Source organism: Pseudarthrobacter enclensis, from assembly GCF_030811655.1.
In the GTDB taxonomy this organism is placed as follows: domain Bacteria; phylum Actinomycetota; class Actinomycetes; order Actinomycetales; family Micrococcaceae; genus Arthrobacter; species Arthrobacter enclensis_A.
In genome coordinates this window covers 1-57671 of record NZ_JAUSRE010000021.1, presented here as the reverse complement: position 1 = coordinate 57671, position 57671 = coordinate 1, and the positions used below count along the sequence as shown (strand labels likewise).

The 57671-nt window shown below is 62.9% G+C and carries 50 protein-coding genes (1 of these 50 running past the window's edge); 28 read left to right on the top strand and 22 right to left on the bottom strand.

The window, feature by feature from the left end; all coding sequences use genetic code 11:
- From J2X98_RS17675 to J2X98_RS17625, 11 genes are all read right to left on the bottom strand, one after another.
- Positions 1-1643: the 5' portion of a hypothetical protein gene (locus J2X98_RS17675; RefSeq protein ID WP_307310808.1), read on the bottom strand. The gene continues 388 nt to the left of window position 1, outside the view; 1643 of the gene's 2031 nt are visible here — the first part of the coding sequence; its start codon is at positions 1641-1643; its stop codon lies beyond the left edge, outside the window.
- Between the two features lie 15 nt (positions 1644-1658).
- A complete protein-coding gene (locus tag J2X98_RS17670; RefSeq protein WP_307310804.1) occupies positions 1659-2273 on the bottom strand; it encodes a hypothetical protein in 615 nt (204 codons plus the stop codon).
- 5 nt (positions 2274-2278) lie between these two features.
- Positions 2279-3283, bottom strand: a complete 1005-nt coding sequence (locus J2X98_RS17665) for a hypothetical protein (RefSeq protein ID WP_307310801.1) — start codon at positions 3281-3283, stop codon at positions 2279-2281.
- Positions 3284-3613: 330 nt separating this feature from the next.
- The gene (locus tag J2X98_RS17660; RefSeq protein WP_307310799.1) at positions 3614-4039 is read right to left on the bottom strand and encodes a DUF4913 domain-containing protein; all 426 of its coding nucleotides are present in this window, start codon (positions 4037-4039) and stop codon (positions 3614-3616) included.
- Positions 4032-5801, bottom strand: a complete 1770-nt coding sequence (locus J2X98_RS17655; RefSeq protein WP_307310796.1) for a type IV secretory system conjugative DNA transfer family protein — start codon at positions 5799-5801, stop codon at positions 4032-4034. Before J2X98_RS17655 ends, J2X98_RS17660 begins: the two co-directional genes overlap by 8 nt.
- The gene (locus J2X98_RS17650) at positions 5801-7420 is read right to left on the bottom strand and encodes an ATP/GTP-binding protein (RefSeq protein ID WP_307310793.1); all 1620 of its coding nucleotides are present in this window, start codon (positions 7418-7420) and stop codon (positions 5801-5803) included. The genes J2X98_RS17655 and J2X98_RS17650 overlap by 1 nt, the downstream gene beginning before the upstream one ends.
- Entirely contained in the window at positions 7420-8931 is a 1512-nt protein-coding gene (locus J2X98_RS17645; RefSeq protein ID WP_307310885.1) for an SCO6880 family protein, read from the bottom strand. Before J2X98_RS17645 ends, J2X98_RS17650 begins: the two co-directional genes overlap by 1 nt.
- A 1-nt stretch (position 8932) precedes the next feature.
- The gene (locus tag J2X98_RS17640) at positions 8933-10255 is read right to left on the bottom strand and encodes a hypothetical protein (protein WP_373460923.1); all 1323 of its coding nucleotides are present in this window, start codon (positions 10253-10255) and stop codon (positions 8933-8935) included.
- Positions 10255-10980, bottom strand: a complete 726-nt coding sequence (locus tag J2X98_RS17635; protein WP_307310790.1) for a hypothetical protein — start codon at positions 10978-10980, stop codon at positions 10255-10257. The genes J2X98_RS17640 and J2X98_RS17635 overlap by 1 nt, the downstream gene beginning before the upstream one ends.
- Positions 10981-10992: 12 nt before the next feature.
- Complete coding sequence (locus J2X98_RS17630) at positions 10993-11280, bottom strand: hypothetical protein (protein ID WP_307310786.1); 288 nt, start codon at positions 11278-11280, stop codon at positions 10993-10995.
- Positions 11281-11293: 13 nt separating this feature from the next.
- On the bottom strand, positions 11294-11887 hold the full coding sequence (locus tag J2X98_RS17625; RefSeq protein WP_307310783.1) for a DUF6668 family protein: 594 nt from the start codon (positions 11885-11887) through the stop codon (positions 11294-11296).
- Between the two features lie 167 nt (positions 11888-12054).
- On the opposite strand from J2X98_RS17625, the gene J2X98_RS17620 reads away from it, so the two are divergent.
- The 13 genes from J2X98_RS17620 (at position 12055) to drmC (ending at position 33869) form a co-directional block, all read left to right on the top strand.
- On the top strand, positions 12055-12327 hold the full coding sequence (locus J2X98_RS17620; protein ID WP_011689726.1) for a helix-turn-helix domain-containing protein: 273 nt from the start codon (positions 12055-12057) through the stop codon (positions 12325-12327).
- A 36-nt stretch (positions 12328-12363) separates the two neighbouring features.
- A complete protein-coding gene (locus tag J2X98_RS17615; protein WP_307310781.1) occupies positions 12364-13446 on the top strand; it encodes a CHAP domain-containing protein in 1083 nt (360 codons plus the stop codon).
- Positions 13443-13958, top strand: a complete 516-nt coding sequence (locus tag J2X98_RS17610; RefSeq protein ID WP_307310778.1) for a hypothetical protein — start codon at positions 13443-13445, stop codon at positions 13956-13958. The genes J2X98_RS17615 and J2X98_RS17610 overlap by 4 nt, the downstream gene beginning before the upstream one ends.
- 6 nt (positions 13959-13964) lie before the next feature.
- Positions 13965-15425 carry a MinD/ParA family ATP-binding protein gene (locus tag J2X98_RS17605; protein ID WP_307310774.1) on the top strand — a complete coding sequence of 487 codons (1461 nt, stop codon included), beginning with the start codon at positions 13965-13967 and terminating at the stop codon, positions 15423-15425.
- A 68-nt stretch (positions 15426-15493) separates the two neighbouring features.
- Complete coding sequence (locus J2X98_RS17600) at positions 15494-15724, top strand: hypothetical protein (protein WP_155854532.1); 231 nt, start codon at positions 15494-15496, stop codon at positions 15722-15724.
- 141 nt (positions 15725-15865) lie between these two features.
- On the top strand, positions 15866-17710 hold the full coding sequence (locus J2X98_RS17595) for a hypothetical protein (protein WP_307310770.1): 1845 nt from the start codon (positions 15866-15868) through the stop codon (positions 17708-17710).
- Positions 17711-18520: 810 nt separating this feature from the next.
- Positions 18521-19291, top strand: a complete 771-nt coding sequence (locus tag J2X98_RS17590; RefSeq protein ID WP_307310768.1) for a ParA family protein — start codon at positions 18521-18523, stop codon at positions 19289-19291.
- On the top strand, positions 19291-19614 hold the full coding sequence (locus J2X98_RS17585; protein ID WP_307310766.1) for a hypothetical protein: 324 nt from the start codon (positions 19291-19293) through the stop codon (positions 19612-19614). Before J2X98_RS17590 ends, J2X98_RS17585 begins: the two co-directional genes overlap by 1 nt.
- A gap of 511 nt (positions 19615-20125) precedes the next feature.
- Positions 20126-23272, top strand: coding sequence for a DISARM system SNF2-like helicase DrmD (gene drmD / locus J2X98_RS17580; RefSeq protein WP_307310765.1), 3147 nt, complete (start codon positions 20126-20128; stop codon positions 23270-23272).
- On the top strand, positions 23272-27378 hold the full coding sequence (locus J2X98_RS17575; protein WP_307310763.1) for an Eco57I restriction-modification methylase domain-containing protein: 4107 nt from the start codon (positions 23272-23274) through the stop codon (positions 27376-27378). The genes drmD and J2X98_RS17575 overlap by 1 nt, the downstream gene beginning before the upstream one ends.
- Positions 27375-31091: a DISARM system helicase DrmA gene (gene drmA, locus J2X98_RS17570; protein WP_307310758.1), complete on the top strand. Its 3717-nt coding sequence runs from the start codon at positions 27375-27377 to the stop codon at positions 31089-31091. Before J2X98_RS17575 ends, drmA begins: the two co-directional genes overlap by 4 nt.
- The gene (drmB, locus tag J2X98_RS17565) at positions 31091-33169 is read left to right on the top strand and encodes a DUF1998 domain-containing protein (RefSeq protein WP_307310755.1); all 2079 of its coding nucleotides are present in this window, start codon (positions 31091-31093) and stop codon (positions 33167-33169) included. The genes drmA and drmB overlap by 1 nt, the downstream gene beginning before the upstream one ends.
- The gene (gene drmC / locus J2X98_RS17560; RefSeq protein WP_307310753.1) at positions 33159-33869 is read left to right on the top strand and encodes a DISARM system phospholipase D-like protein DrmC; all 711 of its coding nucleotides are present in this window, start codon (positions 33159-33161) and stop codon (positions 33867-33869) included. Before drmB ends, drmC begins: the two co-directional genes overlap by 11 nt.
- A 33-nt stretch (positions 33870-33902) precedes the next feature.
- On the opposite strand, the gene J2X98_RS17555 is transcribed toward drmC, so the two are convergent.
- The 3 genes from J2X98_RS17555 to J2X98_RS17545 all read right to left on the bottom strand — a co-directional run bounded on the left by J2X98_RS17555 (position 33903) and on the right by J2X98_RS17545 (position 35298).
- Positions 33903-34217: a hypothetical protein gene (locus J2X98_RS17555; protein WP_373460920.1), complete on the bottom strand. Its 315-nt coding sequence runs from the start codon at positions 34215-34217 to the stop codon at positions 33903-33905.
- Complete coding sequence (locus J2X98_RS17550) at positions 34198-34530, bottom strand: hypothetical protein (protein ID WP_307310751.1); 333 nt, start codon at positions 34528-34530, stop codon at positions 34198-34200. The genes J2X98_RS17555 and J2X98_RS17550 overlap by 20 nt, the downstream gene beginning before the upstream one ends.
- A 462-nt stretch (positions 34531-34992) precedes the next feature.
- Positions 34993-35298 carry a hypothetical protein gene (locus J2X98_RS17545; RefSeq protein ID WP_307310749.1) on the bottom strand — a complete coding sequence of 102 codons (306 nt, stop codon included), beginning with the start codon at positions 35296-35298 and terminating at the stop codon, positions 34993-34995.
- A gap of 553 nt (positions 35299-35851) precedes the next feature.
- Here J2X98_RS17545 and J2X98_RS17540 point away from each other — a divergent pair.
- The 6 genes from J2X98_RS17540 (at position 35852) to J2X98_RS17515 (ending at position 40899) form a co-directional block, all read left to right on the top strand.
- Positions 35852-36283, top strand: a complete 432-nt coding sequence (locus J2X98_RS17540; protein ID WP_307310746.1) for a hypothetical protein — start codon at positions 35852-35854, stop codon at positions 36281-36283.
- 74 nt (positions 36284-36357) lie between these two features.
- Entirely contained in the window at positions 36358-36708 is a 351-nt protein-coding gene (locus J2X98_RS17535) for a hypothetical protein (RefSeq protein WP_307310744.1), read from the top strand.
- A 606-nt stretch (positions 36709-37314) separates the two neighbouring features.
- Positions 37315-38328: a DUF4192 domain-containing protein gene (locus J2X98_RS17530; protein ID WP_307310741.1), complete on the top strand. Its 1014-nt coding sequence runs from the start codon at positions 37315-37317 to the stop codon at positions 38326-38328.
- A gap of 199 nt (positions 38329-38527) precedes the next feature.
- Entirely contained in the window at positions 38528-38680 is a 153-nt protein-coding gene (locus tag J2X98_RS17525; protein ID WP_307310738.1) for a hypothetical protein, read from the top strand.
- A 529-nt stretch (positions 38681-39209) separates the two neighbouring features.
- Positions 39210-40412: an IS110 family transposase gene (locus tag J2X98_RS17520; protein ID WP_170838002.1), complete on the top strand. Its 1203-nt coding sequence runs from the start codon at positions 39210-39212 to the stop codon at positions 40410-40412.
- 169 nt (positions 40413-40581) lie between these two features.
- A complete protein-coding gene (locus J2X98_RS17515) occupies positions 40582-40899 on the top strand; it encodes a helix-turn-helix transcriptional regulator (RefSeq protein ID WP_019481132.1) in 318 nt (105 codons plus the stop codon).
- On the opposite strand, the gene J2X98_RS17510 is transcribed toward J2X98_RS17515, so the two are convergent.
- On the bottom strand, positions 40896-41198 hold the full coding sequence (locus J2X98_RS17510) for a P-II family nitrogen regulator (protein WP_019481131.1): 303 nt from the start codon (positions 41196-41198) through the stop codon (positions 40896-40898). The two genes, J2X98_RS17515 and J2X98_RS17510, sit on opposite strands and share 4 nt — an antisense overlap.
- 4 nt (positions 41199-41202) lie before the next feature.
- Positions 41203-42147 carry a sodium-dependent bicarbonate transport family permease gene (locus J2X98_RS17505; protein WP_019481130.1) on the bottom strand — a complete coding sequence of 315 codons (945 nt, stop codon included), beginning with the start codon at positions 42145-42147 and terminating at the stop codon, positions 41203-41205.
- A 259-nt stretch (positions 42148-42406) separates the two neighbouring features.
- Here J2X98_RS17505 and J2X98_RS17500 point away from each other — a divergent pair, with 259 nt between their 5' ends.
- The 3 genes from J2X98_RS17500 to J2X98_RS17490 all read left to right on the top strand — a co-directional run bounded on the left by J2X98_RS17500 (position 42407) and on the right by J2X98_RS17490 (position 46596).
- Positions 42407-43282, top strand: coding sequence for a DUF6671 family protein (locus J2X98_RS17500; protein WP_307310729.1), 876 nt, complete (start codon positions 42407-42409; stop codon positions 43280-43282).
- A 443-nt stretch (positions 43283-43725) separates the two neighbouring features.
- Complete coding sequence (dprA, locus tag J2X98_RS17495; RefSeq protein WP_307310727.1) at positions 43726-44634, top strand: DNA-processing protein DprA; 909 nt, start codon at positions 43726-43728, stop codon at positions 44632-44634.
- A gap of 606 nt (positions 44635-45240) precedes the next feature.
- Complete coding sequence (locus J2X98_RS17490) at positions 45241-46596, top strand: ParB/RepB/Spo0J family partition protein (RefSeq protein WP_307310724.1); 1356 nt, start codon at positions 45241-45243, stop codon at positions 46594-46596.
- A gap of 457 nt (positions 46597-47053) precedes the next feature.
- On the opposite strand, the gene J2X98_RS17485 is transcribed toward J2X98_RS17490, so the two are convergent.
- Positions 47054-48577, bottom strand: a complete 1524-nt coding sequence (locus J2X98_RS17485; protein ID WP_236803007.1) for a SulP family inorganic anion transporter — start codon at positions 48575-48577, stop codon at positions 47054-47056.
- A gap of 178 nt (positions 48578-48755) precedes the next feature.
- On the opposite strand from J2X98_RS17485, the gene J2X98_RS17480 reads away from it, so the two are divergent.
- A complete protein-coding gene (locus J2X98_RS17480) occupies positions 48756-49124 on the top strand; it encodes a helix-turn-helix domain-containing protein (RefSeq protein ID WP_236803006.1) in 369 nt (122 codons plus the stop codon).
- 31 nt (positions 49125-49155) lie between these two features.
- On the opposite strand, the gene J2X98_RS17475 is transcribed toward J2X98_RS17480, so the two are convergent.
- The 3 genes from J2X98_RS17475 to J2X98_RS17465 form a co-directional block, all read right to left on the bottom strand.
- Positions 49156-49968: an IS3 family transposase gene (locus J2X98_RS17475; RefSeq protein WP_307310719.1), complete on the bottom strand. Its 813-nt coding sequence runs from the start codon at positions 49966-49968 to the stop codon at positions 49156-49158.
- 38 nt (positions 49969-50006) lie between these two features.
- Positions 50007-50495: a helix-turn-helix domain-containing protein gene (locus J2X98_RS22335; protein WP_444964473.1), complete on the bottom strand. Its 489-nt coding sequence runs from the start codon at positions 50493-50495 to the stop codon at positions 50007-50009.
- 145 nt (positions 50496-50640) lie between these two features.
- Entirely contained in the window at positions 50641-50949 is a 309-nt protein-coding gene (locus tag J2X98_RS17465) for a hypothetical protein (RefSeq protein WP_307310713.1), read from the bottom strand.
- A 694-nt stretch (positions 50950-51643) separates the two neighbouring features.
- Here J2X98_RS17465 and mobC point away from each other — a divergent pair.
- The 5 genes from mobC to J2X98_RS17440 all read left to right on the top strand — a co-directional run bounded on the left by mobC (position 51644) and on the right by J2X98_RS17440 (position 56101).
- A complete protein-coding gene (gene mobC / locus J2X98_RS17460; RefSeq protein WP_307310710.1) occupies positions 51644-52036 on the top strand; it encodes a plasmid mobilization relaxosome protein MobC in 393 nt (130 codons plus the stop codon).
- Entirely contained in the window at positions 52036-53595 is a 1560-nt protein-coding gene (locus J2X98_RS17455; protein ID WP_307310708.1) for a relaxase/mobilization nuclease domain-containing protein, read from the top strand. The genes mobC and J2X98_RS17455 overlap by 1 nt, the downstream gene beginning before the upstream one ends.
- A gap of 18 nt (positions 53596-53613) precedes the next feature.
- The gene (locus J2X98_RS17450) at positions 53614-54555 is read left to right on the top strand and encodes a hypothetical protein (protein WP_307310706.1); all 942 of its coding nucleotides are present in this window, start codon (positions 53614-53616) and stop codon (positions 54553-54555) included.
- A 93-nt stretch (positions 54556-54648) separates the two neighbouring features.
- On the top strand, positions 54649-54897 hold the full coding sequence (locus J2X98_RS17445; RefSeq protein ID WP_028268248.1) for a helix-turn-helix domain-containing protein: 249 nt from the start codon (positions 54649-54651) through the stop codon (positions 54895-54897).
- Positions 54898-55504: 607 nt separating this feature from the next.
- Positions 55505-56101 carry a DNA-binding protein gene (locus J2X98_RS17440; RefSeq protein WP_307310703.1) on the top strand — a complete coding sequence of 199 codons (597 nt, stop codon included), beginning with the start codon at positions 55505-55507 and terminating at the stop codon, positions 56099-56101.
- A gap of 93 nt (positions 56102-56194) precedes the next feature.
- Here J2X98_RS17440 and J2X98_RS17435 read toward each other — a convergent pair whose 3' ends face one another.
- Positions 56195-57004: a hypothetical protein gene (locus J2X98_RS17435; RefSeq protein WP_307310701.1), complete on the bottom strand. Its 810-nt coding sequence runs from the start codon at positions 57002-57004 to the stop codon at positions 56195-56197.
- Positions 57001-57381, bottom strand: coding sequence for a hypothetical protein (locus J2X98_RS17430; RefSeq protein ID WP_012311538.1), 381 nt, complete (start codon positions 57379-57381; stop codon positions 57001-57003). The genes J2X98_RS17435 and J2X98_RS17430 overlap by 4 nt, the downstream gene beginning before the upstream one ends.
- Positions 57382-57671 lie beyond the last annotated feature (290 nt).

The following is a 57671-nucleotide window of genomic DNA, read 5'->3' as shown; positions in this document are numbered from 1 at the left end:
GAACCGACCTTGTCGTAGCGGCGTCCGCGGACAAACGGCACGAGGTATCTATCGACATGAACGAGGCTGACTTTCGGATAACCGAAGTCTTCAAGGATCTTGAACAGTCGTTCACTGATGGTGGAAAGGGTCGCATCACGAGGTGTGACATTCTGCAGGTATCGCGCTTTGCGCGCTCTCGCTTCCTTAAGGGCACCAGATGCCTTGAGGAGTTCCACTTCTTTTTGCTGCAGCTGCAGCAGCATCTGCCGTGCTCGGAGCAACGTCTTTAGCTCAACGTGCGTGTCGCCGAGTGATTGCTGGATTTCGTCGCGTTGCGTCAAGAAGGGCGAGATAATATCGCCGGAGACACGGTCGAGCGCTGATTGTGCCTCTCTTACCGCTGCGTTGGCGTTGTCCAGATCCCTCCGAAGTTTGTCGCCTTCTGCACGCACTTCCTGGGTGAATGCGAGGAGCTGGTTCAGGCGGCGCACGAGACTACGTCGTTCAGTGCTGAGGTCGGGAACGCTCTGGCCGTCGGTGATATCTGTGGTCAAGTGGGAGTGGCACAGTGAGCACTCACTCCCAACGACCTCGGGCTGTGATTGGAGCTTGCTTTGGCATGCCGGGCATGTCACCACGGTTAGCGAGTCAAAGAGGTTCACCGATTCAGCGACGAGATCGAGTCGACGAATTTCATCGGCGTACTGAGCTCGCAGGGGTTCAAGCCGTCGTGCAAGGGTGTCCCGGTCACGCAGCTCGGTCTGGATGCGCTGTGCCTGCTTCTCGCTCTCGGCGTAGTTCGCCCGTAGCTCGGCGGTGAAGTCACCGCGGGCGGAAATGTTGTCGTCGATAACCCGCTTTTGTGCGTTGAGCTCGGCCATCCGGATTCTAAGCTGGTCCGACTCGGAGTCAATGTCCTTGATGCTTGTGAACCCGGCATCTGACATGAACGTCCGAAGTGTCTGGACAGCTCGCGCGAGCTCCCGTTCCTCCGCGCCGAGTTCCTCCACCGCGCGGGAAAGGGTCGACTGCTCGGTGTCCGATACGCCGAATAGGATATTCACGACTTGGTTGAGCTTGATCGAACGAGGCGGTTGTCTTTCGTACGCGAGGTCGCCGTTGTCAAGCCTCCGGTTAGTGAGAAACCAAAGCGGCTGCAGGTCTCTGAAGCTCAATGCGTTGGTTTTCGAGTCTGCCTGAGTCGGCGACTGGTCCAGGCGGAGTCCACTGAGGCCACACAGTTGCAAGAGGTAGTGGGATAGAGACTCTGCGTCGGAGGGTTCGGATGTGAAGGATCGGACTGGGGTGCCAGACATAGTGTCGAGGTCACCGGTGTAGAGGTAGGCGCTCGTTGTCTTCGTGCCAAGCGCTCTCTCAACGACGTACTGGGCGGAGTCAGTGTCCGGTCCGACGACGTCGATGGCGAGCTGAGCGGATCTTACATTCGCTATCACCTCATCATGTTCGGGGTGCTCTTTTGCGCCAAGGCACCAGTCGATGAACTCAAGCACGGTGGTCTTACCAGTGCTGATCTCGCCGGCGATAATCGACAGCGGGCGGACCAACTCCTGGTCATGGGGGTCTGTGAAATCGACGCGGTACGAGTGCTTTGGACCGACCAAGCGGAGGGCACGTATGTTGAATGCGGGGAGATTCGTCATGGGCGTCGTCGTTTCCTAGAAGAGCATGTCGCGCGGTGGGAGCCCGGAGGCTTCAGACTCGAACTCGTCCATTGTCGGACTGTCGAAGAGGTCAAAGAGGACTGGGTCTACCCGAAGCCATGTTTCGAGGCGCTCCCGCATTTTCGGTGAAGACAGCTTCATCACAATAGGAGTAACCGTCGCAACACTGAGCCGGTATGCGTCCGCGTATACGGAGTAGAGACTGTCCGCTGCTTGCTGTCCCGATTCGGTGACGGTGAAGACTCTCTGCCCCTCGTGTACGGTGAGTTGCACAAGTCCGAAAGCGACTAGTTGGGCGATGTCCGAAGTCACCCGTTCGCGCCGGGAAACGAAGCGCTGGCTCGGTGAGGCGTAGGTGATGGAGTGGCGACCAAATCCTTGCAGCCGTAGCTGATTAGAAGCAGGAGAATCTTCGTCCACCACGAGGAACGGGTTTGCCGATAGGAACTCAATCACCGAAAGCCGCTCGAGATCCAACTTGCTTCCCTGGGCCTTTGCGCCCACCAGCACAAGCATAATCTGGGCCATCCGAAAGGCGGGTATGGTCTCCGCGCGCAGTGTCGATGCTGCGTTATCGTCGGGGGCAGCCTGGGCGCTCACGTTCCTCATCCCCCTTATCCTTCGCCGTTGTTTGGGTCGGAAGTTCTGTTCGACGTAGCTGCACGGTGGTTTTTGGCGATGTCACGCCAGTCCCGAACCCATCCTGCGCGGCCGTTGTCTACGGCTTGATGAAGAAGGCCAACACCATGAAGGACGTGTGCCCGGAGGCTGGCGGCCTCTTGAGCATGGCTAGTCTCGATCCTCTCCAATACCTCGCTATACAGTTGTGGTAAGCGCCGGTCCGTCGAAATCTGACATGCCGTGTTGAAGGCTGTCGACCAGGTCGATGAAACCCGCACACGCCACGTCGAGAGCGCCGAGATTTCTGGCTGAATGCCCTTGTCGGTGATCTCGCGCTCCAAGATCTCGGCGTTGAAGAACGCCTCTCGGGCAGCGAAGGTTTCGGGTAATCCGGCTTCGTCCATCTGCAGCACGAAGAGAGCGCCGTCGTATTTGCTGTCATCGGCAAGTTCCTCCAGTCCCCGGGGCTCTTCGAGGTCAGGACGTGCCTGCGGCAGCGTAAATATGGGTGAGAAGTAGAGGTTCCGAACACCCGCGGCGGCCGGTGCCTGAAGTCGGCGTCGCAGCCGCCCAGCGGTCTGCAGGCTCACTGTGAGGTCGTGGGCCTTGGACGTTCGCTTTTTCCACCCTTCCCACCAGGTAAGCATCGGACCATCCAGTTCGCAGGGGACGCAGAGCGTCCAGGACGCGATCTTGTAGCCGTTCTCCTGGGCAGCCTTGCGGGCCGCATTGTACGAGTCTCGGACATCACCCTGCTGCGTCTTACCGAATCCGTGGATGAAATACTTTGACTGCCAGATATGGACTTCACCGTCTTGCCCGAGGTCGCCGACGTAGGCGTCAATACCCCAGTCGCCCGGGTTCGCTTGAACCTCCTGGACATCGGGATGAACGATCCCAACAATATCCGCCACAAGTCGTTCGAACGCATCTCGGGCACCTGCGGGGCCGCCGAACCGCGTTTCAAGGAACCTGAAATCGACGTCGCCGGAACCCACAACAGCAATCTGATCTAACAACCGGCCCCCAAATCCCTCAATAGCATCAGCATATCTACAACGCATGAGGCGACATATTCCGCGGTGTCGTCTGAACCCACCCCTGCATCGGACTGAATTTACAGACCAAGGCGCGTCGCCGTGATGCGCTGCAATACGTGACGGGTTCGCCTCTGCCCACAGCCGGGGACAATCCTGATGGGTTATCCACCGCTACCGCTGTTGAGGGAGCTTTCCCGATGGCTCCCGGTTCCAGCCGTGGATAACCCGGATTGACCCCAACTATGGACAGCCCGCGTGGTCGCCTTGGGCGTTGCTAATAGCATCCGGTCAGAACAGCCCGGCGGGCGGTTCCTCGCAGGGTAAGGGGGCGAGTTTGGAGCGGTGGCCGTCGTCTGGGGTGCAGCCTTTGAACGGCCCGTCGGTTGAGAGCAGGACTGACATGTGGTGGTCTGCGTGGTCGCGCCACCAAACGCTCATTCCAGTGGTGCCGTCCAGGCGAAGGAATTCCCAGGCGCGCCAGAGCGCTTCGAGGCGGCTGATCGCTTCGGCGTGTTTCCACCATTGCGGGCACCAGGTTACGCCGCCTTGGACGTTGATTTGCCGGCGGTAGCTGGTGGCTAGCTTGCCGCTGACGAATTCGGCGACGTTGGGGTAGAACAGCTCAGGGGCGTCCGAGTCCTCCTCGTCGGCCGGCTCGGTGGGGAGTGCGGTGACCTCGAGCTCATCGTCCCACTCCCCCAGGCCTTCACTCATTGGAGGCACCCGCGGCGATCCAACGGTTCCCGGCCGCTGCCGCCGGCTTGCTTGCGGGATCGTGTGCGGCGATGGAGGCCCGTACCGCATCCGCCTGCGAACCGCTCATCCAAGGCACAGTTTCGAGCAGCGCCGCAGGGGCGCCTGAGGCGAACATGATGGCTCGGCCGCGAGGAAACGCTGCCAGGTCGGAGACGTCCAGGGTGCGTTCTTTGCGGTCGTCGTCGTGGCTGTAGGAGGTGCCTTGTTTGGATCGGCTTCTGGTCATGTTGGAGTACCGGTACTCCCCCACCAGCTGGGCGAGCTCGTTCAGGAACTCGGCTTCGGCAACACCTCCGCCGTAGACCTTGATGTTGGAGGCGGACCAGAGTTTGCGCATCCCGTCGCGGCCCCACACTTCGACGCCTTGGGACCAGGACTGGAGGATGGTCATCAGGACGATGCCGCGGGAGCCGTAGTGGCTGTAGAGGTTCGGCAGTTCGCGCCAGCGGCAGACGTTGGCTGCTTCGTCCAGAACACCGACCATGGGTGTGGCCAGCCGGCCTCCGGGCGAGTGGACGGCGAGTTCTTCGGCGGCTTCGACCGTGGCCACGGTCAGGGCGGTGACCAAGGGGCCCGCGGTTCCTTTGCCTTCCTTGGACAGGCTGTACAGCGTCCCCTTGGACCGGATAAATTCCGCGGGGTCGAACTGTGGCCGCTGGTCCTTGTCGCCTTGGGGTGTTACCCAGCGCGCGACTCGGCGGTTGGTGAGGCAGGAGGCCATCTGCAGTGCCGTGCCGTACACGCCGCCGCGCTGTTTCTCGGGGGCGTTGATGACGCCGCCGACGGCGTTCGCGGTCTGGGTGAAGCCGTGCGCCTTGAGGATGTCCACTGCTTCATCCTCAGCGGGACGGGTCAGCCAGGTGTGGACCTGTGTGATCGGGCGGCCGTCGAGGGCCGCGGCGAGCAGGAGCCCGGCGAGGAGATCCTGGCCGGCTGGGTCGAAGTAGGCGTCCGTTTTGGCGTCCGGGCCGCGGGAGCCGGCCGCGAAGTGATCTGCCAGGCGTGCCGCTTTCACCTCGTCCGTGACGTAGGACAGGGGGTTCCACCACCAGGAGGGTTCCTCGAGGGCGACGGACTGCGGGTCGAAGACCCAGACCGGGCCCTCGGCGGCGCGGACGTCGCGCGTTCCATCAACGATGTCCCGCTTGTTTGAGGTCACCAGCGCCGCTCCCGGGGCGGCCAGGATCGCAGGGATCGCCCGTGACGTGGTCTTGCCCGTCCTGGGTCCCCAGATGTCGATGTGCATGTCTTCCCAGGACCCGTAGACCATCTGCCCGCCCAGAACCGTCTTGCCTACCGGGACACCCGGTGAGCCCTTAACTCCGAGACGTTCGGCCGTGGCAGTGGCCCCGCGCAGGCTCAGAGCGCGCAGGTCCCGCTCTTTGGCCATGTGCGGGGCAGCGGCGTCCACCCGGGAACGCTTGGACCGTTTCCGCAGCACCGCACGGACCACCAGAACGGCCACGACGACGATGAGGACGCCGAAGCTGACCAGTACCCAGGTGGCGGCCGCCGGCCACGTGACCTTGTGCGAGAGCAGGCCGAAGACCAGTTCAAACGGGTTCACTGGCAGCTGCTGGCCATCCTTGGACAGGAGCGACCCGAGGTGAACGGCACCGGCCACTGAGCCGACACCGAGCACCACGACGGTGATGAAGACCCAGAGCAGGATGGTTTCGCCATCCATCGCCGAACGCTTGCCGCTGCTTGGCGCACCCATCAGTTGTCCCCTTCGCCGTTCCGGCTGATCGTCCAGCGCTTGTTTGTATCGTGGAGCGATTTTTCGACGCTGGTTAGCTTCAAGGCGACGGGGATTCCGGGGCGGCCGCCGACTTTGAAGAGGAATTTGCCCAGGCCCGGGCGGACCCGTTTGCGGGATCCGCCGACGTCGGTCCATGACCCCGGGTCAGCCCAGGAGATGAGGCGGGCTTGTTCGGCCCGGGAGAGGGTGACGGCTTTGTTGAGTTTTTCCATTTCGGCTCCGGGGAGCGCGCCGCAGACGACCATGCCGGAGCGTTCGACGAATCCGCGGGCTTTCATCCGTTCGGATTCGGTGGGCAGGGCTTCGAGGTCGCTCATGGTGTGCGTGATCATTGCCTGCCCGACGCCTTCGGTACGGTTGAGCCGGGTGAGTGAGTCGACCCGGTCGACCATGCCCTCGCCGGAGCGCAGGGCCCGCCAGAGTTCGTCCATGACGACGAAGTAGTTGCGGCGCGGCTCCAGGCCGGCGTCGGCCAGGGTGTGGGCGACCTGGACGGTGGCGAACCCTGTTGACCAGCAGGCCAGCAGGCAGGCCGCTTGGATGTCTCGCTGGGTGTCGGAGATTCCTGAGAGGTCGAAGACCACGGGTTTGGTCAGGTCCATCGGCTGGTCGGTGGGTTTGGAGAACATGTCGGAGAATCGGCCCGAGCCGTCGAGGGAGTACAGCGACTGGCGCAGCTGGTCTGTCGCGTCGAGGTAGCGGCTCATGTCGCCACGGTCCAGGGCGATCGCGCGCAGCTCGTCGGGGGCGTCTTTGATGACCTCGATCAGGTCCCCGATGAGGGGCACGCGGTCCAGGCGTTCGTCCAGGATGTGCAGGGCCCGGTCGATCAGGGATTCCTCGTGGGCGCTGGGCTTGGCGTTGCGCACGATGGTGATCAGCGCGGTGATCATGTTCAGGCGCCGGTTGTGCGAGTCGGCCATCAGCTGTTCGGCCAGCTTCTCCGCCTTCGCCGCTGCAGCGAGCAGCTGCGCGGCCGCGGCCTGGTCGCCCTCTGGATCGTTCAGGGTCCGGTTCGCCTTGGCCCGGTGCTCCTCGGCCGAGGCGAGCAGCCTGACGGCGGCTCCCGTGGCTTCACCGGGGTCCAGGACGTTCAAGTGGCCGCGGCCAGGGCCCAGGCTGATGACCTGCCCGCCGAGGGCTTCGATCAGGTCAACGTAGTCCGGTTTCAGGTCACCGAGGATCAACGGGTTGATGCTCCGGCCTGCCAGTCCCAGGACGATGTGCCGAACAAGGGTGGACTTGCCATAGTGCGGCAGGCCGAGGACGAACATGGAGGGGTTGTTGATCATGCCGTGCATGAACCAGCTGATGGGATCGGCCCCGAAGGGCGCTCCGGTGTCGGTGTGAACGCCGATCGGCACTCCCAGGATCGGGGTGCCGGACCCGCCCACGAATGGCCAGAGACCGCAGACCTGGACGGAGGTGCCGCGCCATTCGTCGGCGGCGGTGACGTAGACGGCTTCGCCCTGTCCGCGGCCGCGCCAGCCCCGCAGGCCCGGGCGGCGGGCGACCGCGGGGGCGAGCTTCGTCGTTGGGGCCGGTGTGCGCTGGTGCTTGGTCTTGCTGCCGAACATCACATGGCCTCGCGGATCTCTTCGGGAACCTTCAAGTGCTTGGGCAGGACCAGCCCCAGTGGCAGAGACGCGGCAAAGGCAGAATCCTGTGAGCCGTACGCGCGCCGCAACAGCAGACGTGCCGATGGGCCGAGGTTGCCCTCCACCACGGCGACGGCGTCCTCAAGGTCACGGGCGGACAGCACCGTGGCCGTGACCACCATGCCGAAGTTGACCAGCCCGGCCCCCTTGGCTTCCTCCGCTGCGGTGGCCTGCGCAGCGCGCGCATCGACCAGAGCGCGTGCAGTGGGCCGGTTGGTCGAGGAGGCCCGGGTCAATGCGCTGGTCTGGTCGGACTCGACGATGGCGGCCGCGCGGCCGGCTTCGATCGGCCGGTACAGCAGGGTGACGCGCTTGCGGGCGATCTCCCCGTGCGGCGCGACCAGGCGGGCCAGTGCTGATGCCAGGATGTGTCCGCGGGGTGCGCCCGTCATTGTCCAGGACACAGAGTGGCCGGAATCGTGGCGGTAGCCGTCCCAGTTGGCTTGGTGGGCGGACGGTCCGACATCGCCCCAGTCCAGGTCAACGGGTGTGCCCTGGTAGTGGGCTTCGTCGATGAGCCGGGCCGCTGCCGGGTCGTAAGCGACCCGAACAACCTCACACAGTTCCTGGGCGTTCAACGGCGCGCATGCACCCGCGCCGGTGGATTCCAGACGCTCGGTCAGGCTGGGAAGCCGTGAGGCGAGATCCCTTGCGATCTCGTCGGCGGTGCGTCGTTTGCCGCCGGCCCGGGCAGCGGCGCTGAACGTCAGCGCGACCCAGGCGCGGATCGTGGCCGATCCCTGCGGGTAGGTGTTCAAGGCCTCGCGGAGCATGGCCTTGGCAATGTCAGGGGCGTTGTCATGGATGTTCGATTCAACTTCCCTGCGCAGCCGTGCCCCGGAATCGGGTGCGGTTTCGACCGTGACGGATGCAGCCACGACGGCAGGTTCATTCGACAACGAGGCCAGCCAGCCGCCCCAGTTAGCCACCCAGGCATCAATCTGCTCGGGATCGACCAGGGACGCCCCGTCGGGCTGGGTGCCGAAGACAACGGTGTAGTGGGCGGTGGCGGGAAGGTGGATCAGTGCGAAGGGGCGTCCGTAGGAGTCGGTGAACTCGTGAAGCTTGGAACCGGCGGAGATCCCAGGCAGCTGGAACTCGCCCCAAGGCGTCAGCCCCAGCGGGCCGGAGCGGTAGATATTGGCGCGTCTGCGCCGCGCGGAGCGGAACGCCAGCCGGGCGAAGACCCGCTCCCCTACGGACTTGTTGTGCTTGTCGGTCACCGAGACGACGGCCAGCGCCACCCCAAGGATGAACAGGGCAATGAGCCCGGCGAACCAGCCGCCGACGAAGAGACAGATCACTGTGATGATGAGGCCGACAAACAAGCCGGCTGTTGCCAGCCCACCAAGGGTGCCGATGCCCGCTTTGCGGGGACGTCGCCAGTTGCCGTAGGTCGGTTCCCTGTATGTGTTCTCGATCGCTGCCATTTCAGGCACCCCCCGTGGATTCTTCGCTCATGTCTTTGATGGCCCCGGAAGCGGCCCGGCCTGCTTCGACGCCTTTCTGTGCTGCCAGTACGGCGACACCGCCTGCACCTGTGGCCGCAGCTGCACCGCTGGCGGCTGCTCCGCTGGCCGCAGCCCCACTGCCGGCACTGGAGGATGCTGCCGGGCCAGTTCCTGGTTGCGCACCCGTGGCTCCCGAACCCCGGGTGCCGTTCGTTCCTGCTGTGCCGGACGTTCCTGCCGTTCCTTGGCTGCCAGTGCCCGAGGGGCCCTGCGATCCAGGGCTTTGGTTCGAGGTGCTGCTGGTTGTCGTCGAGCTGGTGGATGATCCGCCGCCGCGTCCGGCGCTGCCCATGCTGATTGCGCCGGAAGCCAGTGCGCCGACCGTCCCTGCTGCCAGAGCGCCACCGCCGCCAGCGACAGCACCAACCATTGGGGTGACGAACCGCATGAGGGCTGGCATGGCGAACAAGGCAATGATCATCAGGGCCAGTCCGGTGACCGTTGCCAGGAGCGCGGAGCCGAAGTCCTTGCCGTCACCAACGTTTCCGAAGATCTTGCTGCCGCTGAGTTGGAAGGCCGTCGCGTAGATAATGGCGGCCGCGGGCTTGTAGAGAATGAAAGCGATCAGCCAAGCTGTGCACTTCTGGAACCAACCCTTGCCGGCCTCGGTGTTACTGAAAGCTGCAGCCGTAGGGAAGATCCCGGTCAGGATGACGAGCAGGCCACCGCGGATGATCATGAGCACGATCTGCATTACGGAGGCCAGAATCGCGATGAGCCCCAGGAGAATGATCATGATCGAGCCGATCGGGCTGGTGGCCGAAAGCGCCAACAGGGCCGTGATGTTCTCGTTGAACGAGGTCCCGTTCGTGGAATTAGTGATGATCCAGGCTGAAAACTGATCCGCCGCGACCGTCAGCAGTCCTACTGCCGCCACACCGGCGCCGGAGACGACGATTAGGGTCGCCAGCGAACGCACCAGATCCCGCAAGGGTGCACCCCTGCGCTCAATCGTCATCTTGGCTGCACCTACGAGGACAGACATCACAGCCAGGGAAGCGGTCCAGAAGTAGAGACTGTTCTGCAGGAACAACACCGGGTCACTCGCCGTGGACCCTCCCGGGGCCGCGGTCAGAGCGGGAGTTCCTACGTTCAACCAAAAAGTCCCGAGAGTTTGTACCGTTTGTCCAACGGCATCGGCAATGGCTTTCGCCATGTTCTTGACGGCATCATTAGCGACATCCTCTAAGGCCGCACCTGCATGGCAGCCAATGCTGAAGGCCTCCCATCCTTCGCAGGCCATCAGACACCAGACCAGGGAATGTACCCGGACAAGTCGCTTATCTGTCCCCCGCCCGTGCTGCCGGTTGCGGGAACAACAACCTTCCAGTCGCCACCGTGCCACTGGAGCGGAACAGGAACGGAAACCAGCGCACCGTTGCTGCCCTTTGCAGCAATAACGACCACTGCGCGATCAGCTTCATACGATCGGATCTGGAAGCCTGCGATTTGCGCTGTCACAGCTGATGTCGCTTGCGTCTCAGGCTGATTCAGCAGTGCATCTCGTTCGGGTCCAGGGACTGCTAGCTCCTCATAAACCAGTCGAGCCTTCCCTGTAGCAGACAGTACGGCGACGTTCGACGCCGCGTACAGGGCTCCCATGGGTGAGTGTGCGAAGCAGGAGCGGAGGCCGTTGGCTTCGGTCTTGCCGGGGCCGAATTGCGTGGGCGATGTTGGTGCGGCGATCTTGCCGACCAATTCCCATTTGGTGTCGGCGGGTGTAGTGGCCGGCTTGGCCTGGTCGCCGGATGGCAGGCCGCACACGCTGGCCGCCGACGATGCCGTAGGTTGGCCGCTGCTGGTGCTCGTGTTGGTGGAGCTCGGTTCAGGGGACGCCGTTCCGCCGCCTCTGGGAACCAGGGCCAGGATTACCCCGAGCGCGACAATGATCGCCACGACAACGGCCGAGATGATGAACTTAGGTTTGGTCAGCGGATTCTGGTCTTCGTTCACTGTCGGTTCAGTCATGGCTGAAGTTCCTTAGACCAGGGCGCCTACGACGCCGCCAGCGGAGGCTGCCAGGATGCACCCGCCGAGGACCCATGCCAGACGGCCGGCATGCTCGCCGCCCTCTCCGCGTCGGTTGTTGATCATCATCGTTCCGGCTGTGATCAGGATGCCCGCTACGGCCAGGCCGAACACGATCCATGCGAGCCACTTGAGCATCGTCAGTACGCCTTCAGAGCCGGGAGGCGCTTCACCTGTGCCCGGGTTCGGTATCTCTGTGATGGCAAGGCTTGACCATTCCATGGCCTTGGAGAACAACATGAGTTTCTACTTTCTATTTGGCCGTGAGTCCGGCGGTGGCAGTTACTGCGATGTGCACCTGCTCGAGAGTGGTGCGGGCTTCTTTGGGAAGTTCCTCGGTGGCGACGTCGTGGCCGTAGCGCCATGCCTCCACCCAGGGGAAATGCCACATGTGGGGCACTCCCCCACCGACGACGCGAGCGAAGTCGCGGATCTCTCTGGGGAGCCGTCCGGGAGCGTCAGCCATGACCACCAGGCCGGCGACCTGGATCCCGGGAAGTGACCTTGATGCCCATTCCGTTGCCGCCAGCCGTGCCGCACGAAGGCCTGGGATATTGGACCGGGCAACCAGGACGATCACGGAGCCGGCTGCCGTCAAAGGCCACTGATGCTCGGCGGCTTTGGTTCTCTTGTCCAGGCGCGCAAGCGACGTTTCGCCCGCGCCGCCGTGGACGCCAAGCCACCAGAAGCTCGGTTCCCTCCCCGCAACGTTCCTTCGGGGAAGCCGGTCCGCCTGATCCGGCTGCGGAACACTCAGCTGTGGCCTCGTCGCCCCCGTAGGGATGAAAGGCGGCTCTTCCGGGATAGCTGAAACGGGTTCGTCGATAATTTCTGCGCCGAGCGTCACCCAGCGATTCTTTGAGACCGGCATTTCACATCCCCTACTAATGTCCGCAAAGATCGTATCGGTACCATCCGACACGAAAGGCCAAAAGTGACCCCCAACAACAGCTTTAGTACCTTTCAGTCACTTCCAGTACATCACAGTACCAATTTGTGGTCTACGATGGCTCTATGCGGTGGGACGGACTGAGCGTGGACCCCAAGTACCTGGAAGCACTCTTCGCCAAGTACCCGGAGCGTCTTACGCCTCAGGACCTCGAAGAGATCTTCGGGTTGTCCCGGAACACCGTCTACCGCTGGCTCCAAACAGGAGTGATTCCTGCTTACCAAGTCGAGAAGACATGGTTAATCGCCAGAGATCAAGTCAAGGACTGGGTCTGGGAGAACCGGAACACGCTCAGGAAGGGCCAGACACCAGAAGTGAACGACGAGGATCAGCCCTAGGGCGCAGCAGCCGACGAGCAGATGTGAGGGGGACACATGCAATCACGAACGAGCGCGCCCGCGCTGGTCGCCGGCGCCGTCCTTGCACCCGTCGGCTTGGTGCTGTCCATCATCCTGTTCGGCGGGGGCTCCCAGGCAGCGGCCGATGTCTGCTCACCAACCGGGTCCAGCGTCAGCGTTGACGCAAGCCAGCTGCCCAAAGTCGCTGTTGCCGGTTACGAGGGCGAGCAACTGAAGAACGCGGCCCTGATCATCAACGCAGGCAAAGCACGTGGCCTGTCGGCCCGGGGGCAGACAATCGGTGTCATGACGGCCATGGGCGAATCCGGGCTGCGTGTCCTGGACTACGGCGACGGCCCGGGCCCTGACTCCCGGGGACTGTTCCAGCAGCGCGACAACGGCGCGTGGGGGTCTTACGCGGACCGCATGAACCCAACGACTTCAGCGACGAGCTTCTTTACCGCCCTGCAGAAGGTCAGCGGGTGGGAACAGCTCGAGCCTACTACGGCCGCGCACAGGGTCCAGCGCAACGCCGACCCGTTCCACTACCAGTCCTACTGGGCGGCCGCCGTTGAGGTCGTCGCCGCCCTGGGCGACGTGCCGATCACCGATGCCGGCGGGGAAAGCTCCTGCGGGATCCCCGGCCAATCCGGCAAAGACGATGACCTGCCCTGGCGCACGGCCAAGATCTATGAGCCATCCCCGCTGGGCATGTTCAACCGCGAATGCGTCGACTTCGCCCTCTGGCGTGTCAACCAGCAACTGGGCAGCACCACCGCCCCCTACAAGGTCCTGAACGGCACCTTCCGGCCTGACGGTGCCGTGCTCGGCTCTGCCCTTACCTGGAAAGACGGCTGGGACGCCAAGGGCTGGCCCACCGGTGGAACGCCACGTGTCGGAGCGGTCGTCTGGTACTCCCCCGGCACCGGGGGCGCCGATGGCACCTACGGCCACGTCGCCGTCGTCAAAGCCGTTAACGGTGACGGCAGCTTCCTGGAAGAGGGCTACAACGGCAACCCCGCCCCGAACGACCACACCTACTACACCCGCACCGTAGAGAACAGCACTCCCAGCGCCTTTCTCTACCTGCCCGGCAGCGACCAACCGGAGGAACCATGAAACGCGCCCTGACAGCCCTCGCGGCCCTGCTCGTGTGCACGGCATGCGCGCCGGTATCCAGCTCTACGTCCGCGGAACCATCGCCCAGTGCTTCCGCCGCCAGCACAGCCACGCTCAGCGCGGGCGGTAAGCCCCAAGCTCCCGGCGGCACAGCACCGGCCACGCTAGGCATTGTCTGGGACGAGGCAAGCAAAACAGCCGCGCTGGAAACCGCGACCGAGGCCATGACGCTGTATGCCCGTCCCACTGTCACCGACAAGGAATGGATCCAGGAGCTCGGCCAGCTCCTCACCGCCCAAGCAACCGCTGATTACCAATACGTTGACCCGGCCAACATCCCGGTCACCAGGATCACCGGAACCGGCCAGCTCAAGATCGATGAGAACAACGGTTTCGGCTGCCATGTCGTCTTTCCCACCGACGCCGGCGACTACGACGTCCAGCTGCTGCGCAGCGCAGCCGACAAGCCCTGGCAGGTCAACCGTTTCACGCCCCCGAACGGCACAAAGTAAGGACAGATGATGGAAACTCAAGCACTCGACTTCCCCAAGATCAACGCCGTTCTGCGGACGAACGGAACCGGCGAAGTCACCATCAACGGGACCTCCCACGCGATCGAGGCCGCCGACGAAGCCGCTGTCCTGGGCGAGGCGCTACGCCTCATCTCTGAAACCGCTGCTCAGCTCGGCCGACCCGTCCGCGTCAGCACCACCGATCCGGACGGTCAAGGCCTCATCATCGTCTCCCCCGATGGCGTCGTCAGCGAGGCCGCACCGATCAAGCCCACCCCGAAGCGGGAGCAGGACACCTTGACCGTTACGGCCACCCCTTCGCCCGGAATAGCCAAGGCCACGACTACTGCCGCGCCTACTCCTACACCAGCCTCGGCTCCCGATGCCTCTCCGGCCAAAGAAGTGCCGGCACGCCCTACCGACCCTGCGCCGGTGACCTTCGGTGCAGCTGTCACGGACTCAGCCCAGGGGCCCGCGCCGGGCTCCACAGCAGCCGCTGAGGCGCCTGCCACACGGCGCAGCCTGAAAGACACATCGTTCCTCATCAGCGCGCCCGTGCTCCAGCCAGCCACGCGCGGCTGGCGCGGCGCTCTCAGCCGCCTCGGCTTCCGCATGGACCCCTCCCCTGAAGAGCTGGCCCAACGCGAGGACATCCGCACAGTAAGCCAGCACTGGCCCGGCCCCCGCACCGTAGCTGTCGTCAACCGCAAGGGCGGAGCGAACAAGACCCCCACTGTGGTCATGCTTAGCGCGATCCTGGCCCGCTACAGCGGCGCGGCGACTGTCGCCTGGGATAACAACGAATCACAGGGCACCCTCGGCTGGCGTACCGAAAAGGGCGGTCATGACAACAGCGTCCTGGACCTCATCGACTCATCCCAGGCTCTGCTCTCCCCCAGCGCCCAAGCAGCCGAGATCGCCCAGTTCGTCCACCACCAGACCTCAGACAAGTTCGACGTCCTGCGCTCGGACGAAAACGAGGAGGGCGACCACGAAGTGACCGCAGAGGAAGTGGACATCGCGCACCAGGTACTCACCCGCTACTACCGTCTGATCGTCATGGACTCTGGAAACACGGCCCGCGCGGCCAACTGGCGGCGAATGATCCACCACACTAACCAGCTCGTGGTCCCCGTGACAGCGATCGAAGACCGCGCCGAAGCGGCGCGTCTGACCCTCCAAACCCTCGAATCCCGCGGCGGCCACGACGCCGAACTGGCCCGCAACGCCGTCGTGATCGTGTCCGAGTCCACCGACGCCAAGCGCAGCATGAGCGGTGATGCGCTCAAGCGCGCCAAGGACGAGGCGCGACGGATCGCTGACGGCTTCGCCCCCCATGTACGAGCCGTTGTCCGCATCCCCTACGACCCCGCCCTGGTCAACGGACCCATCCGCTACGACGCACTCCAGCCAGCCACCCAACGAGCCTGGCTCGCCGCAGCCGCCGCCGTCGCAAGAGGCTTCTAAAAGAGATGAAGCCGACACGCCGTACTTTATGTCCGGTCCCCAGCGTTTCAGAAACTAACGTGAGGGGCATGGCAATTCAGAAACGCGCACGCGGAGGACGCCCTTCTAAAGGGGACCGTCATGTTCTGACTACCCGGCTCCCCGTTGCAGACGCAGAAAAGTTGTTCGCTGTTGCAGATCACCAAGGGCAGTCGGCTAGTGAGTTCATCGCACATGCCGTTGCTGAAAAGCTCGCCGCTATCGACATGACATTCGTTAGCGGCCAGGAGGAACTGCCTATCGGCCGTATCGCCTCTTAAAAGAGGAAGGCCCGCACTAGGCGGGCCTTCTCGGAAGCATTAAGTCCAGATCCAGTTCTTGGCGGGACACGATCTGAACTTTTGACAACACCCACGCTGTGGGTGCCATTTGTGTTACCTCGAAAGGAACTACTGCACACCATGGTACCGGAACCGGTATCGGCGTCAACGCATGCCCTTATGGGTGTCGCGCCGTATGTGAAGCCAGAAGAGGCATGGAGCCTTGCTCCGATGATTGCTGGCGCACCTTCGTACCGATTGGGTCGGTGGATTGGTTCGCGATTCCAGTACCCGCGGCCGCGGGCCACGCCGAAAATCACACGGTCGCTTCCGGAGCGTCCTGCGGCGGTGATGGTGCATGGGCCGGATGGCTGTGTTGCCACGCTGTGCTTGGATTTTGACACGTCCAAGGCCCTCAAGGGTGTGGTTGATGCGGACGCTACCCGGGTGGGCCGGTTGTTGTCGGCATGCGGGGTGCTTTTTGTTGAGGACTTCTCCCCCAGTGGTGGCCGGCACGTTTACATCCCGCTGCGGGATCGTATGGACGCAGCCGAAGCCAGGGAGCTGGTGGAAGCGCTGGCGCTGACAGCGACGAGCCTGGACCCGAGTCCTCACCAGAACATCACGGACGGATGTATCCGTGTCCCTGGTTCGGTGCACAAGGCCGGAGGCCATCAAACCCTCGTCACTCCACTCTCCCAGGCCTACGACATCCTGCGCCGCCGCAACCCGGCCTCTGCGCTGGTGGAGCTTCGGGCCGCTCTGGCTCCGGAACTAACCCGTAAACGTGCACTCAAAGCCAGGGCTGCCAGGAGTGTGGCCTCACAGCGAAATGGTTTCTTGCCGCAGCTCTCACTGACCATGGCCAGTGAGTCTCCGCTGCGCAGGGTGGCGCGTACCGGCCTGTATGACACGGCTAGGTACAAGAGCCCATCCGAAGCTCGGATGGCTGTACTGAATCACTTCAGCGCCTGTGGTTGGTCCCTACAACACGTCGAGAACGAACTCACTGGCCAGTTCCCCGGGCTGGCAGCGCTCTATGGAACCCCTCAACGCCAGGCACGACTCCTGCCCTATGAGTGGGCCAAAGCCCAGTCCTTCACCTCCACCCAAGTTCTGCAGAAACGAGACCCGCATAAACAGAGGAAAAAGACTGCCCCTATTAACAACACAAGCCCGACTTTAACCACAGGGGGGGCGGGCAAACTCAGTAGCGCCGGTGTGCACCAGCTCGTGAATGACCTGGAAAATATTCTCTACGCAGTCGTCGACCACAGACTGCGTGCCAGAGGCCGGCAGGGCCTTAGCCTTCGTTTGCTGATTCGTGGGCTACTGGGCTACATGAGAGCCAAGGAAACTGACGTTCTCAATGTTGGTTGCCGAACCCTTGCTGCCGCGATGGGAAAGCACCACGTCACGATCGCCCGGCTCCTGCCCGTTTTGGTTGCTGCCTCCGATGGCATCCTGACCAAAGTTGCGGACGCACGCCACAAAACCGCCGACGTTTACCTCATCCAACTCCCTGAGCAGTATCAACAACTGGCTCGGGAATTATCCTGGCGAAAAGGAAAGATCCACGCCATCCGTCCTGTCTTCCGGGCGCTTGGCGACGCCACAGCGCTGGTGTATGAAGCTATTGAACGTGGTCGGGACGCTCCCACCACAGCGGACCTCGTGCGGGCTACTGGTGTCAGCCGGAATGCATGCTCGGCAGCGCTGGCAGAGATGGAAGCCCTGGGTATGATCCAACGCCAAGGGCACACTTGGAAGACGACCACAGTCAACCTGCGCATGCTCGCGGCACGACTAGGTGTCATGGATGACTACCTTGAACAGATCAGTCGTAACCGACATGAACGCGCTGCTTGGCACGCCTACCTAGACCGGTTTTTTACCACCCAGGTACAAAAGGCCGACCTATTTGACCCAGAACGGGACGAGTACTGGCTACCACCCGACGATGCGGCAATCTGGTACGCAGCTTGAGGCGAAACATGACAGGGAAGGGAGTAGAGGCGGATCTCTACGATGTCGAACGGGAACAATATTGACTGCTTCGGACTTCGATTCGGCCTTATGGACATTAGCCCAGGGCTTCCTTAGCTTGTACTGCCCTCGGTCAAGCAAAGGCGCAGGCGGAGAATCAATCTTGACGTATTTATTCTTGCGCCGCCCCTAGAGCTGCATGACGCGGATCTTTTCCGAAAGCTGATATGCACTCGGACATTTGAATCCGGAAACGCCCGGGTTGGAAGAGCGGACAACTCCAAAGGCGATCCCCCGCTCAATCGGGGGGGGGCGCTCCAAATGCGTGCTCATCGAATGCGTCATCCCCCGTAATTACCCTTGAATGTCGCCGTCTCAGAGTACTGGGTCTGTGTTAGCGGCACATGGAATAAATCCAGACGTATTTATCTGTCCTGACAGCTCGGTGCTAAACCTGTCTGTCCAACTTCATGCGGTTCCTGAAAGCCTCGGCACTCCCCCAGCATTGCGTTGGCGAGCCCTGGGCCTCACGTTACCCAGGGATAGTTCACTGTCGCTTCCCCGGTAGCGCTGGGTCGGAGAAAGCTCCTCCTTCCGTAGCTTCGTTTTCCAGAGGCGACTCGCCGAGATAAATACGTCATGACGTAAAGATAGACGGATAGATTGATAGACAGATGCCCCTGCTTCGACTCGCGGTGCCATGGCTGCGGGTCAAGCGGCGATAAATACGTCATGACGTAAAGATAGATTGATTGACGGATGGATAGATGGGCAGACGGATAGATTTATAAATTACGACTGAGGTGACTTGTGAAAGTAACTGCGATAGGGAACCGAAAGGGCGGAGTCGGTAAGACCTCTGTGACACTGGGTCTTGCCACTGGTCTCAAGTTGATTGGCAAGAAGGTGCTGGTAATTGACCTGGACCCTCAAGCTAACGTCACCGAAGCACTTGAAGGCTCAGGCGAGTTCGACATCTTCGACGTGCTATATGGGGGAGATGCCGGCACTTTAGGCCAGGCCATCACAGAGACCTCCTGGCCTGGCATTGATCTCATTCCCAGCTCGGAATCGCTTGCGCGGCTGGAATCGGAAAGCCTCATGACTCCCGAGCTGCGGTTAAAGACCGCCGCATGGGGTGCCGAGGAATTGGCGGGATACGATCACATTCTTTTGGATCTTCCTCCCGCGTTGGGTCGTCTGACGCTAAATGGCCTTATTTGGGCTGATCGAGTCCTGGCTATAACCGAGCCTGCGGCCTTCTCCGTCAAAGGAGTCACCGAATTCCTGGAGACAGTGAAGAAGGTGCAGTCACTACCGCACCTGAATCCGGCACTTGAGTTCCTGGGAATCATCATCAACAAGACCAGTTCGCCCCTCACCGGAGAGCATGCCTTCCAGATCGGCGAATTGGAGGCTGCCTACGGTCAGGACGTAAGGAGCCCCCACCTTCCACTCAGGACTGCCATGCAGGACTCGGTCAGCTCGAGAGCGCCTCTTACAAAGCTCAACAGCAGGGGAGCTGTAATCATGACCGAAAAGTTCGTCGAACATGCTCGCTTTATCGATGGAGTCAACTGATGCCAGTAGAGAGAAAATCAGCAATCCGCAAGGCACCCGCTGCGGACGTGGTCGATGTTCTGACCTCCCGAAGCGACAGCAAGAAAGCGCAGGCTCCAGAACCTTTGCGTGCCCAGGCACCCGAACCGTCGGAAGATGCTCCTCGATCATCCTCCAACAGGCGTCCCGGACCGGGCCGCCCTCGGAGCAAACGCCGGATGGAACCCTTCTCCTCAAAGATAGAAATCGAACTCCGAGACGAGATGGATGACTATGTGGCTGAGCACGGACTTTCGATCATCGACTTCCTAGATGAAGCCGTCAGGGATCGCCTTAAAAAATAATTATGTCTGGACGTAATTATCAGTCTTTGCTGTTTAAGAGAGGGCAAGGAGTCAGGTGCGCTGAAGTTGGCGTGTAAACAAGGGTCCGTGGGGAGCTGCATACGTGCGCGACTACCCGGAGTGGTTGTGAAGAACAAGGTGGGTCTCAAAAAGGTACGAAAACCATCCCGATGTTCCACCGGGCAATTGATACCTGGATCGCACAATCTGGTGCCAAGGTATCCAAAGCGAGAATCGAACAGCGCAGCAGCCAGGGCAAGGGGGAGTCCTACAGTGCCTTTATCTGCCCAGGTTGCAGCGCGCTCATGGGCCAAGTCTTTGTGGCCCAAATCAGCTCTGAACACTGGTCGATCATTAGTGCACCTCTGTTGCGAACGACTACCTGACACGTCGCAGTCCATGAAATCGGTCTAGCGGAGAGACGGGAAGTGATTAGATGAATCCACCCGTGCGTCACCGTTGCGACGTTGCGGGTTTCGTATGGGGTGGAGCAACGGAGCTAGGAGCATACGTGTCAACATCTGCTGTTGCCGCACCGCCGTTGCCGGAGCCCGGCCAGGTCGTCGAAGTTCGTGGGTCAACATGGGCCGTGGTCAATGTCCAGGCACAGGGACTCCCTCGCAGCCCGGCCGACGAGTCGGTGGCACAGATTTCGCATGTGGTGGATTTACAGTCCCTGGACGAGGACCGTCTTGGGGAACAGCTGTCAGTCGTGTGGGAGCTCGAAGTAGGTCACACAGTAACCCCGGCTCAGGGTCTGCCGGAGACGATCTACGCCGAGCAGTTTGATGACCCAACCACCCTGGCTGGCTTTGTGGACGCAATGCGATGGGGTGCGGTCACCAGTGCTGACCCAAACCGCTACCAGGCTCCGTTTTGGTCGGGCGCGAATGTCGAGGCGTACCAGCTTGAGCCGCTGCGCCGCGCGCTCGGCGCGCCTCGCACCAACCTGCTGCTGGCCGACGACGTCGGCCTGGGAAAGACCATCGAAGCTGGCTTGGTAATCCAGGAATTGCTGCTGCGGCACCGTGCCCGTACAGCGGTCATCGTGTGCCCTCCGAGCTTGTCACTGAAGTGGCAAGACGAGATGCGGGACAAATTCGGGCTCGACTTCACTATCGTCAACTCTGAACTGATGGCGCAGGTGCGCCGCACCCACGGGCTGCACGCCAACCCGTTCCTGATGTTCCCGCGTGTCATTGTGAGCATGGCGTGGTTACCGCACGTCCGCTCCCAGCGGCTGCTGCGCGATGTGTATTCCCAAGTGAAAAGCCCAAAGACGGCGAAACGCTTTGCATTCGACATCCTCGTGGTCGACGAGGCCCACCACGTTGCCCCGTCCAGTCCCCCGGCAATCGCAGGTGGCCGCGGGTACGCAGTGGACACGCAGCGCACCGTGGCGGTGAGGGAGCTCGCGGAAAGGTGCGAACACCGGCTCTTCCTCTCGGCGACCCCGCACAACGGGCACCCGGAATCATTCACGGCTCTGATGGAGATGATCGATTCCAGGCGCTTCTCCCGCGGGGCGCTCCTGGATTCGAAGGCACTCAAGGATGTGACCGTCCGCCGCCTCAAGAGTGACCTGACCGGCAAGGACTTCAAGAAGCGCAAGGTCAGCGCGCTGTCCTACACCCCGCGCGAGGACGAACAGGAAATGTTCGAGCTCTTGGACCAGATCGTCGTCAAGAGCGCCAAGGCCAATGGCACCAAACCCAGCGGCGACATCGTCACGATGCTGCTGAAGAAACGGTTCCTGTCCAGCCCGTTCGCGTTCGGGCAGACGCTCTCGCACTACATCAGCTCCAAAGCCGGCCGAGGCCTGGCAGACGACGACTACGATGACGTCTTCGGAGAAGGGCAGTCGGATGAGGAAGAGGGTCTGTGGGAGCAGGATGAGGCCGAGCGGCTTCGCGAATCGAAGGGCTCGGATCCGCTGGTCGCCGCTGAACCCCACCAGCTGAATGCGCTCATGGACTGGGGGCTGAGCTACGAGTCCCGCGCCGACTCCCGGCTTGATGAGTTGCTGAAGTACCTTGATTCCGTATGCCGTCCGGATGGCAAAGGCTTTTCGCCCGACCGCGTCGTGGTGTTCACCGAATACGCACACACTGTCGACTGGTTGACTCGTGTGTTGACCCAGCGCGGGTACGGGGACAGGCTCGCGGTCATCCAAGGCTCCACCTCGCCCGAAGACCGCGAGTACATCCGGTCACAGTTCACCGAGGACCCCGATAAAGAACCAGTGCGGCTCCTGCTCGCCACGGATGCGGCCGGCGAGGGTATTGATCTCCAGACGCACTGCCACCGGCTGGTGAACTTCGATATCCCGTTCAACCCGTCGCGCTTGGAGCAGCGTATCGGCCGTATCGATCGGTACGGCCAGAAACAGGAACCTTTGGTCTTCCACTTCGCTCCGGCCAGTGAATCCTCCGTCTACGCAGCGGATGCCTCCTTCATGGCCCGCGTCGCGAGAAAGGTCGCAAACGTCGAGCAGGACCTCGGCTCGGTCAACCAAGTGATTGGTGACGAGATCCAGCGCCACTTCGGCAAGCGTGCACCCGTGCGCTCCAAGGCAAAGGGAGTGGACACGAACAACGTCATCAACACAGCCCTGGCCGGCGGCATGGAGCTCAACGCGCGGCTGACACAGCTTGAACAGGGCTACGAGGCCTCACGCACGGAGATGCACCTGGATCCAGCGAACCTGCGTCGTGTGGTCGACACCGCCTTGCGGATCAACCACCAGCAGCCGCTCACACCCAACCACAACTTCGATCACGTCACTGACGCCGAAGTATTCGATGTGCCCAGCCTCTCGGCGGGATGGAGCGCAGCCCTCAAAGGTTTGCCGACACGTCTGAAGCCCGAATTCTTACGGCCCATCACCTTCGATCCCAACGCCGCCGACGGGCGCAACGAACTCGTGTACGTGCACCTCGGACACCCAATCGTGCAGAAGGCACAGCGTCTTTTGCGCCGATCACTATGGAGCGTCGACTCACCACTCAGCCGCGTGACAGCCGTCGTGGTGGACGATCTGCCCGAATCATTTGTCGCCGCAGTCACCCGCATGGTCCTCGTCGGGCGAGGCGGCATCCGCCTCCACGAGGAAGTCTTCTTGGCCGGTGTCCGCCTGCATGGGCGCCGCGCAATGGCCGAGGAAAAAGCCGAAACCGCCCTGGACCACGCACTCGACGGCGAGAAAATCGCACTGGCGGACGAGCGCGTCCGTGACCAACTCTGCGACCTGTGGAACGTAACCGATGCCCCGCTGCGCGTCCGTCTCGAAGAATCCATGCAGGCCCGCGCCGGTCGCCGCCACGAGCTCGTCCTGGAACAGCTCACGCGTCGCCAGGAAGCAGATGTCCAGCGGGCACGGGACATCTTCGCGGCGTTCCGCACGAACCTCCGCGACTCGCTCGCCCGTCTGCGGCGCGCCGATGAAGAGGCCGCAGCAATGCTCCTGCCTGATGACCAGCAGCGCCAACGCCGCCGGGACATCGAAGCGATGGAACGCCGCCTGGACGAACTCGACGACGAAGAAGCCCGTGAGATCGACGCGATCAGAGAACGGTATGCCGACGTCAAGCCCCACACCACAGCCGCGGCAGTCGTATTCGCCCTCACACGTGATGACGCAGAAGGATGGACCAACTGATGGCACGACCCAGGAAGGCCACTGCTCTAAAGACCAACGCTACAGACCTGCACCGGGCGTGGCTCCAGCTCGTCGATGCAGATGGACCCTTCCTTGCTATCCCGCCGCTCAAACGGGTCTGGCCTAATGGCATCCCGGACTTCCGGGCTACTCACTCCGACCGCTTTGACGCCCTGGTCGAAGCCCGCAAGGCGTTCGAGTCCGCCTGGGAAGCCCTCGACCGCGACCCCGGCAGTGACATCAGGTTGGGCGGCTACCGGACAGAACGTGACAAGTGGGTCGAGACCGTTCTGCGGGACGTCGTCGGGTGGGGTGAATCACTGGAATGGGGCATCGTCCCCGGCGTGGAGGTACAGTCGCCCAACCGGGCGGTCAGCGTCATCGCTCAGGGAGCCCTTCTCGGCGCGGAGAGGCTTGGCGCGCTCGTGCTCGTCGTAGATCCGACGGACTCGCTGCGCCAGACACCCAGCGATTTGTGGGCCGCAACTCCGATCGATCGCTGTGAGGCTCTCCTACGCGAAAACGGAGTGGAGATCGGCATAGTCACTGACGGTCGTTGGTGGGGCCTGGTTTGCGCCCGTGAGGGCAGCATGGCCGCTTCCGGCATAGTGGATGCGCTCACCTGGGTGGAAGAGCCCCGGGCACGGGACGCCTTCCTAACTCTCGTCGGGAGACAGCACATCATCGGCGGCGACCCCGCCGAGCGCCTCCCTGTGCTTTTTAAGGAGTCCATCGCCGCAGCGGAGGAGATCACTGAAGCGCTCGGCGCGCAGGTGCGCCGGGCTGTCGAACTGCTCATACAGTCGTTCTCAGAGTCTGCTGCCGAGGCTAGACGCCGTGGCCTGCCCGACCCGCTCCCGGATAGAAACCACGACACATACGAGGCTGCCGTCACCGTGATGATGAGGGCGGTGTTCCTGCTGTTCGCTGAAGAGCGCGGCCTGCTTCCTGCGGGGGAGCTTTTTGAGCAGGGCTACGGTATCGCCGGCGAACTCGACCGAGTCACTGCCCGGAAGAACGAGGAAAGCGAGGAAGCCCTCGATGCCACCTCGCTGACCTGGCACCGGCTGCTCGCAACCAGCCAGGCTCTCTACAAAGGGGCATCGTTCGAGAACCTCCGCATGCCGGCCTACGGAGGATCGCTGTTTGACCCGGCACGGTTCCCCTTTCTCACGGGCACAGATGAACAGGGCGCTCTGGCCGTCACGGTCTCCGACCGGGTGATGCTCCACGTGCTGCGCTCCATTCAGGTGGCCTACGTGAAAGGCGAAAGCCGGCAGATTTCGTTCCGCGACATCGACGTCGAGCAGATCGGCTACATCTATGAAGGTCTGCTTGGTTATACAGCGACACGTGTGAGTGAGCCCACCCTCGGCATGATTGGAACCACCGGAGCGGAGCCCGAGATCCCGCTGGCCGTACTTGAAGAACTCGCTACTGCACACGATGACCCGAAGAAGCTTGCCGCGGCGATCCGTGCCTGGGTTGAGAAAGACCAGCCCTCAGCGAACCCGTCGTCAGCGGCTGCCATCGCCAAGGCAATCACCACGGAAGCCGACCCAAGTGCAATTAGTGCCCTCGCACAGACTGTCAGAGACGACGAAATATTGCGCGACCGCATCAGGCCATGGCTTGGACTCATCAGGCCTGATTTGCGGGGCCACCCGTTCGTTGTCTTGAACGGAGGGCTGGTGGTGAAGGAAACCCCTTCACGAAAGAACGCCGGCGCCCACTACACGCCGAAGTCCCTGGCTGAAGAGGTCGTTCTACATGCTCTCCAGCCGCTGTGCTACTCTCCCGGCTCGCATCAGACCGCTAACAGCGAGCAGTGGAAGCTGAAGTCTTCCGACGAACTGCTGGGACTCAAGGTTGCCGATATTGCCTGCGGGTCTGGGGCGTTTCTCGTGGCTGCTGCCCGGTACCTCGCAGACCGCGTGGTGGAGGCATGGACTGAGGAAGACCCCGCCAACTCCCAACGCAAGGACCTGTACGGGCGTGCCATCCGCCAGGTGGTTGCGACCTGCCTCTACGGAGCTGACATCAATGACATGGCCGTTGAGATGTGCAAGCTCTCCCTCTGGCTCGTTTCCCTCGACCGTGATCTTCCATTCTCCTTTGTCGACGACAAGGTTTTCCTCGGCAATTCCCTGCTCGGACTTAGCAGCCTCGATCAGCTCCGCAAGCTTCACATCGACCCAACGCGTGTCTCGTCGAGCCAGATGTTCGAAATCTTCGACGTCGACATCGACACGATTATCCGCAAGGCCGTCGCTCTGCGGGACCGTCTCGCCACAGAGATCGATGAAGACGACCCCGCGCGTAGCAGTGCCGCTAAAAACCGGCAGCTGCGAGAGCTTCGCGAGGTCACCGCATCGTTGCGCATGATCGCCGATGGCGTGATCGCGGCGGGACTTCCTCTCGGAGGCAAGCCGGGCAAGGCACTGGACGACGCCTACGGGAACTTGCGCGAAGCTGTAAAGAAGGCTCATCCGAGGCCGGGCGACGGGGAACCGGACAGCAAGTGGCTCGACGCCCTGATCGACCGCGGCCTCACCCCGACTGTGCAGACCGACTACAAGCGGTGGCAACCGCTGCACTGGCTGCTTGAAGCGCCCGACGTCATGGTAGATCACGGCGGTTTCGACGCGATTGTTGGAAACCCTCCATTCCTTGGCGGAAAGAAGGTCTCCGGAGCGGTCGGGGTGGACACACGTGACTGGCTTGTCTATCAAATCGCCGACGGCGCTAAGGGCAACGCCGACCTGGTCGCTTACTTCTTCCTTCGCGCCTTAGCGCTGACAAAGCCAGCAGGCACTCTTGGCCTAATCGCCACCAACACAGTGGCCCAAGGTGACAGCCGCGAAGTAAGCCTCGACCAAATGGCCGCCCGCGGCTTCACTATCACCGCGGCTATCCAGTCGAGACAGTGGCCCGCAGCCAGCGCCAATCTCGAATTCGCCGCGGTCTGGGGAAGCCGAGGGCCGGTGGCCGACGAGGTGCCTCGTATCAGCAATGGTGTTGAGGTGCGCCGGATCAGCACACTGCTTGAACCAACCGGCAGAGCCGAGGGCATCCCGAAACGACTGGCGGAGAACGAGGGTATTGCGTTCATCGGGTGCTACGTGCTGGGCATGGGCTTTGTTCTGGATCAGGACGAAGCACGACGGTGGATCACCGAAGACGTGCGGAACGCAGAGGTCCTGTTCCCATACGTCACTGGCGACGACCTCAACTCACGCGCAGACAGTTCAGCGAGTCGGTGGGTGATTGACTTTAACGACTGGTCGGAGGACTTGGCGCGTACCTACAAACTTCCGTATCAGCGCCTTGATACAGAGGTGCGACCAGAGCGTCAGAGGCTTAAGCCGGACGGCAACTACGCTTTACGAAAGCCCCTGCCCCAGCGTTGGTGGCACTACGCTGACAAGAGACCAGCGATGCGCAAAGCCATCGCTGACCTAGACGAAGCCCTTGCCATCAACTTACATTCAGTGGCGGTAACGCCTCTCCGAGTTGAGACGCGGCAGATATTCAGTCACGGGACAGCAGTCTTTGCGACGGATTCCTATGCTGACCAAGCTGTTTTGACGTCATCGGGACATCAACTTTGGGCAGTGATGCGTGGATCGACGCTTGGTCACAATACAGTGCGCTACACGCCCACCGATGTCTTCCTGACCTTTCCGAGACCTGAACCAACCGAATGGCTGAAGCGTATCGGCCGGACTCTTGATGAGGAACGGCGAGAGATCATGCTTCGGCGGGTCCTCGGACTGACGAACCTCTACAATCTCGTGAACGACCCCTTACTTTCCAACGATTCCGATCCTGATGTCGCGCGTCTGCGCGCGATCCACGTCGAGCTGGACGAGGCGGTGATGGACGCCTACGGCTGGTCAGATGTTCCGCTGGGGCATGGTTTCCACACATACCGTCAGGTGGAGCGCTGGACGGTGAGCCCTGCCGCTCGAGTTGAGATCCTTGATCGCCTGCTGGAGGAGAACCAGCGCCGTGCGGCTGCTGAGTCCGCTGCGAGTCCGAAGAAACCAGCGAAGGGCCGAAAAGCGAAGTCTATGTCGGAGGGAATGGAGACACTGTTCTCATGAGCGAAACCACGACCGGGCGACCACCACAGAAGCCGTACGAGCTCAACCATGAGCTGGATGGTTCGTCATTCATGGTGCGCGAGAACCTGGCCGACATCCTGGAGCGGGAACTGCTCGGGCCCATTCACGGACCCGAGGAAGTTCTGCCGTTCAGTCCCCGCTCCCAGTATCTGGTGGGGCACATCGCTCCAGTGAAGCTCACAGGCAAGGCTCTGAAAGATGGCGCATCCGAAAACACCCCGGAGCGCGGGCACATCGTCGAGGCCCGCATGGATGATGACGCTGCGCGCGAGCAGCGCGGCGTTCCAGCATTCGCTGCCGACGAGACAACTACGGATGCGGAAGACGATGACCCGGAGGACCGCACCCCGAAGCAGGGTCTGATGATTCCGGCATCCATGGGCCTGCGGTTCCAAGTGCCCGCAGACCTGGCCTCGTTCACAGTTACCGCATCATGGGGTACGTACTCGACAGTTGAGACCGACCAGGTCACCAAAGCTGGCCGCCCCATTCGCCACTACCAGCGCATTCCCGTCGAAGAACCACGCACGATCACCCTCGCCGACCTGTCCCCGGGGAAGACTGCCACGATTACCCTCCGGGATGCAATCTGCCTGCGGGTGGACAGGTACGACGATCCGCAGTTCGGCCGGGTGCTAGTGGAGATTGCATTGTGCAATGACCGGGAGACGCCGATGCCGATCCCGGTGAACATGTGGCTGTTCCAGACCCAGCTCCGCGTGAACGCCGGCGGGGCGGAGGTGTTTCTCCCGGTGCGGGATGCGCTGGAGCAGGACTGGCCGGAGCATGACGACGAGGTCAAGCGGTTGAACCTCCAGTACCGCAACCGCCTGGAGTTCGCGATCGGTCGCACCTGCTCGGTGGATTGGGTGACGCGCACTGGTTCCCGGCGGGCAGCTGAGGTTTCTACGACCTGGCTTCCTGTCGCTGAGACGCCGCAGACACGCGCTCGATCGGTGAAGAACGCGCAGCTGTCGATGGATGCGCTTTCGACAGTGACACCAGAGGGGCTGAAGGCGGGCCTGGCCCCCCTGGTATCGGGCTATGGTGCGTGGCTCGACGAACAGGGGGCAACTGCAAAGAATCTTCCCGCACATCTTCAGGAGACCGCCGAGGCGGTCCTGTGGGATGCGGCCCAGGCGCGCCAACGGCTTGCCGACGGGCTCGAACATATCGCCAGTGATGCTGAAGCGCTGCGCTGCTTCCAGTTCATGAACCGCGTGATGCGCGATCAGCGCATCGAATCCCAAGTAGCAGCCCTGCGGGCATCTGATCCAACAGTGACGATCGAGCAAGCACAGGCAGCAGTCGCCTCAAAGGGTCCGGGCGCAGCTTCGTGGCGTCCGTTCCAGCTGGCGTTCATCCTCATGCAGCTCGGCGCACTGACAGATCCGACGGCACAATTCCGTAGTGCCGATCATCTGGCGCGGGTTGAACTGCTGTTCTTCCCCACCGGTGGTGGCAAGACCGAGGCCTATCTCGGCCTCGCTGCCTACTCTTTCGCGATCCGCCGGCGCCAGGGGCTGGTCTCCTCGACTGACGGCCAGCTCGACGGGCGCGATGGCGTAGCTGTTCTCATGCGGTACACCCTGCGACTGCTGACCGCCCAGCAGTTCCAGCGGGCAACGACCTTGATGTGCGCGGCCGAGCTGGCGCGCCGCGAAAATGAGGGGATCTGGGGCGCAGAGCCTTTCCGCATCGGGCTGTGGGTAGGCACGGACGTGAGCCCGAAACGGTTTGAGGAAGCGGATGAGCAGCTCACCAAGGCCAATGAATACGGTTCCCACCGGCTGACTGTCCTCCAGATTCAGCGGTGCCCCTGGTGTGGCACGCCCATTACAGCGGCCCAGGTCAAGACTGATGCGACGGTGCGCCGGGTATTCGTTTACTGCGGCGACGACCTCGCCCGCTGCCCCTTCTCGAAGGGCGGCGCTGTCGCAGAAGGTCTCCCGGTACTCACCGTCGACGAGGAGATTTACCGCCTCACCCCCGCCTTTGTGATCGCGACCGTGGACAAGTTCGCCCGACTTGCCCGAGAGGGCGAGGCAGCCGCACTTTTCGGGTACGTTAGCCGCCGCTGCGGACGCCACGGGTACGTCCACCCGGACTACTCCAACTGTGACATCACCACGACCCACCCGGCGAGCAAGGACGGGCACCCAGCGGCGACCGTGCAGACCGTCAACCGGCTGCGGCCACCGGACCTGATCATCCAGGACGAGCTGCATCTGATTACCGGTGCCCTCGGCACAGCTGTCGGCCTCTTCGAAGCCGCCGTAGAGACCTTGTCCTCATGGGAAACACCGGATGGAAAGCCAGTGAAACCCCTGATCGTGGCCTCGACAGCGACAGTGCGCAATGCCCAGGATCAGGTGAGGGGACTCTACGGGCGGCAGGTCGAGATCTTCCCCCCGCAGGTGCTCGACGTCGCCGATACCTACTTCTCCCAGGAAGTTCCGATCAGCCGGGAGAGCCCAGGGCGGCGGTACCTGGGTGTCAGTGCCCAGGGTGTGCGCCTCTCCAGTGCGGAAATCCGGCTAGCCGAGGTACTCCTACTGGCGGGACAGCTCCTTTTCGACCGGGCCGGAAGCGCTGCGGACCCGTACATGACGCTGGTCGGCTACTTCAATGCCACCCGTGAACTCGCGGGCATGGCCCGGTACGTCGCAGACGATGTAGCGAACAGGGTCAGTAATCCGCGCAAGGACTCGGGCTTCCCCCGGCGATATGGCGCCGCTTTCGGCAACCTGCACACCGCCGAGCTGACCTCCCGGATCGCCTCGGCCGAGATCGGCAGAACTCTGGACCGGCTCGGCCTGGAGTTCGACTCCAACTTCGACACAACAACAGCTGTCCAGGCCCGCATGGCCGCCGTCCGCGACAACAAGAAGGCTCCCCGCAGGAAAGAATCACCATTCGACGTCGTCCTGGCGACCTCCATGCTCCAAGTAGGGGTTGACGTGCAGCGCCTCGGGCTCATGCTCGTGGTCGGACAACCGAAGAACACCGCAGAGTACATCCAGGCATCCTCGCGCGTCGGCCGGGATCCCTCTGACCGGCCCGGTCTCGTTGTCGCACTCGGGAACTGGGCCCGCCCACGGGACCTTGCCCATTTCGAGCAGTTCCGGAACTACCACAACACGTTCTACGCCCAGGTCGAGGCGCTCTCAGTGACCCCGTATTCGCCGACGTCGCTGGAGCGCGGTATCGACGGGCTGCTGGTCAGTGTCGCCCGGGTGCTCCAGGCTCCCGTCGCTGACGGGCTCTCCCCGGAACGCAGCGCCTGGCGGATCAAGGAGCAGCCAGAGGCGCTCGAAGCACTGGCGGAGCGACTAAAAAAACGCATCGCGGCCGCCGCTCAGGACGAGGACACCGCCAAGAGGGCAAGCGACCTTCTCGTGAACCGCATCGACCGCTGGCACCAGCGCGCGAAGCGGGCTGCCGAGATGAGCAAGACCCTCGTATACGAACGCACCGGCGAAGGCGATAAGTACCTGCCCTTGATCATCAGTCCCGAGAATGCCACGGCATCGATAGGAGGGTCCTCCGAAGCCCCGTTCGTTATTGCCAACTCGATGCGCGAGGTGCAGCCGGAAATCAATCTACTGGTCAGTCCGCTGTCAGAGCGGCTGTTCTCGCGGGCACCCGAAGGAGCCCCGAAGTGGACCCTGCCAATGGGAGAGGACGATTGATGGCCGAAACCATCTCCACCGATAAGGACAATGCTGAGCCCACAAACAGCCTTGCCATGCTCCACGATCCTGGGCAGACGCTCGACCCGCTGACCGATGCCGAAGATGGAGCGGTCAAGAATCGTGCAAAGGTTGGCTCCGCCCGGCCCTCTTCACTGCTCTACACCTATGGCCCAGGCGCGATCATGGACCTCCCTGGGTTTGCTGTCATGCCTGCCGGGCTCGACGATTGGGAACCGATCTGGAAGCGCCGGGAATTCATCCCGACCATCGTCGAACCGCGGCTGCTGAATGTCGTACGGCTCCACCTTGGGCCTCAGGTTGACTCGCTCCGCCCGTTCCCGTGGCAGCCGAAGAAGGGAGCAATGTCCAAGGAAGGATCCGACCTCGGCGTTCCGGCGCGCGCCTTCCCGCAGTGGTTCCGCTGCACCGGTTGCGACTATCTCGGACCCCTGCCGCGCTTCGGTTACACGAACACCCACCCATTCCGCCCGGACTTGGCCCAGTTCACCCACCAGAGCTGTCCGGGCCGAGGCAGGAAAACGCCCGGAGCAGCCGGACGGAACCGCCAGAGCCCTGCCGTTCCCGCCCCGCACCTGCTGACCTGCACCAACGGCCACCTCGACGAATTCCCCTACACACTATGGGTGCACCGAGGCGGAACCTGCCCGAAAGCGGAGCTGCCTGACTTGAAGATGCGGGACGCGAACATCGGCCAGAGCATCGGCTCGATCATCAGCTGCGCCTCCTGCGGCGCATCCCGTGGCATGGCCGAGGCCCAAGGCGCGGCCGGGCGCGACAAACTCCCGCAGATATGTCGTGGACGACACCCACACCTGAATGCCTTCGACTCCGAATGCGGCGCCCGTCCCACCCTGATCATGATGGGGGCATCCAACCTCTGGTTCTCCTCTACCCAGTCGGTCATTGTCATGCCCCGCACCGACGCTGAAGAAGCCGAAGCCCTCGCTGACCAATTGCGCGCTGCGGTGGGAATCGAGAAGGTCGCCAAGTACGCCTCCGATCTGGACACCCTCAGGGACGTGGCAGACGGAAAGATCGACCTCAAGGATGTCTCTGACCAGAGCCTTGCGGCAGCCGTTGCGGACGTGCTCGCGCCCGTCGATCCTGAGGAGGTCCGCCAGGAGAAGCTCGCGACTTGGGACCCGGTGGAGCTGCTCGTGCCGGAATGGCGCTACCTGCAAAAGCCGGCTCTGTTCCCGCAGCAGCAAAACTCCAGCGGCCTCATGGTCACTGAGATGCAACGAGGGCAGAACCTGCACGCGCGCATTGCGCGAGTCGTCGCCGTCAACCGGATGAAAAAGATCAACGCCGTTCTCGGGTTTACCCGGCTCGACGAGATGGACCGGGTGAACGACCTTGCCAGCCGCCTCGTCAAACTAACACGCAAGGGTAGACCAGCCTGGGTGCCGGCGACCGAAGACCGCGGCGAGGGAATCTTTCTTCAGCTTGACCTGGAAGCTGTGGACGAGTGGGAAAAGAAGATCCTGGACTCCCCGCTATGGGCAGCTCACAAGCAGGCACACCGACTGAACTTCTCCCGCCGCTTCTCCGAGACAGCCGCGTCAGTCGATCCGGACACGCGACTGCCCGGCCCGCGATACTGGCTGCTGCACACCTTCGCCCACACGCTCATTCGGGAGATGGCGATGTCCTGCGGCTACGGCGCGGCCAGCCTCACTGAACGCATCTACGGATGGCCTTCGGGGCCGCAGCGCGAGGCAGCAGCCGGACTGCTCATCTGTACCACCGCCTCCGACAGCGAGGGAACTCTTGGGGGGCTCGTCGCACTGTCCGAGCCCACGCGCTTGGAGGGCCTCGTTATATCGGCTCTGCGCCGGGCGTCGCGGTGTTCTTCGGACCCCGTTTGTGCGGTGCGCACTCCCAGCGACCCGGAGGACTTCCTCCATGGTGCCGCCTGCCACTGCTGTACGTTCGCTTCGGAGACCTCGTGCGAGAAGTCGAATCGGTTCCTGGATAGGCGCTTTCTCCTGGATCTGCCGACCATCATGGGTCCGGCCGTGCCCGGGTTCTTCGGGAGCGTTGATGCCTTCTGACCCTTTTGGGGCACTCGGAGAGTTTCTCACCGGTTCCGAAGCCGAAGGCCTGGCCATACAGCTCGCCACCGGCCAGCACGTCACCAAGGCTCTCGGAGCGGTCAGCGCCTCCCGCCGTGAACGAGCCCGGCGGCTTCTTGCAGCCGCCGGTCTGGGGCACACAGAGGTTGAGCGGTCGGTTGCCGTCCTACAGGCTGTAGCCGGAGCCAAGGCCGTCCATCGAGATCTCACACCTGTTTGGACCATGCCCGGCCACGAAGCCAAAATCGGGCACCTTACGGGTGAGTTTCACCGGCTTGTCCGCTCCGCCCGCCAGTCCGTGACCTGCGCAACATATAACTTCGAGAAGACCTCGAAGATGTGGTCAGTGCTCCGGGAAAGTGCTGAACAACCGGGGGTGACGGTCACCGTTTACGTCGACGGGGACAAAGCCGACGCCGTGGACATCAAAGCCCATCTCGGCGGTGCGACAGTCTACCGATCGGCCGTGTTGCCGACCGGCAAGCCCGTGGTCAGCCACGCGAAGTTCGTCGTCATCGACCACGAGATGCTGCTGCTGACCAGCGCCAACTTCTCCTTTAGCGCCGAGAACCGCAACATCGAGTTCGGCCTTCTCGTACAAGACTCCGCTCTCGCCCAGTCCGTCGAATCTACGATGATCAGCAAGCATGGCACCCTCTATGAGCTAGTACAGAGTTGAAGCGTCTGCGCCGGAAAACTACGCGAGGGCGGATCAGTTGTCAGTGATGGATTCCAACAGCCACTGCTCCGTCAGCGGGTCGCGGCGCAGCTTGAAGGTCCGCAGAGCTGAAGTCGAGGCTCCCAAGCGCACCTGCAACCGCCAGTGCTCTACATCTACAACGTTTCCGACCCCTACCGGCACGGTCCGCTGTGTCTCCCACCAAGAGTCCCTGGTGAACCAGCGCAGCGGCTCCGCCGCTACAGCCCACACCCGCCCGTCGTAACGGACGGCCAAGGGAGTGCCGGCCGCGGTGAAGCGGACATCCACGGGTGCGTCGATGGTTGTTTCACTTACTGTTGCTGTCACGGCTGGTCCGCTCTCCCAAATTCCTGTTCATCATTTCCTCCCGGCGGGTGACCGCCGAACTCCACACCCAGGTCCGGTACGTGACCGGCCCGTCCTTCCACGTCACTTCGACCGCTTTCGCCGTCCACGCGAACACCTCACCGTCCACGAGCTCCGCGCAGTTCGGGAACCGGATCCACGCCTTCACCGGGATCCCCGGATACCCGTTCTTTGCCGGGAAGCGCTCGAAATCCAGCTCTTCCACGGTTAACCCAATCGGGCCGGCACGCCGCGCGTACTGCGCCTGCAGCGCGGAAGCTTGCTCCGGTCCCATATCACAACCTTAGAACGTATATTCGAATAGACACGCCAATAAAATGCAGCCGTCTAAGCTGCAGGTTTCAGTGTGGGGGAGGGGTACGACAAAGGCGGCCGGGCTCAGTGCCGGAGCGGGTTATGCCCATTGTGGGCAGGTGGAGACCGGAGGATGAATCTCAAAGCTGTCCACACTGGGTACAACCCGCCGCGGCGCCGTCGTCAGCGGTGCCTGTTGTTCAGTTAAGGGGTAACCATGACCTCTGCAGGGTCCAGCTCCGGCCCGGAGCGCCGATAGCCGACGGGGTGACGGAAGGACGTGCCGGACCGTTTAGGCCCCCGGGCAGTGCGTTTGGGCCGGGGAAGGTCTTGACGAGTTTCGTCAGGGCAACCGCGACTGGTGGGTGCAGTGCCGGCGGAAGGGACTCGGCCATGGGCCCAGCCCTAAGGGAGAAACCAGTACGCACGTCCGTGGTGGCTTTTATGTGGCCGTGAGACCTTCGGTAGCGGCGTCCTCCGCGTCGACGCGGCGGAGTAATGCCGCCATACTCCGCACGGCTGCCGGATCTTCTTGCCAGGGTTTCCCGCCCCGTGAGCAGGCGTGAAAACTGGTGGCGGCTGACTCTTTCGCCGCCTCGGCGAGTTCGGCCCATGCCGCTTTCAGATCTGCCAGCTGTTCAGGAGTCAACGGCTCGTGGTCCTTCGGCTCAATGGCCGCTGCGAAGGTGGGGCGACGAGCAGCCGGTGTCGGCTTGCGCCGACGGGCGAACCAGCTCCACAGACCCATCGGCTTTCCCTTCGTTTCAATACTCCAATGACCGTCCACCAGGCACAGCAGAGGGCCGCAACCGGTGGGAAGGGGCCCCCTCTGCCCTGGGTGTAAACATCCTGCTGCTTACGCCTTCGAGCATGCCATACCGGTAGGTGATACCGGTAGGTGATGGTGCATGCTCGCAGGGCTCGCACCCGTGTGGGCGTCCGCTGGCGCGGCCGGCTGTTGGGTCCAGGGGTCGCCGTCGCAGAGCTCCGGACCCCCTGGCCTTGTGTTGTCTGCGACGCTTTTTGGCTGCTGTCCTGACGGATTGTACGTGGCCGCTCCGGCCGGTCTAGCCCCTCCTTCGTCGGGGCCTGCGGTGCAGGAAATGTCCCTGCGGCGCTCCTTCGTCGCTTGTTTCCTCCGGGAATTTCCCGCCCCTTGCCCTCATGGGTAGACAGGCCTCCGTCGGCCACAGCTCCGCAAGCTTCGCCAGCAGCCAAAACAACGGGGGAGAGGGGAAGCTGGCCGGTCACCACAGGCCGCCCCACCCACCAACCCTTTCGGCAAAAAAGGAGCAACACCAATGAACGCAGTCACTAAGAGGACCGTGACCACCGTCGACACCGGCGAAACGGTCCACGATGTGCCCGTGCTCGTCGATTACCACATGAACGACGGCTACGACTGGATGGACGAGATCAGCGAACACGGTTGGGCCGTGATCCCCAGCTGGGGCTGTGACGGCTGGGACCTGGGCCAGTGGCCATACATCATGGTCGCCGGGATCCGTACCGCCGACGAGATCGGGAACCTGTTCGGCATGGCCACCTATTGCGAGGGCGACGTACGAACGACCTTCTATCGGACCAAGGCGAGGTTCTGGACGGCGATAAGCGAGCAGGCGTTCTTCCACTGGAAGAACGGGCAGGCCCAAGGCCCGGATGACCTGCCCGAAGCCGCCGCCGAACTCCCCGGTCGGTACCGGATGCCCTACGCCGTGCGGGACGCCGCCTAACCAGCACTGACAACCGCTGTACTGCCCGGCTGCAGCCGGGCAGTACAGCACCCCAATATCTTCAAGGAGCAACCTTGAGCAACGACGACACCGCCCCCAAGGGCATCACCGCCCTGATCTACCGCGACGCCCTGGGCACGGACTTCTCAAACCGGGGCATCTCCTCCCGCGTCATGGAAGTAACCGTCATTGGCGAGGGCATCGACCCGGTTTTCGAGGCCACCGAGGAACGGCCCGCCGTCCGGCTCGTCAAAAACGAGCACCTCCACCGCGAGACCGTGGTCCACGCCGAGCCGATCACTGGGGCCGGTGAACCCGCCCCGTGGTTCATGTTCGGCGGCACATTCATCTTCAGCAGTGACTCAAGGTTCCGCCGTGCGGCCGGACACTATGGAGCGGTCCCGCTCCACGACCGCCGCGAATAAGGCCCGGAGGTGGCCGGTCCTTTTGGGGCCGGTCACCGCGGGCGGTCCGCCGCCTGTGGCCAGCTTTCGCTGGTGGTTGGCGGCGGCGGACCGCCCATCCCGCAGCAACCAGGTGCAGGGGCGGCGGCCGTCGGCGGCACGCCTGGGCAGTTGGTCGGGTGGGGTTAATCGTGGATCCCGGGGGTGAAGGGCAGGCTCGCGGGGCTCGCCCTGGTTTCCGCTGCGCTGCAACCAGTTGATGGGCGTCCGCTGGGGCGGCCGGCTGTTGGGTCCAGTGGCGCCGTCGCAGAGCTCCGGACCCCCTGGCCCTGGGGTGTCTGCGACGCTTTTTGGCTGCTGTCCTTCGGATTGTACGTGCCCGTTCCGGCCCTTCTAGCCCCTCCGTTCCTCCGGGGCCTGCGCCCCGGAAAAGTCTTCTCCGGCGCTCCTTCGTCGCTTATTTCCTCCGAAGATTTTCCGGGTCTTGCCCTTACGGGTAGACGGGCCTGCACGGGCACAGCTCCGCAAGCTTCGCCAGCAGCCAAAACAACGGGGGGAGAGGGGACGCTGGCCGGTCACCTTGGCCGCCCCACCCACCAACCCTTTCGGCAAAAAAGGAGCAACACCATGAACGACTTCATCAAATTCACCGGTCCGGCCGACGTTCTGGCCTTCATTCCGCACACGCTGGGACAGAACCCCACGGAGTCCTTTGTCGCACTGACCCTGCAGGGCAACAAGATCGGCGCGACCCTGCGCGTGGATGCCCCGTTCGGGCAGGACACGGTAGGTTTCGCCCAGACCGTCGTCAGCTACCTGACCGCTGACGAGGCCGCCACCGGCAGCCTGCTGGTCATCTACACCGACGAGAGCACAGCCGACGGCAGCCGCCCCTACGCCGGGCATGTGCAGGCACTGCGCACTGAACTGGAAACCGCCGGGATGCCCTTGCAGGATGCCTGGCTGGTGACCTCGGAGTTGTGGCGGAACTACCACTGCACGGACCCCAATTGCTGCCCCGACCAGCCGCTGGATGCGATCACCACCAGCAATGGCAACGCTGCCCTGATCTACCGGGGAAGCGCCGTGACCGGGTTCATCGCACCGGCCCCCTTCACCGGAGAAGAGACGGCCCGCGAGGCTATCAGCGCGCACACGCCCGACGGCTGGCCCGAAGACCTGGAAGCAAGCCGTGCTGCCTGGGCCAAGGTACTGGACGAACCTAAGAGCCTGACGACCGAGACCGCGCACCAGCTGGCAGGAGCGTTGCAGCACCCGACCATTCGGGACTACATGATGGGTGACATCGTTCCGCACGCGCCCGAGCAGTTCACCTCCGTCCTGCTCGGTGTGTTCCTCGCCCGCCCGGACTGGGCGCGCGTGGACGCGGCGCAGGAAGTCGCGTTCGAGCTGATGAAAGCCACCCCGGAAGGCCAGCGCGCCCCTATGTTGTGCCTGATCGGCTGGCTCGAATGGCTCAAAGGACAGTCCAGCTTCGCTGCCCGGTACTTCAAGCTCGCGCTCGAGGACACCGCCGGGTATAGGCTGGCGGAACTGCTGGGCGAACTGGTCAACCGCGGCCTGCTGGCAGACTGCAGCCGCGACCCGAAAAAGGCCTATGACCGCCGCCTGAAGCGCTAGCTTCGACAGGGCCGGACTCCACCACTGAGGGGTCCGGCCCTCCCCGCGGGATCTACCCCAGGTGCGCGGCGGCCTCGCCCGCCAGGGCTCCTCCGGCCGCGTAAACGCTGCGCGGGCGCCGCGACTTCCAGCCCGCGCGCAGGAACTGCCGATACCGTGAAAGGACACCGCAGTCCCGTCCAGCCAAGGAGTTCCGAGCGTGGCAGATCAATACCGCATGACCGAGGACGATACCGTTGCCCCGGATGCGAGCCCCATTGAAGACATCCTGGAACTCAGCCTGCTCACCGCAGGCCCAGCCACCGGCCCGGTAGACCGGCCCAGGAAAGATCACCGACACTACGAGCTGTAAACGAAGCAGCGGTCACTGACGCTGCTGACGCTGCATCACAAGTTTCCTTTTTGCCGAGGACAACCACGAAGGGCCGGCCACGTCATCAACGTGCCGGCCCTTCGTCATGTTCGCCGGGGACCACACTTGCGGCCACCAACGTGGCTCGCGGGCTCGCCTTGGTTTCCGCTGCGCTGCAACCAGTTGATGGGCGTCCGCTGGGGCGGCCGGTTGTGGGGTCCAGGGGGTACCGTCGCAGAGCTCCGGACCCCCTGGCCCTGTTTGTCTACGACGTTTTTGGCTGCTGTCCTTATGTTGTTACCGGGCTCAGTTCCACGGCCGTTGTAGGGTCGTGGCTACCCAGGGGAGGCGGGTATGGCTTGGCTGCTGTGGACCGCACGCTTGCACGTGACGGCTCCGTAGGATTGGCCGCCCGCCACCCCGCGATGACCCGACCGCTGATTGAGAGACGCGACATGATCGCCGGATAAGGACACGACGGCGCGGTTATCTGCTGGGCTCTTCTCATCCAACAGACTGGAGGCTGTTCTTGGTGCAATTATGGGCCGGCATCGACGCCGGCAAAGCCCATCACCACTGCGTTGTGATCGATGGCGAGGGAAACAGGCTGCTCTCGCAGAAGGTTCCCAACGACGAAGCGGCGCTCATCCAACTTTTGGGCACGGTCCTGGACTTGTCGGACGGTGGTCCTTTGGTGTGGGCGATGGACTTGAATCATGGCGGACCGGCGCTGCTCATCGCGTTGCTTGTCGGTCATGGTCAGAACCTTCTCTATATTCCTGGGCGGACGGTGCACCACGCCTCGAAGATTTATAGGGGTGACGGCAAGACAGATGCCAAGGATGCCGCTGTGATCGCCGACCAGGCCCGGATGCGGACTGACCTGCAGCCTTTGCGCGCCGGTGACGAGATCAGCGTCGGGTTGCGACTCCTAACGGCCCGGCGGGCTGACAAGTCGGCGGATCGGGTGAGGTCGATTAATCGACTCAAAGCTCAGCTCCTGGAGTATTTCCCCGCGCTGGAGCGGACCTTCGATTACAGCCGATCCAAAGCCGCGCTGATGTTGCTGACCAAGTACCGGACTCCGGATGGGATCCGCCGTGCCGGCCAGGCGCGAATCCAGGCGTGGTTGAAGAAACACGGTGCTCGTTCCTCGGCAGCGGTTGCTGCGGCTGCGGTAGAAGCCGCGAAGTCCCAGCAGACCGTCGTTCCTGCCCAACGCATCGGGGAGGTGATTGTCGCAGCCCTCGCCCGCGAAGTGGCAAGTTTGAACGAGGAACTGGAAGAACTGGATGCGCTGATCAGCGAGAAGGTTACTGAACACCGGCATACCGAGGTGCTGTTGAGCATGCCCGGCTTTGGCCCTGTCCTTGCCGCCGAATTCCTTGGTGCCACCGGCGGAGATATGACGGTTTTTCAGTCTGCGGACCGGTTCGCCGGTGTTGTTGGATTGGCGCCGGCGCCGAGGGACTCCGGAAGGATCAGCGGCAACCACCATCGGCCAAGACGATACGATCGCCGGCTGCTCCGCGTCTTCTTCCTCTCCGGGCTCTCGGCGCTTAAATCCTGCCCGGCCTCACGTGCCTATTACGACCGAAAACGGGTGGAAGGGAAATCTCACATCCAGGCCATGCTCTCGCTCGCCCGACGGCGGCTCAATGTCCTCTGGGCCATGCTCCGCGACGGCACTACTTACACCTTGGTATCGCTGGCACCACCACTTACAGCCTGATCTAGCCGTCTACGACCGGCGGCTTGGTAACGAGACGATTCCTGCGCCTGGCGATCATAAGCGTTGTGGGTGCTTGCTGTGGATTGGGACCGGCGGCGCTTTCGTCGTGCCCAGATCCGCTATTGTCCAAGGGGTGGCGACTGAAGATTTTGAAGCAAAGGAAAGCGAAGTGTCAGGCAGCGGCATCGGGTGGACGTTCCTGACTAACCACGCCCACGTACTGTTGACCATTGCCCGTGATCCGCAGATACGGCTACGTGACCTGGCTGCCACGGTGGGGGTCACGGAGCGTGCCGCCCAGAAGATTGCTGCTGACCTTGTCGAGGCCGGCTACATCACCAGGACACGGGCAGGCAGGCGGAACATCTATTCTGTGGTGTTCGGCCGCCCGTTCCGGCACCCTGTTGATGCCGGCCATCAGCTTGACGAACTCCTTGCTGTGCTCGTGCCTGAAAAGGGGCAGCCCGCGGAGGGCACGAAGGCCTAGAACTTGGCCGGCCGCAGGACCTCGACGTCGCTCAGAAACAGGATCATGGCGTAGTCCTCGTAGTAGTGCTCGCGAAGGTGTGCAGCAAGGCCTTCCGCTATCACGGCGTCGCAGACCACCTCGATACGGATATTGCTGTTCGCTTCCCAGCCTGCTCCGCGGACGCCCCGGCTGCCTTTCCCGCGCGCGTCGGTGATGGTGTATCCGTGGGCGTGGTGTTGCTCGATGTCGCGGACGAGGGTTGATTCGAGGACGGCCTCGGTGACGATGGTCAGGAGCTTGCGTCGGTGGCTTTCCATGGCTTTATCCCCTCGCGAAGGTATGGATCCAGATGGACAGGGCGTGGTAGAGCGGGATCCCCACCACCACGTTGAACGGGAAGGTGATCCCTAGGGATGCCGCCAGCGACAACGTGGGGTTGGCTTCCGGTACGGAAATGCGCATGGCCGCCGGCGCCGCGATGTAGGAGGCACTTGCCGCCAGTGTTGCCAGAATAGCTGTTCCGCCCACCGACAGTCCTAATGCCCAGCCCAGCCCTGCACCTATGACGGCTGAGAACAGCGGCATGATGATGGCAAAAGCCGCTAGGAACACGCCGTATTTGCGCAGGCCTCCGAGCTGCGTTGCTGTCAGCAGCCCCATTTCCAGCAGGAATAAGGCAAGGATCCCTTTGAACATGTCCACAAACAGGGGTTCGATGGAGGACAGGCCGTCGGGTCCGGCGATCCAGCCGATGAACAGGCCACCCAGGAGCAGGACAATGCCTTTTCCGAGGAAGACCTCGTGAGCGACCGTTTTCCACCTGGTCTCCTTGGAGACTCCCCGCGCCAAAACTATGCCCACGATGATGGCTGGTACTTCCAGCATCACCAGAAGCAGCGGCATGTGCTCTTCGAAGACGACCTGTCGAGTGCCCAGGTAGGCGATGGCTACGGCGAAGGTACCTACACTGACGGAGCCATAGTGGGCGGCAATGGAGGCTGCGTCGGCACGTTTGAAGCGTCCGAGGTAGCGCAGCACCGGGAAGGCCAGAAGGGAAAGGAAGAATCCCATCGCCACTACGGCCAGGATCTGGGGTAGCAGTTCGCCAAAGGGCTGCTTGGCGAGTTCCACACCGCCCTTAAGGCCAATGGCCAGCAGCAGCACGATGGTGACGAACTCATAGATTGCCGCCGGAAGGCGCAGCTCCGACCGGAGCAGCCCGGCCAGCGCCCCAAGAATGAAGAAAAGGATGATGGGGTCTACCACATTAGGACTCTCTGATTATTTCCCGACGGAGTGAACAAGAGCAGTAATGAACCCTGCCGGGTCCCCTGGACTCACTGGCCGCAGATGCAAGCTCGTGCTGCCAGCATTTCACAAATCGCCGCATACATACGCATTGCTATTCATGAAACGTAATTCGTCTATTAGGATGTCTTCGAAGGTTTGGGGGACTGTCCCGGCCTCGGCACCTGGGATGAGGTGCCGGCCACTTCAGCCTCTGCTGCTCCATGAAAGGTGAGTTGTGACCAAGGCCGAATCTGATGATCCAATCCCGCATGCAATCTATGCCGGTGAACGCGTCGCTCTGCTGACCCAACATGGGAAGGAGCGGGTGCTAGGACCCGCGCTGGAGCATGCACTTGGGTGCCGGGTTGAACATGTCACGGGTTACGACACGGACTTGCTCGGTACTTTCACACGTGACATTTCCCGCGCAGGAACACAATCGGAAACTGCCCGTAAGAAGGCATCGGTGGGCATGAAATTATCGGGCCTGTTGCTGGGTATCGCCAGCGAGGGTTCCTTTGGGCCGGATCCCTACATCGGCATGTTCCCGTGGAACATCGAACTAATCGTTTGGATGGACAACGAGCGCAATCTCGAGGTGGTGGGAATAGGCGAAGGGAAAACAAACTTCAATCACCTGCTCACCGGCGAGTGGGCGGCCGCCCAGGCGTTCGCCCGTGAAGTGCAGTTTCCTGGACACCATCTGGTCGTTCGCCCTGACGGCAAGGACGGAACGTACATCTGCAAGGGAATCGCGAGCTGGCAGGACCTGGAGCGCGCCTTTTCGAGAGCGTTGACTCGATCTTCAAACGGCTTGGTCTTAATCGAGACCGACATGCGTGCCAGCGCAAACCCAACACGCATGGAAGTAATCGGCCTCGCGGCCGAAGACCTTGCCCATAAGCTTCGCTCCTTGTGCCCAGCCTGCGGCACTCCAGGGTTCTGGCGAGTCGGCCGGGTACCGGGGCTCCAGTGCAGTGCATGCGGTACGCCGACCAGCGAGACGCGTGCTGAGACGTTTGGATGCCTCAAATGCCCTTACCACGACACCCGCGACATAGCCGATACAACGTCCGCACCCCCAAGTATTTGTGACTACTGCAACCCCTGACGTTTGCCCCTCCTTCTGCGCCGCCGCCCTACGTGTCAGGTCGGAAACCCTACAGGAGATCGCTTGATCCAGAGGGGGGATCCCCACCCGTGATTCCAAAGCCCCATTGGTGGATCACCTCATTGTGACCGGGGCCCTAACCGACCCGCAGGAATCCGTTGACAACATCATTGAGATTCCTTCGGATTGTACGTGCCCGTTCCGGCCCCTCTAGCCCCTCCGTTCCTCCGGGGCCTGCGCCCCGGAAAAGTCTTCTCCGGCGCTCCTTCGTCGCTTATTTCCTCCGAAGATTTTCCGGGTCTTGCCCTTACGGGTAGACGGGCCTGCACGGGCACAGCTCCGCAAGCTTCGCCAGCAGCCAAAAACAACGGGGGGAGAGGGACGCTGGCCGGTCACCTGAGCCGCCCCACCCACCCAACTTCTCGGCAAGAAGGAGCAACACCATGAACGACCGCATTGCACGCGCAGCCCTGACCCGCCTGTTCGAACCGAACGACACAATTGGGCGGACCCTTGTGGGCAGGCTCGGCGCGTACGCCGCCCTGCGGCTCGCCACCGGCGCCCAACCCGCCCACACCCTCCCGGACGTGACGGCCGAGGAACTGGCGGCCGCGCTAAAGCGCTGGGCCCCCCGCGTGCCGGAGCTGGACCCGGAAAAGGACCTGGCCACCATCGAACATCTGGGCGGAGGGTTCCTGATCCCAGGGGATGAGCACTGGCCCACCGGCCTGGACGACCTCCCAGACGCGCCCCTGGGACTCTGGTACCGGGGCAACATCGGCAACGGGATCCCCGACCCGTCCAGCTGTGCGGCGCTGGCCGGATCACGGGACTGCACGAGCTACGGCGCGGCCGTCACCGGTGACATGGCCTACAGCCTGGCCCAACGTGGAATCTGCGTCATCGCCGGACTCGCCTACGGCATCGACGCCCATGCCCACCGCGCCGCACTGGCCGGAAGCACCGGAGAAGGCCCGGCCACCATCGCCGTCCTGGCCGGGGGACTGGACCGTGACTACCCGTCCGGCAACGCCGACCTCGCGGCCGCGATCCGCGCCAACGGCCTGACCCTGTCTGAACTGCCCCCAGGATCGGCACCCACCCGGTACCGCTTTTTGCAGCGGAACCGCATCATCGCCGCGCTGGCCGGGGTGACGTGCGTGGTGGAGGCCCGCTGGCGCTCAGGCGCACTGAATACCGCGCACCACGCCGAAACCATCGCCCGGCACGTCGCCGCCGTCCCCGGCAGCGTCCACAGCGCCAACTCCGCAGGATGCCACCGGCTGCTGAAAGAAGGCGGCGCGGCACTGGTCACCGACGCGGCCGAACTGACCGAACTGCTCGCCAGCTAAATCCACAAAGGGTGGCCGGTCTTTCGGGGCCGGTCACCGCGGGCGGTCCGCCGCCTGTGGGCGGCTTTCGTGGGTGGTTGCCGGCGGCGGACCGCCCATCCCGCAACGAGCAGGTGCCGGGCGGCGGCCGCCGGCGGCAAGCCAAAGGTTGACGGTGTCGTGGGCTTGTTCCTGGGCCAAGGGGTGAAGGGCAGGCTCGCGGGGCTCGCCCTGGTTTCCGCTGCGCTGCAACCAGTTGAAGGGCGTCCGCTGGCGCGGCCGGCTGTTGGGTCCAGTGGCACCGTCGCAGAGCTCCGGACCCCCTGGCCCTGGGGTGTCTGCGACGCTTTTTGGCTGCTGTCCTGACGGATTGTACGTGTCCGCTCCGGCCCGTCTAGCCCCTCCTTCGTCGGGGCCTGCGGTGCGGGAAATGTCCCTGCGGCGCTCCTTCGTCGCTGATTTCCTCCGGGAATTTCCCGCCCCTTGCCCTACGGGTAGACAGGCCTCCGTCGGCCACAGCTCCGCAAGCTTCGCCAGCAGCCAAAACAACGGGGGAGAGGGGAAGCTGGCCGGTCACCTAAACCGCCCCGCCCACCAACCCTTTCGGCAAAAAAAGGAGCAACACCAATGAACGCAGCACCCACGCTCGAAATGCTCGACCCCGCCACCCTCACGGTCGATATCAACGTCCGCAAGGACGCAGCCCTGACCGCTGACTTCATTGCCAGCATCAAAGAACACGGCGTGATGGAACCGGTCATCGCCCACCGCAAGGACGACGGCACCGTGCACGTCCTGATGGGCCAGCGCCGCACCCGCGCCGCCGTCGAAGCAGAGCGACCCCTGATCCCGGTAATGATCATCGAGTCCCCCGAGGAAGCAGAACGCATCGTCACGCAGGTGGTGGAGAACATCCAGCGCGCCGAACTGACCGAAGCCGACGAGGCCGACGCCTACCACCAGCTGTCCCTGATCGGTGTCTCCGCAGCCGCGATCGCCAAGAAGACCGGACGCACCAAGACCGCCGTCGAGTCCGCATTGAAGGCCAAGTCCTCCGACGCGGGAGCCGCCGCCCTCGGCAAAGGATGGACCATCGAAGAAGCGCTGATCATGGCTGAGTTTGAATCAGACGAAGAGGCCTCGACCGAGCTCGAGTCGGTCATCATGGACGAACCTGACCAGATCCTGCACGTCGCCCAGCGCCTGCGGGACCGGCGCGAAAGCGCCGCCGCCCTCGCCACGCTGATCGCCGAACTCGAAACCCAGGGCAAGACCATCGTGGAAGACGCCGGACACTACGCCGACGACGACAACCTCTACGTCACCGCCGCGAAGCGCGCGGACGGTGAGCCTGCCACCGAGGACGATGCCAACGCCGTCCTGATCACCACGGACTACCGGGGCCAGCACCGGACCCACTCCGTGATCGCGGGGTGGAAGGAGACAGGTTTTGCCCCGAAGTATGAACGCTACGACGGCGGCCGCCCAGCGCAGAAAGGCCCGATGACCGAGGAGCAAAAGGCCGAGCGCAAAACCCTGATAGAAAACAACAAAGCGATGCTGTCCGCGCAGGTGGTCCGCCGGGAATTCGTGACCGGCCTGCTGGCCAGGAAGCAGGCGCCCAAGGGCTGGCAGTACTTCACCGTCCACGCGATCACCCACCATCCCGAAACGGCCAGCGGCTACGACGGCGAGGTGGCCGCTGGGATGGTCGGTGCAAAGGTGGATGAAGCCAAAACCTGGGCGTGGAACCCGCTCCGGACCCATGTAGCCAACTCCACGGCCCGGCCCGAGTTTTCCCTGATCGCACTCATCTGCGCGGGCTACGAAAAGACCATCGCGAAGGACTCGTGGCGTTCCCCCTCCCAGACCCACCGGGACTACCTGAATCAACTGGTCCACTGGGGATACAAGCCATCGGTTGTTGAACTGCTGATCATCGACAGCGGTAAGCCAACAGAGGAAGAACCCGACGCGGCATAAGAACCCCTTGCCGGGCGGAACCCCACCGCCCGGCAAGGCATCCGCCGATCACCACGACAGGGGCGGGAACCTCCCAAAAGTCGGGCGGTCCGCCGCCCAGGGCGAACCACAGCAGCCACGCACCAGCGGCGGACCGCCAATCCGCGCACCCCGCCACGCCCCTCACCAAAGTGCCGCGCATACCAAGGTGCAAGCTCGCGTGCTGCCGGCACCAGCTCAGGTGTCGAAAAATGATGCCGTTGCTTGGTTACCAGGCATACCTTCATGGGTGGGCTAGAGTGGATTGAAGATTTCCTTTTGCCGAAGGACAAAAAAGGACCGGATTGTGAACTGGTCCCCGAAAGTTGGACTCTTTAATTATGATCCCAAGACAGTAGCTAAAGTTTCATCGACCGCTGTCGTTTGATACGCGAAAGAGCTCCCTTCCAGAGTTTGGAGGGGAGCTCTTTCGGTTTGTTCAGTGGCCGGCGCTGAGTTTACCGCCGAGGCGTTCGCGCATGAGGGTGCTGGCGTCGTTGAGGCCGATGATCTTTACCTCTTTACCGTGGTGGTGGTATTTCTCAGTAATGGCGTCCAGGGCCGCGATGGTGGAGGCATCCCAGAGGTGGGAGGCGTGCATGTCGATAATTACGCGGTCGGGGTCCAGCGCGTACTCGAACTGGGTGTAAAGGTCATTGGAGGAAGCGAAGAACAGTTCTCCGTCCACGACGTAGGTGGCGGTTTCATGGCCGCCGGTGATTGTGACGTGGCGTTCGACGGTGACCAGGTGTGCGACGCGGCGGGCGAACAGGACCATCGCGACCATGACGCCGGCACCGACGCCCACGGCCAGGTTGTGCGTGGCCACGGTGCCGATGACGGTGGCGACCATGACCGCGGTTTCGCTCTTGGGCATGATCTTCAGGGTCCGGGGGTGGATGCTGTGCCAGTCGAAGGTGGCGACGGAGACGAAGATCATGACGGCGACCAGCGCGGCCATGGGGATCAGTGAGACGATGCCGCCCAAGGCGACGACGAGTATCAGCAAGAAGACACCGGCGAGGAAGGTGGAGATCCGTGTCCGTGCGCCTGAGGCCTTGACGTTGATCATGGTCTGGCCGATCATCGCGCAGCCGCCCATGCCGCCGAACAAGCCGGTGACGACGTTCGCGACCCCCTGGCCCCAGGCCTCGCGGGTTTTGTGTGAGCGGGTGTCCGTGACGTCGTCCACCAGCTTGGCGGTCATGAGGGATTCAAGCAGGCCCACTAAGGCCATGGCCAGGGAGAAGGGGAAGATGATCTGCAGGGTCTCGAGGCTGAACGGAACGTTCGGAATGAACAGGGTCGGCAGCGCGTCGGGCAGCTCGCCCTTGTCGCCCACCGTGGGGACCGCGACGGCGGCGAAAACGGTGATCAGCGTCAAGACAATGATGGCAACCAACGGTGCGGGGACGGCCTTGGTCAGCTTCGGCAGGCCAAAGACAACGACCAGGCCCAGCGCCGTGAGCGGGTAGACCAGCCACGGGACACCGATCAGCTCGGGGACCTGAGACATGAAAATCAGGATGGCCAGCGCGTTGACGAAGCCCACCATGACCGAGCGCGGGATAAACCGCATGAGCTTTGCCACCCCGGACAGGCCCAGGATGATCTGGAAGATGCCGGCGAGGATGACGGCGGCGACAAAGTAGTCCACCCCGTGGGTCTTCACCAGCGGCGCGATGACCAGGGCGATCGCGCCGGTAGCGGCGGAGATCATGGCGGGGCGGCCACCGACGAAGGCGATGGTGACGGCCATGGTGAAGGACGCGAAGAGTCCGATCCGCGGGTCCACTCCGGCGATGATCGAGAAGGCGATCGCTTCCGGGATCAGGGCAAGGGCGACGACGAGGCCGGCCAGGACTTCGGTCTTGAGCCGGCGCGGTGACATCAGGGTGCCCCGCACCGACTGCAGCTGTTCAGGGGTGAACGCCGGCGGGTGTTCGACTTGTGTGGCGGCCATTTCTGGCTCCGTTCGTGGTGAGGAAGACGCGCGGGTGCGGCTTCATTGTGCAAGTGACTTTGGGGGCGCAGCGCCGCGCCGGGGAGGAGGGGGATTTACTCTTGAAGGTCTCACCCCATACGAAAACTCTACCCTAACGTGATGGTAGAGTTTAAATCCGAACAGGACGGAGGCGCTGATGACGGCTAAGACCAGCAGCACCAACACCATGCACATCGGCGAGCTGGCAGAGCGGACGGGCCTGTCCCTGCGGACCATCCGCCACTATGACGATGTCGGGCTGCTTCCGGCAACGGCACGTACTCATGGTGGTTTCAGGGTGTTCTCAGAGGATGATTTCGAACGCCTGATGGTCATTAAGCAGATGAAGCCGCTAGGTTTTTCACTGGAGGAAATGGCTGAGATCCTCGCCCTTCTGGCATCGGATAATGCTGAAAACGGGGCCTTGACGGGGTTTCTCGAACGGGCCATGCAGCAGCGGGCCAAGATGGCGCGCAACCTGGCCCAGGCCGACGAGTTCATTAAAAGGCTCAGCGAACGGCCGTGAGATCCCCACCCCGATCACAGCGGGCAACGCGCTACGCAGCGAGCAGGTAGGCGCGGTATTGAACCGGGCTTAATCCCTTCAGCTTCGTGGAGATTCTTTCGGTGTTGTACCAGTGGATGTATTCGTGCAGCGCAGATTCAAGTGCCTCGGTACTAAGGAACCGGACGCGGTGGAAGAGCTCTTCCTTGAGGTGTCCGAAGAAGTTCTCCATAACGGCATTGTCGTAGCAATTGGCCTTGCGGGACATCGATTGGACCGCGCCGGCGTCCGCCAAGAGCGTGCGCCAGGAACTGTGTTGATATTGGAATCCCTGATCGGAGTGCACCAAGGGTTTCTGGCCGTCCTCGAGCATTGCGAGTGCGCCACGCAGTGAAGCGTTTGCCAGTTCCAGGTTGGGAGAGATTCCAAGAGCGTAGGAGATGATCTGCCGGTCAAAGAGGTCCATGATCGGTGAGAGGTAGAGTTTCCGGTCACCGACGCTGAACTCGGTCACATCAGTGACCCACTTCTGGTTTGGGGCATCCGCTTCGAACTGGCGTTTGAGCAGGTTCGGGGCAACAACGCCTTGCTCGCCCTGATAGGAGTTGTAGCGTTTCCTGCTTCGGACCTTACAAACCAGCCGCAGGGAACGCATGAGCTTCAGTACGGTCTTCTTCGCGACCCTCCACCCTTGCTTCAACAGCTCGATGTGGATCCGGCGGTGCCCGTAACGGCGGTGGTTCTTCGTAAAAATCTCAGTGACAGCTGCCTTCAGGGAGGCTTGTGGATCGGGCCGATTAAGTCGGGCCTGGTGATAGAAGAACGTGGACCGAGCTAAGCCGGCAACGTCCAGGAGAACTTCCAACCGGTGCTCAGCCTTGAGAGCGATGACGGCGCGAACCTTTAGCGCCGTTCCTCGTCCCTCAAGGCCTGCACTTTTCCCAGGAAGGCCACCTCAGCACGCAGTCGCTCGTTCTCACGGCGTAGCCGCTGCAGCTCAGGTTCTGGTTTGCTTGGTGTCGCGGGGTTTGTCTTAGGCCGGCCTTTCGGCTTGGGCCGCAGCCCGTCCTCGCCCTCCGTCCGGTACTGCCGCGCCCATTTCTCCAGCATCAGCGGGGAAGACAGCCCAAGCTCCTTCGCCAGAGCCACCCTGGGCTCACCCGCACGGTATCTCTCCACAGCATCAAGTTTGAACTGAAACGAGTACACCGGACGGGTTGGCTTGGCTATCAGCGTCGTACCTCCGCGTATCCGCCATCGATCGTATAACCGCTTGATGGCACCCCTGCCTACTGCGAGTCGGGTCGCTACCGCCCAAGCACCCCAACCCGTTTCAAACAACGCTACCGCGGCCTCGCGCTGCTCCTGCGACAACGAACTTCTTCTATGCATAAAACTACTCCCCGAAAGTCAGAACTGAATTATCAGTCCAACTTTCGGGGAGCAGTTCATTGCTCCGGTCCTTTTTTGTGTCCAACAGCCATTTTCGGGTGTCAGCTCCGCGGATCTTGTGTCACCCAGGGCATCGGTGTGGGGGTCACTGTTCGGCGAAGGATGCGCCGTTGTCCTGGTCGCTGCCCTGGTCCGATCCTATGGAGCGCTTTGCCGTCCGCCGGCGCTTTGCAGCCGCCGGTTCGAGACCAAGTTTTTTGAGTTCGTCCGCGCTCCATCCGTCCCGCGTGGCTTGCACGTAGGCGCGCTTGTCGTCGCGTTCGGCAGCGACGAGTTGATCCCGCAAATCATTGATGCGCTGGCGGCTCTTCACCAGGGCGGTGACGGATTTGATGCGGGAGTCCAGCAGGGCGCGGGCTTGGTTGCGTGTCTGTTCAATGTCGAGGGTAGCCATGGGATCCAGCCTAACGATTACTCTGCGGCTGTCCGGCGCCTGACGCGCTCTTCGGAGCACGGCGTTTCACGCCCAGCTTCCGTAACACCGGCCAGAAGGCCGGCGTTCCGGGGATCGCTGAACCAGTCCCGCAGATAGTCCTCAGAGTAGCTGACAGTTCGTGCCGTGAACTGGAAGTATTCGGGGCCGATGCCCCGTCGCCGCCACTGTCGCAGTTGCGTCGATGAGACGCCGTATTGCCTGGCCACTGTGGTTGGTGAGATGAGAGCCAAAACTGTACCTTTCGCTATCCCTATGCCGCGTTCCTTTCGGCACGCTTGCCGAAACTTGGCCGGTGAAGGAATTGGCCAGTCGGAGTGGCCGGACCGTGGAATACCGGAGCGGAGCGAGGATATGCCGCGAAAGCCGGCTGCGGAGACTTGCCAAGGAAGGACCGGGCAGTAGCCTCACCCAGCCGAAACGGAACGACGCAGTCGTTGTGAACAAGTCAGACGCGAAGCGTCCTGCAGGGCAGTACCGGACAACCACCAAAGCTCCGAATACGGGTGCAGACGATTTTCCGGAGCAAGCTAGATGGTTATGTGCCATAACCAGCGTGTCGATCCACGGCCTGCGCGCGTTGATCGGCGACACTGAGGGTGTCGGCCCGGAAAGTCCGGGGCGCTGCGCTGGGCATGTGGGGGAGGGGCACGGGATGAGCGAAGAGCAGAAGTCTCCCCGCCGGTTCGCCCGCCGCCGCCGGGCGAACATTGACGGTGCCACCCAGTACGTGCGCGTGTCGATGTCGGAGTTCGAACGGGCACAGCTGAAGATCCTGGAAGAACGGACCGGGCGCAGCCCATCGGAGATCCTTGTCAGCGCTGCCCTGTACGCGGAAAACTCCGAATCGCTGGCTGAACGCCGGGCGATGGCTGTGGAATTCATCGCCGCACGCCGCTACCTTGCAGCCCTGTCGAACAACGTCAACCAGCTGGCCCGTCACGCCAACGCCACCGACGAGTTCCCGGAAGCTGCCCGCACCGTGTTGACCCGTGTCCGGGCCGTCGCCGACCGGCTCAATACGATGCTGGATTCGATGGTGCGCTGATGATTCCCAACATCACCAAGGGCACCCGCATGCACGGGCTCATCGCATACCTGGCCGGTCCCGGGAGGGCGAACGAGCACACCGACCCGCACCTGGTCGCGGGCTCACCGTCGATCATGGCCTGGCACAACGACGACGAACTGAACGCCGACGCCGCCGGGGCCATTGCCAAGGAACTCGACCGCGCCCGCAGCGTCCTGGGTGTCGAGATTCCCGGCGGACACGTCTGGCACTGCTCCCTGTCACTGCGCGCCGAAGAAGGCGACCTCACCGACGAGAAATGGGCGGACATCGCCCAAGACTTCATGGACGAAATGGGGTTCACCGAAGCCAGCGGCCGTGCACCGGCACAATGGGTCGCGATCCGTCACGGCCACAGCAAAGCCGGGAACGATCACATCCACATCGCCGCGTCCATGGTCCGCGAGGACGGCACCAAGTGGAGCAGCTGGCGGGACTTCCCCCGCGCGCAACAAGTAGCCCGCGAGCTCGAGAAAAAGTACGGCCTGGAAGAACTCTCACCCACGCATTCCACCCGCGGTCTGCGCCCCGGTGAGCGCGAAGCATCCGCACGGCGCGGCGCACCCGAACCGGAACGCCGGTCCCTGGAACGCAAGGTCCGCGCCTGCGCCATCGCCGCCCAAGATGAGGCAGAATTCATTCGCCGTATCCGCCGCACCGGTGCCCTAGTCAGGCCGCGGTACGCGTCCGGACGCGACGACGTCGTGGTCGGCTACAGCGTGGCCGAACGCCCCCCAAGAGGTGGCAGGCCGGTCTGGTTCGGCGGCGGCCACCTCGCAAAAGACCTTGCCCTGCCCAAGCTCCGCACCGAGTGGCAGGACACCCCGCAGGCGGCGACCGAGGCCGTCGCCGAATGGCAGGCAGCAGCCCGTGGGCGGCGTCCTGTCACGATCGGCCGTGAAGCTTACGAACCGGACCCGCAACTGTGGGAGCAGTACAGCGACGAAGTCGCACGGCTGCGCGAAAACCTGCGCTCCGTTCCGCTGGATGACCACGCCACTTGGGCGCATGTAGCCCGCGAAACGTCGGGGGCGTTTGCTGCCTGGTCGACAGCCACGGAATCCACGCCCGGGCCCCTGGCAGCGGCAGCCGATGAACTGGCTAAGACGGCGCAGCTCCGCCGCTACCCGATCAGGCCGATCCGCAGCGTCGGACCATCGGCCCGGGGAGCCTCGCTGATGCTCATGGCGGCCACGATGGGCGGGGCGGGAACCGCTGCCCAAGCGATCATGCTGCGGCAGCTGCTCAACGTCGCCAAGGCCGTCCACGACATGCACAAGGCCTCAAACGATCTTCGCCGGGCACGGCAGATCAGCCACATGGTCAGGCACCAATTGAGCCAGGTCGCCGCCGCGCTGCCCAACACTCCCGCGCCGGCACCGGCTGCAGATAGTGAAGCGGCCGAAGCCGTCCGCACGAGCACCGCCGGCCAGACCCAAGGACGCCCCGCCGGTTCGGTGCTGCCACCGAAATACGAGCAGGCACGTACCCACACGACCACCCCGGGCGGGAGCACCCGCCCGGATCTTGAAAGATGACCACCAGGAGGGGGAACCATGAGTGAATCTGACGGCATCGAGGAAGCCATCGAAGGAATGACCCGCGTCGGGCTGACCGTCGCCGGACGGCTCGGTGAGCAGCTGGCCAGGACACGCGAACAGGAGCTGCGCCGCGCCCAGGCGGCCGAGGAACAACAAGCCCGGGAACTGCAGGCCCGGTACGAGGCCGAGCGGTCTGCTGCCCGCGCACAGCTCGCCCCGGTCATGGACAACCGATGGTGGGACACCGCCAGCGGCCGCGACATCGAACGGGTCCACGAGACCGCCACCGCGTGGAAGGACCAGGACCCGGCAGCACGCGACGCAGCCGAGGCAATCCGTGACCAGGTGCAGCGCCGCTACGGCCTGGACGTGGACAACCTGGGCGCCGACGAAGCATCCGTGGCTGCCGCAATGGCGAAGGCCGAACAGGACCGCGACCAAGCCCAATCGGAACGCACCGCCGGACGGGACGAGAATGCCCAGGCTGCACAGCTGCTCGCGGAAGCCGACCGAGAAGACAGGCAACGGACGGCCGCCGTTGAGGCACCCTCCAAGGAAGACCTCGACGAAGCGCTGGCCTGGCTCCATGAGGCAAAACCCATCGAGGCACATAACTGGGAACAGCGGCACAACTTTGCCGACAGCGTCGCCGAGGAAAAGGACATGGAAAGGAAGCTGATCAGGGATTGGACAGCTGCCCGCGACAATCCCAGCGCCGAGCATCTGCACCATGAAGCGGGAGTCAAATACGACTCGGCCGAACGCCGCCAAACACTGGCCGCCAGCCTGGAAAGCGTGGCCGACCGCGAAGCTGTACAAGCGCGGCTCAGTGCCGATCAGGACCAGGGCACACCGCCCAGCGCAGCCGTAGACAAGGGATCAAGGCCTGCAAAGGCCCGCAAGACGCGCGGAGCCAGCGGCCCGACAAAGCTCCTTCAAAAGGGCATGAGCCGGTAAGCCCTGCATGCCGTCCAGCCCAGGAAATCTCAACGGAAGGCCGGGGCCCGCAAACTGGCCCCGTCTGGGTGCTGCTCACCTTAGGATGTCCAGGTGACCGCTGAACACGGCAAGCGCCGCTTTCTGACCATCGAGCAGGTCGCCGAAGAATTGAATTCCAAAAGCAGCCTCATCCGGAACCTCATTCATACCGGGGAGCTTCGCGCTTTTCAGGTTGGAGCCCGGGGGCTCTGGCGCGTTGGGCGCCAGGATCTCGAGGACTATATAGCAGATGCTTACCGGCGCACCGCTGACCGGATCGCCGCGGGGGAACTGGCGGACGACGTGCCGGAAGGGGAATAGGGGCGCTGGAGGGGCGGAAGCCCCTGTGCTCCGGGGCGGTCGGGCGTCGCTTCAAGCGTCTTACGCTGGCGTGCGCTCATCCGCGGATACCCTCTCCCAGCGTTTCTGGGCCCTGGCCGGCTGATCCCGAAGGCCGTGCCGATCTTTTCCCAGGAGACGCCCCCGCCCTTGCGGTAGCCACGGCTTCATCGAGCTCGGCCTTCAGCTCCTTGAGGCTCCCGCCCAGGGTGCGGACGCGGTGCAGCGCCACGTCCGGGGGCGACATGCCACACACCGGAGCAGAGCAGCCCGAGGACCAGTCATCTCCGGGGCACACAGTCATACCCGAATGGGCTTCCTTGCACGCGGGCAGTAGTAGTAGGAAGCAAACTACTACTCCTACTCCTTTCATGGACGTGTATCGCACCTAAGGCTCCTGGACGGCGCCGCAAACTGCTCTGCTTGGGGAGGCCACCCACGAGGGCTCCCCGCTACGCAGCCCTTTGGCGTGGGCCTACCCACCACATGGACGGGGGCGCGGTCGGCCCGCGGGACGTCTGGATATTGCCGAATAGTAGTAGTAGGAGTAGTTTTGGTACTACTCCTACTACTTTTTTAAGGACTTTGTATGAGCTCGAGTGCTAAAGAGCGGGTTTTTGCTGCTGCGGAGCAGATCAGCGCCGAGCGGCGCCCGACCGTGTCCACTGTTCGATCTGCTGCGGGCGTTAGTAACGCTGACGCCACCCGCTATCTGAAGGAATGGGCCGAGGAGAAGCAGTCCGCAGGAGGTCAGGTCGCGGCGACCCCGCCGGCCATCCTCGAGCAGGCGGCGCGTCTGGCCGGGGCTGTCTGGGCGGAAGCGTCCACCCTTGCGAACGAGCGCCACGCCGCCACCGGTGAGCTCTGGGCCCGGGAGAAAAAGGAGCTGAATGAAGAGGTCGCCGAGCTTGTTGCCGACCTCGACAAAGTGACTGCCGACAAGGAGTCCGCTGTCTCCGAGCTGGTGGCCAAAATAGAGGAGCTGGAACGCCAGCTAACCACCAATGCCGAGCAGTTAGAGCAGGCCCGCTCAGCCGGCCAGGAAGCAACGGCCGAAGCTGCGGCAGCAGCAACCCGGGCGGCCGCCGCGCAGGCCCGCGCGGACGCGCTCCAGGAAGCCCATGACGCGCTGCTGCAGCGCATTACCCCCGAGCAGCCTCAAAGTGGCGAAGTACCTAATGCCTGATCTAGCCGGGGCCCCTCTGCCAACGGCCGGCAGTCCTGCAGCCGCCAGCAGTGGGCGGCCTACCGGGGCGGCGCTCGGAAGATTTCCTTGATTTCATGGGCGAGCTCCGAGGACCGGTAGACCGTACAGTTCGGCTACACGGTGGAATTCAGGGTCGGGTCCGACATTTTCGGAGGTCAGCTGCAGCAGGCCGTTGCGGCTGGGGGAGAGGCCTTCGTCAGCCCGTCGGTCCCAGTACGCCCAGCACCTTCCAGTCAGTGTTTTTGATGGGTAGCTGATCCCCAGTGGTTCTGAGCCATCGTCTAACACCGTTCCGCGGATGACGTGGGCGAGCAGGGTTGTCAGATCACGGTCGTCACCGGTGAGGGAGCCGGCCGTGAGGAGCTGCAGGCGTTCGGTCAGCCCCGCCGTGGTTGGTGTGAGGGCTTCAAGGGCGCGGAGGGTGGCCGCGTCGTCTATCTGAACCCACCACCCTTGGCCAGGGAGCCGAATTTCGTAAATCGAACGGTCCATTTGCCAGTCCACGGATATGGCCCATGGGACGTCAATCCCGTTCTCCTCGGCCTGGACCCGGACACTGGTGATGTAGTCCTCGACAGTCCATCCGATCGATTCCGCGGCCTTGGCCACGGACGCGCGCTGCTGCCGGAAGCCGAGCAATACCTCGGCGTAGGCGCACTGGCGGGAGTCGGCGAGGTAGATCGTTGAGCCCATGCTGTCGTACCGTCCCCGGGAATCGCTGGTCGCGGCCGTTCCGATGGGCATCGGGCCAACGATGGAATTTTTCCTGACCGACAACGCGCCGTAGCGGTCCTTCGCCACCCTGAACGAAATATGGCCGGCGGCCTGGACAAGGGTGAGCCCCGTCGAGGCGCACTGGCGCCCCTTGGCGGTTGAGATCATGCGGCGTAGGTGTCATTCACGAATGCTTCGGCGGCTCCCAAAACCTCACGGGAACGCAGCTGCTGGATGTAAAGGACAGGAAGTTCCTCGTCCAGGCGCGGGTTTGCGCCCATCAGCCAGGCCAACGCGACATGCTTTCCTTCAGCGAGCTCAAGGGTCTTCCAGACGCGATGACCCAGGCGCAGGCGGGATTCGACTTCGGGGCGGGGCTCCGGGCCGTCAGGCTTGGCCCAGCGGAACGGGGACGTGCGGTCCTTCACTCCGGCCATGGTCTGGACGACCGTCGTACCCAGATTCTCATTGAGTTCGCGCACAAGGTCGTGAATGTTCATCCGGGTGGTCCCCAGATGAATGTCATGCCGGGTCGTTGCTTCCATTTCTCAATCATCGCAGGCTTGCAAGAGTAAAGCAACGAAAATGCAACGCTAAACAACCGGAACTGTGGCTGGTCAAAACTGGAGAGGAGACCGGTCGCTACTCGTCAGCGCCCGGTGTTAGCCCGTCCTGATTGGGCAGCAGGAGTGGTAGGTATATATTCTAAAAATAGCGGGTTACTTGAAGATTAAAGCAAACTACTGGCATCCCTGCGGATTGAGTCTTGGCGTATTCCTTGATCAGACCCCGGCGTCAGGGGTGACGAGGGAAGCCAAAACACCCACTTGGTCAT

Coding starts and splice junctions, on each gene's coding strand:
- J2X98_RS17670 (WP_307310804.1), bottom strand. CDS start 2,273: ATGAGGAACGTGAGCGCCCAGGCTGCCCCCGACGATAACGCAGCATCG.
- J2X98_RS17660 (WP_307310799.1), bottom strand. CDS start 4,039: ATGAGTGAAGGCCTGGGGGAGTGGGACGATGAGCTCGAGGTCACCGCA.
- J2X98_RS17655 (WP_307310796.1), bottom strand. CDS start 5,801: ATGGGTGCGCCAAGCAGCGGCAAGCGTTCGGCGATGGATGGCGAAACC.
- J2X98_RS17650 (WP_307310793.1), bottom strand. CDS start 7,420: ATGTTCGGCAGCAAGACCAAGCACCAGCGCACACCGGCCCCAACGACG.
- J2X98_RS17645 (WP_307310885.1), bottom strand. CDS start 8,931: ATGGCAGCGATCGAGAACACATACAGGGAACCGACCTACGGCAACTGG.
- J2X98_RS17640 (WP_373460923.1), bottom strand. CDS start 10,255: ATGGCCTGCGAAGGATGGGAGGCCTTCAGCATTGGCTGCCATGCAGGT.
- J2X98_RS17635 (WP_307310790.1), bottom strand. CDS start 10,980: ATGACTGAACCGACAGTGAACGAAGACCAGAATCCGCTGACCAAACCT.
- J2X98_RS17630 (WP_307310786.1), bottom strand. CDS start 11,280: ATGTTGTTCTCCAAGGCCATGGAATGGTCAAGCCTTGCCATCACAGAG.
- J2X98_RS17620 (WP_011689726.1), top strand. CDS start 12,055: ATGCGGTGGGACGGACTGAGCGTGGACCCCAAGTACCTGGAAGCACTC.
- J2X98_RS17615 (WP_307310781.1), top strand. CDS start 12,364: ATGCAATCACGAACGAGCGCGCCCGCGCTGGTCGCCGGCGCCGTCCTT.
- J2X98_RS17610 (WP_307310778.1), top strand. CDS start 13,443: ATGAAACGCGCCCTGACAGCCCTCGCGGCCCTGCTCGTGTGCACGGCA.
- J2X98_RS17605 (WP_307310774.1), top strand. CDS start 13,965: ATGATGGAAACTCAAGCACTCGACTTCCCCAAGATCAACGCCGTTCTG.
- J2X98_RS17600 (WP_155854532.1), top strand. CDS start 15,494: ATGGCAATTCAGAAACGCGCACGCGGAGGACGCCCTTCTAAAGGGGAC.
- J2X98_RS17595 (WP_307310770.1), top strand. CDS start 15,866: ATGGTACCGGAACCGGTATCGGCGTCAACGCATGCCCTTATGGGTGTC.
- J2X98_RS17585 (WP_307310766.1), top strand. CDS start 19,291: ATGCCAGTAGAGAGAAAATCAGCAATCCGCAAGGCACCCGCTGCGGAC.
- J2X98_RS17575 (WP_307310763.1), top strand. CDS start 23,272: ATGGCACGACCCAGGAAGGCCACTGCTCTAAAGACCAACGCTACAGAC.
- drmA (WP_307310758.1), top strand. CDS start 27,375: ATGAGCGAAACCACGACCGGGCGACCACCACAGAAGCCGTACGAGCTC.
- drmB (WP_307310755.1), top strand. CDS start 31,091: ATGGCCGAAACCATCTCCACCGATAAGGACAATGCTGAGCCCACAAAC.
- drmC (WP_307310753.1), top strand. CDS start 33,159: ATGCCTTCTGACCCTTTTGGGGCACTCGGAGAGTTTCTCACCGGTTCC.
- J2X98_RS17550 (WP_307310751.1), bottom strand. CDS start 34,530: ATGGGACCGGAGCAAGCTTCCGCGCTGCAGGCGCAGTACGCGCGGCGT.
- J2X98_RS17545 (WP_307310749.1), bottom strand. CDS start 35,298: ATGGGTCTGTGGAGCTGGTTCGCCCGTCGGCGCAAGCCGACACCGGCT.
- J2X98_RS17540 (WP_307310746.1), top strand. CDS start 35,852: ATGAACGCAGTCACTAAGAGGACCGTGACCACCGTCGACACCGGCGAA.
- J2X98_RS17530 (WP_307310741.1), top strand. CDS start 37,315: ATGAACGACTTCATCAAATTCACCGGTCCGGCCGACGTTCTGGCCTTC.
- J2X98_RS17510 (WP_019481131.1), bottom strand. CDS start 41,198: ATGGAAAGCCACCGACGCAAGCTCCTGACCATCGTCACCGAGGCCGTC.
- dprA (WP_307310727.1), top strand. CDS start 43,726: ATGAACGACCGCATTGCACGCGCAGCCCTGACCCGCCTGTTCGAACCG.
- J2X98_RS17490 (WP_307310724.1), top strand. CDS start 45,241: ATGAACGCAGCACCCACGCTCGAAATGCTCGACCCCGCCACCCTCACG.
- J2X98_RS17485 (WP_236803007.1), bottom strand. CDS start 48,577: ATGGCCGCCACACAAGTCGAACACCCGCCGGCGTTCACCCCTGAACAG.
- J2X98_RS17480 (WP_236803006.1), top strand. CDS start 48,756: ATGACGGCTAAGACCAGCAGCACCAACACCATGCACATCGGCGAGCTG.
- J2X98_RS22335 (WP_444964473.1), bottom strand. CDS start 50,495: ATGCATAGAAGAAGTTCGTTGTCGCAGGAGCAGCGCGAGGCCGCGGTA.
- J2X98_RS17465 (WP_307310713.1), bottom strand. CDS start 50,949: ATGGCTACCCTCGACATTGAACAGACACGCAACCAAGCCCGCGCCCTG.
- mobC (WP_307310710.1), top strand. CDS start 51,644: ATGAGCGAAGAGCAGAAGTCTCCCCGCCGGTTCGCCCGCCGCCGCCGG.
- J2X98_RS17455 (WP_307310708.1), top strand. CDS start 52,036: ATGATTCCCAACATCACCAAGGGCACCCGCATGCACGGGCTCATCGCA.
- J2X98_RS17450 (WP_307310706.1), top strand. CDS start 53,614: ATGAGTGAATCTGACGGCATCGAGGAAGCCATCGAAGGAATGACCCGC.
- J2X98_RS17440 (WP_307310703.1), top strand. CDS start 55,505: ATGAGCTCGAGTGCTAAAGAGCGGGTTTTTGCTGCTGCGGAGCAGATC.
- J2X98_RS17435 (WP_307310701.1), bottom strand. CDS start 57,004: ATGATCTCAACCGCCAAGGGGCGCCAGTGCGCCTCGACGGGGCTCACC.
- J2X98_RS17430 (WP_012311538.1), bottom strand. CDS start 57,381: ATGGAAGCAACGACCCGGCATGACATTCATCTGGGGACCACCCGGATG.